Raw genomic sequence first — 56406 nt, 5'->3', positions numbered from 1 at the left:
GGGCTGGGTATCCTTGTTCGACCCTGATGCGCTGGCGCGATTGCTAGCTATACCCGCAGGCGGAAAACCGGTTGCCATTTTGTGCCTGGGCCATGTTGCAGAATTTTATCCCGCCCCCATGCTGGAACTGGAAGGCTGGGACACGCGTCGTGCGCTGGACAATATGCTGTTTGAAAACAATTGGGGAAACAAAACGCCATGATCGGCGACTGGCTGATGCCGCTAGGCGTACTGCTGGATGTTTTGCTGGGTGAGACGCGCCGCTGGCATCCGCTGATCGGCTTTGGCCGACTGGCGAATCACCTGGAAGCGCGACTGAACCGGCAACAGCCACTGTTTTTCAATCGTCTGCTGGGTATTCTGGCACTGTTGCTGGCAGTGACACCCTTAGTGTATCTGGCATATCTCCTGGCGGAGCTGCCCCTTTACGGCAGCCTGTTCAGCGTGCTGATTCTCTATTTCACCCTGGGTTTGCACAGCCTGGCCGCACACACCCGCCCCATTGCTACTGCGCTCAATGCACAGGATTTGCCCACAGCACGTGCGCAGTTGGCCCGCGTTGTCAGCCGCGACACCACCACGCTGGATGAAACCGACATTGCCAAGGCAGCGGTTGAAACCGTGCTGGAAAACGGCAACGATGCTGTGTTTGCCACCCTGTTCTGGTTTGCCCTCGCCGGTGCACCCGGTGCGCTGGCGTATCGGCTGGTCAACACGCTGGATGCCATGTGGGGCTACAAAACCCCGCGTTTTTATGCCTTTGGCTGGGCCGCCGCCCGGCTGGATGATGCCCTAAACTACCCCCCCGCCCGCTTGACGGCGCTGACCTACGCCCTGTTCGGCAAAACACGGCAAGCTCTTGCCTGCTGGCGCCAGCAGGCCCCGCAATGGGACAGCCCCAACGCTGGCCCAGTCATGGCAGCTGGCGCCGGGGCTTTGGACGTACAACTGGGCGGCGCGGCGGTCTATCACGGACAAGAAGAAATTCGCCCTCAACTCGGCGCTGGGTCTGCGCCTGTAGCAGCCGACATTGATCGTGCACTAACACTGATAAACAAAGGGGTGTGGCTTTGGCTGGCACTCCATGCGGCAATGGGGCTGTGGCATGCTTGAGCATGGCGGTCGCCTGCGCCTTGCCGCCAGCGAGTGGGGCATCGCCGTGGAAAGCTGGCTGGATTTATCCACCGGCATCAATCCCGATGGCTGGCCTGTGCCTCCGATCCCGCCCCATCTGTGGCAGCGCCTGCCAGAAGACGACGACGGCCTGCTGGTCGCCGCGCAACACTATTACCAAGCCCCCCATATTTTGCCAGTGGCCGGTTCGCAAGCGGCATTGCAAGCCTTGCCGGCACTGCGCACCCCTGGCCGGGTGGGCATGTTTTTCCCAAGCTATGCCGAGCATGCACACGCGTGGGAAAAAGCCGGCCATACTGTTGTCCCCATGACCGCCGATGCCATGCAACTAGACGACATCGACGTATTGCTGCTTATCCATCCAAACAACCCGACCGGGACCCGTTATGACAGCGCCCAGTTGCTCGACTGGCACAGCCAGCTGGCCGCGCGCGGTGGCTGGCTGATCGTGGATGAAGCCTATATTGACGCCGACCCCATGCACAGCCTGACGCCTTATACCGACCGCAGCGGGCTTATCGTCATGCGCTCGCTGGGCAAGTTCTTTGGGCTGGCGGGTGCACGCGTCGGCTTTGTCATGGCGCAGGCCGAGTTCCTGCAGCGTCTGCAAGCCGAGCTTGGTCCGTGGACCATAGCCCACCCCGCCCGCTGGCTTGCCACTCAGGCGTTGCAAGACAGTGACTGGCAGGCATACAGCCGAGCTCAGCTCAAGCAATCAACAGAACGAATGGCTAGCCTGCTGCAACAGCATGAACTCGCCGTGCACGGCCGCACAGCGTTATTTCACTGGCTCATTACCCCGCATGCCGCCGCGTTATACCAGCATCTCGCACAATGCGGCATATTGACGCGCCTTTTTACCGAACCCGTCAGCCTGCGTATTGGTCTGCCTGCTACAGAGGCTGAGTGGCAGCATCTGCAACAAGGATTAAGCACATGGCAACGCTAATGGTACAAGGCACCACCTCCGACGCCGGCAAGAGCACCCTGGTTGCCGCGCTATGCCGCTGGCTACACCGCCAGGGTGTCGCCGTTGCCCCGTTCAAGCCGCAAAATATGGCCTTGAACAGCGCCGTCACCGCAGACGGCGGTGAGATCGGTCGCGCCCAGGCCGCGCAAGCCCGCGCCTGTGGCCTGCCCCCGCATACCGACATGAACCCCGTGCTGCTCAAGCCCAGCTCCGATACCGGCGCGCAGGTCATCATTCACGGCCACAGCATCGGCAACATGGAAGCCCTGGATTATCACGCCTACAAAAGCACTGCGCGTACAGCCGTGCTGGCTTCGTACCAGCGCCTGAGCGCCCAATATCAAGCCGTTATCGTGGAAGGCGCGGGCAGCCCCGCTGAAATCAACCTGCGCGAAGGTGACATTGCCAACATGGGCTTTGCCGAAGCCGTGGATTGCCCGGTGATCCTGATTGCCGACATCGATCGCGGCGGCGTGTTCGCCCATCTGGTCGGCACGCTGGCATTGCTGTCCGCATCGGAACAGGCGCGGGTCAAAGGTTTTGTCATCAACCGTTTCCGAGGCGATTTGAGTTTATTGCAGCCCGGTCTGGACTGGCTGGAAGCCGAAACTGGCAAACCGGTACTCGGCGTACTGCCGTATTTGCTCGGCCTTCATCTGGAGGCGGAAGATGCGCTGCCGCGTGAGGCCAGCCAGCCACAGGGACGCTTTAACATCATCGTTCCCGCCCTGCCGCACATCAGCAATCACACCGATTTTGATGCGCTGCGCCTCAATCCGCAGGTCAATCTGCAATTCATCGCGCCGCACAGTCCGCCGCCCCCTGCCGACCTCATCATCCTGCCCGGCTCGAAGTCGGTGCGCACCGATATCGCCTGGCTCAAACAGCAAGGCTGGGACAGCGCCATCGCCAGACACCTGCGCTACGGTGGCAAACTCATCGGCATCTGCGGCGGACTGCAAATGCTGGGCACTGCCATCCACGACCCGCTGGGCATAGAAGGTGAAGCCGGCAGCAGCGCCGGACTGGGTCTGCTGGAACTGGAAACTACGCTGGCAGCGCACAAACAGCTACGCAATGTCAGCGGCATGCTCAGCCTCAACCATGCAGCCATTGCCGGCTATGAAATCCACGCCGGCATCAGCCAGGGGACAGCACTGCAACATCCCGCGGCATGGCTGGACGGCAAACCCGACGGCGCCATCTCGCCCGATGGGCAGGTACTCGCCACTTATGTCCACGGCATTTTCGACATGCCCGCCAGCTGCGACGCACTGCTGGCATGGGCCGGACTGCAACAGGCTGCCAGCCCTGACCTGGATGCGCTCTATGAAGCCAGTCTGGACATACTCGCCGACAATGTCGAACAGCATCTGGACACCTCAAAATTGAAAGCCATGCTCAAGCTATGACCCACCTCATCCTCGGCGGCGCCCGCTCCGGCAAAAGCCGCTATGCCGAACAACTGGCAATAACCAGCCAGCAAACTGTCAGCGTCATCGTCACCGCCCAGGCACAAGACGAGGAAATGGCGCAGCGTATCGCCCACCACCAGGCCAATCGTCCCGCCCACTGGCAAGTAATCGAAGCACCACTCGATCTGGCCGCAGCACTGCAAAGCCATGCTCAGGACGGCCACTGCCTCATCGTTGACTGCCTCACCCTCTGGCTCACCAACCTGCTATGCCAGACACCCGACCAGCTGCAACAGCAACGCGACGCCCTGCTGGCTGTGCTCCCCACCCTGCCCGGCACCATACTACTAGTCAGCAACGAAGTAGGCATGGGCATCATCCCCATGGGCGAACTCACCCGCCGCTTTGTTGATGAAGCGGGCTGGCTGAATCAGGCAGTGGCGGGGGTATGTGAGCGGGTGACGCTGGTGGCGGCGGGGTTGCCGCTGGCGTTGAAGGTTCCACAAGCATAAAGCGTGTATTTGAAAATACGTTGATTAATGTATTACAATGTGACACACACCGCATTACACAGGAGCTAACATGGCTACTTTGAATATACGTCTGCCCGATAGCCTCGACCAGCAATTAACTGCGTTGGCAGCGCAGACCCATCAGAACCGTTCCGATCTGGCCCGTACCGCGCTGGAGAAATATCTGCGTGAACAGGCACAGGAACGCATGATGGCCGAGATGGTTAAGGCAGCCCGATTCTTGGCAACAAATGCCGAAGCACGCGCAGAAAGTATTGCCATTGCGGAGGAGTTCCAGCCACTGGATAACGAAGCACTTGATCATGCGGAAGGCTACAAGCCCGGTGATCCAGAACCTGAACAGTGGTGGAAATAATGCGACGCGGCGAAATCTGGCTGGCGCGATTGAATCCCAATACCGGGGCGGAAGCCGGAAAAGTCCGCCCGGTACTGATTTTGCTCAATAACGAATTACTGGCTACCGGGATGAGCCCCATACTGTGCATACCCCTGACCAGCAAACTGTTTAAAAATCTGGGCGGTTTACGAGTCGAGATACCCTCACGCGGACGTTTGCTGAAATCCTGCTATGTCATGCCGGAGCAAATGCGCGCACTGGATCGCAGCCGTTTTAATGATACCCCACTCGCCAGTGTGACCGATGAAGAAATGATCGCAATTGAACGACTCTTCCTCGCTACCTGCGGCTTAGCACAATACCTTTCACCAGCTCATTAAGCACATATTCATACCGACTGAGTTTTTTATCTTTTGCTGCACAGCTCGAACCCGTGAAACAACTAACAAATTAATTCAAGTCAACTTGACTCCAACCCAACTTGTGCCGATACACCCCGCCAAACTCCGGCTGAAACGCAAAACTATCTGCTAACGGGATAGCATTTAACAAGGCATGCGCGGCGCGTATCACCCCTGCATGGGTAACGACCACAACACGTTCATGCTGTGCCATATCTTCCAGAAAAGCACTCACGCGCTGTGCCATCTGTAGATACGATTCGCCCTGTGGGGGCTGCAGGTTCACAAAGTCATTCGCCCAGGCACTGATAGCAGGTTCGCCGATGGCATCCCAGGCCATGCCTTCCCATGCACCGAAATCCATTTCCGCGACACGCGCATCCATTTTCGCGTTTGGTGCGAGGTGTTGCGCCAGCGCCAGACAGCGCTGCGCGGGGCTGGTGAAATACACCGCCTCACCCGCATCTGCCAACTGTGCTTTGACCTGACTGACTTCTGCATCGAAGCTGTCGGCCAGCGGCACGTCCATGCGCCCGTAGCACATACCCGCTACGGCGACACGGGTATGCCGCACCAGGATCAGTTCGGTAGTCATAGTAGAGCCACAACGCCCAGATAAAATACGGTTTCGCTCAATTGTTGCGAAGCACCCAGCGCATCGCCGGTGTAGCCGCCGAGCTTGCTGGTGAGAGTGCGCGCCAGCCACAGGCGCAACAGCAGCAAGGGTAGCAATAGCCACAGCACACTGACTGGCAACCACAGCAGTGGCAACAGGCCAATTAGCAACGCCAAACCCAGCGCGGGCAGGCTCAAGCCCTGTGCGACTACCTGTACTTTGCCGCCGCTGCTGCGGGCGTAATCGTGGGTGTAGATGAAACTCACGGCAAAGGCGCGGCTGAGGCCGTGACCGGCTATCAGTATTAACGGCACAGATGCAGTTGGCGCACTCAGCAAGGCGGCGAATTTCAGCCCGAGCACCGCCAGCAAGGCCAGTACACCATAGGTGCCGACCCGTGAATCCTTCATGATTTCCAGCCGGCGTTCCACGGTCATTCCGCCGTAGACACCATCGTAAAAATCGGCCAGCCCGTCTTCGTGAAATGCGCCGGTGAGCATAAAGCCAACAGCCAGCGCCAAGAGTAACGCCAGTGCTGACGGCCAGAATAATATTGCCAGGCTATACACGCCCGCCAGTATCGCGCCGACCAACAAGCCGATCAGCGGAAAATAACGTACCGACTGGTTCAACTGCGTGTCGGCATAACCCACCCAGGCGGGAATGGGGATGCGCGTCAGAAACGCTAGCGCAGTAAGGATGAGACGAAGCTGGTTAAGTAACATGCCGGGTTAAACTGCTTCGTGTCCACGAACAACACAAAAGGCACGAAAACAGTTCGTATCACGCGGTGCTTGACTGTTATTGGTGAATAACTCGCCACGCTGGAACAAATAAGCCATGCCTAGATTCATTTTTCGCGCCTTTCGTGTTTTTCGTGGACAAAATCTAAGCTTGCAAGTGCTCACTCACGCCAGCCGACTCGAATGTCGCCATCTCATTCAAAAAGGCAACGGCAGCCACCAGCAACGGGTAAGCCAGCGCGGCACCCGTACCTTCACCCAGCCGCAGCCCCAGATCGAGCAACGGGTGGGCATTTAAATGATTGAGCAGCTTGCGATGACCGTGCTCGTCGGAGCAATGGCTGAATACCGCGTAATCACGCAACGCCGGTTGCATCGCACTGGCGGCGAGATAGGCGGCGCTGGCAATAAAGCCATCCACCAGCACCAGCATGCCGCGCTGCGCTGCGCCGAGCATGGCGCCTGCCATCATCGCGATTTCCAGCCCGCCGTAACAGCGTACGGTTTCCAGCGCATCGGCTGATTTGCCATGCAATCCGACCACATCGCTCAATATTTGCAGCTTGCGCGCCAGTCCGGCATCGTCCAGCCCGGTGCCGCGACCAACGCAATCAGCCAGCGGCAGACCGGTATAGATATGCGTAAGCAGAGCCGCCGAGCTGGTGTTGGCGATACCCATCTCACCCAGTCCCAGCACGTTGCAGCCTTCGTCGGCCAGACCCTGCGCCAGTGCGGCACCATGCGCCACGGCCTGTTCGCATTGGGCAGCCGTCATTGCTGGTTGCTCGGTCATATTGGCGCTACCCATGGCCACTTTGCGGTTGATCAAGCCGGCAACACCGGCAAAATCCGCATTCACTCCAGCATCGACCACACGCAGATCCAAGCCGTTGGTACGGCAGAATACGTTGATCGCCGCACCACCACGCAGGAAGTTAAGCACCATCTGCTCAGTCACTGCCTGAGGGTAAGCGCTCACCCCAGCATTGGCGATACCATGATCGGCGGCAAATACCAGCATGGTTGGTTTGCACAACTGCGGCGTCAGCGTAGCCTGTACCTGACCGATTTGCAGCGCCAGCGCTTCCAGTTGACCGAGTGCACCCAGTGGTTTGGTTTTCTGGTCGATCTTGCTGCGCAGAGCAGTTGCCAGCTGGCGATCTAAGGCAGGAATAAAATATGACATCTTCATCACGCAAAACGTATATTGTCGCATAATACGGGTTCACCGAATTATTGAGGATTTATCCATGCCTAAGTTATCAACCGCCCAACGTCTGGGTGTACTACTTGCTCTGGTCGCCATGATTGCTTCAACGCGCATGAGCCATTTCGGCAGCGCCAATTTGTTACCTGACGCCAGCCTGGCCATGTTCTTGCTGGGCGGCATCATGCTCGGTGGCGTATCCGGCTTTGTCGTGCTCATGCTTACCACGTTCGGTCTGGATATCTACATGGCACAGTCCTCCGCCGAAGCGGCCTGGTGCTTCAGCCCCGCTTACGCCGGACTCATCCCTACTTACGCCGTGCTGTGGCTGACCGGCATGGCGCTAGCGCTGCAGCAACGCTTTGCCCAGCCGCTCATCGCATTTCCCGCCAGCATTGCTGCAGTCGGCGTGGCTTTCCTCATTTCCAATGCTTTTTTCTTTGCACTCAGCGGTGTCGCCAGCTCAGTTAGCTCCAGCGAATTCGTATTGGCAGTGGCGCCCTATTTCCCTGCCTATCTGACATCTGCCATGCTGTATCTGGCACCTGCACTGATTGCTGCCGCAGTCTGGCGGAAATCCCGACTGGCTGCATGGTAATCCCAGTCCATGCATAGCATGAACCAGCAGCTACTCAGCTATGCGCGCAGATGTGTCGCCATGGCTTTGCTGGTGCTGCTATCTGCGCCCGGCTTTGCGGCGCCTGCAGCCAAATTCACGCACAACCTGACCCTGGCTAACGGGGTTGAGATTCCGCTTACCACCTTCCGCGCGCACGGCAAGATAGCTATGCTGTGGCTGCCTTCGGAACGTGGTCTGCTACCCGCTGAGTACGATATCGCCGCCAAACTGGCCAGGCTGGGTGTTGAAGTCTGGCTGGCCGATTTGCATGCCGCGTATTTTCTCCCCACCGTACCCAGCAGCCTGCAGCAGATGCCGGCTGCGGATATGGCGCAACTGATCAGCGCAGTTCAGCAACGTAGCCACAAGCCAGTCTATTTGATCGCCGCTGACAAAGGTGCCGAACTGGCTTTGACAGCTGCCACAGCCTGGTACGGCAACCCGCATGATTTGCGGGGTGCAATATTGCTCTCACCCAATCTCCATGTAGCCACGCCAGAGCCGGGCGAAGACGCTCAGTTCCTGCCCATCACAACGGCGACCCACCTGCCCGTCTACATCCTGCAACCGGAGCTGTCCGCCTTGCGCTGGCGTGTCGACCAACTGCAAACGCTGCTGGAACAGGGTGGCGCGCCGGTGAAAGTGCAATTGCTGTCCGGCGTACGTGACCGCTTTTATCTGCGTGAGGATGTCTTTCCCGCCGAGCAGATAATGGCTGCCGCTTTACCGCAATTGATAGTGAATGCCACTCGGCAACTGAAAGGAATGCAACCGTGAAACACCTGTGGATATTGTTACTCGGCCTGATGTTAGCTACCAGCACTGCCCAGGCGCGCGAGCTCAAACCCTATCAGGGTGGCGCTACGCCGCCACTTGCACTTAAAGATCTCAGCGGCAAGACACACAAGCTCGAGGATTATCGTGGCCGGGTGGTGCTGGTTAATTTCTGGGCGAGCTGGTGCCCGCCGTGCCGCGCCGAAATGCCGTCGATGCAACGCCTGAAAGAAAAGATGGCAGGCAAAGCGTTCACCATACTGGCAGTGGATATGGGTGAACCAGCCGCGGTAGTGAATACCTATCTCAAGGAAATTCATACCGATTTCAGCATTCTGCTGGACACGGATGGTCATGCACTCAAAGCCTGGAAGGTGTTCGCCTTCCCGACCAGTTATGTAATCGATAGCAAAGGTCAGATCCGCTACGCGCTGTTCGGCCCCGTGGAATGGGATGAGGCCGACACGGTACAAAAAATCAGCGACTTGCTGCCACTCGCGGCACCGCAATGACCACACCTGAAATTCGCGTCATCACCAACCTCAGTGATCTCCCGGCAGCACAGTGGGATGCACTGACCGAGGGTAATCCGTTTTTAAGCCACGCCTTTCTGCTGGCCCTGCAGGAATGTGGTTGCGCAACGCAGCGCACCGGCTGGCAGGCGCAGTTTCTGACGCTGTGGCATGATGAACAACTGATCGGTGCGCTGCCGTTGTACCTCAAGCGCCATTCCTATGGCGAATATGTGTTCGACTGGGCATGGGCGGAAGCCTACGAGCGCCATGGTCTGGATTATTATCCCAAGCTGCTGTGCGCGGTGCCGTTCAGCCCGATTACCGGCTTGCGTGCGCTGGCGGCAACTGCGGAGTTACGCGTGCTGCTTATTCGGGCCGCGTTGCAACTGGCTCAGCAATTGGAGGTTTCCTCGTTGCACTGCCTGTTTCCTGACGCCGCGCAGGCACAGGAAATACAGCAGGCCGGCATGATGTTGCGCCAGGGGGTGCAATTTCACTGGCAGAACCCGGGCTATGCCGATTTCGACGCTTATCTTGCCGCCATGAACAACGACAAGCGCAAGAAGATCAAGCAGGAGCGACGACGGGTGCGTGATGCCGGGGTCACGTTTAAGCAATTCACCGGCAATGACATTACCCCGGCGCTGTGGGCATTTTTTGTGCGCTGTTACGACAGCACCTATATCCAGCACCGCTCCACGCCGTATCTGAATCTGGATTTCTTCCAGCGCATAGGCATCACCATGCCCGACAATGTGCTGCTGATCGTTGCCTACCGTGACGGTCAGCCCATTGCCAGCGCGCTCAACATCTACACAGCTGACACGCTGTACGGCCGCTACTGGGGGGCGCTGGAGTATCATCCGGGGCTGCATTTCGAAGCCTGCTACTATCAGGCGATAGAGTTTTGCATCGCCAATAAGATCGCGGTATTTGAAGGCGGCGCGCAGGGCGAACACAAGATAGCCCGCGGTTTTTTACCGGTCACCACCTGGTCGGCGCACTGGCTGGCCCATGCCAAATTCAGCGGCGCGGTGGAAGAGTTTCTGGCGCGGGAAACCCAGGGTATGGCGCGTTATACCGACGAACTGAATGAACGCAATCCGTTCAAGCAACTGCCGTCAGAGTGATTTGCGCCACACCAGCAACCTGTTGTTAGACGGCATCACCACATCCTGCAGCAACACCAGCCCCTGCGCTGTCGCCAGTTCACATACCGCTTCAAAATCACGGATGCCACTGAGAGTGTCGCGCGCTTTCAGCCACGCATCAAAGTTGGCATTGCTGGCCGAAGTGTAGGCGCCGCCATAATTGAATGGCCCGTACAGACACAACAGGCCACCGGATTGCAGTATCCGCCCTATGCCCTCAAACATACGCTGCACCGCCGACCACGACATGATATGCACGGCATTGGCGTTGAAAATGGCATCCACCTCGATCACCGGCCACACCGCATCAGTCACATCCAGCACCAGCGGCAACAGCACATTGGCCAGTTGCGCCTCATCCAGCCAGGCACGAATACCGGCATGATTCGGCTGCAGATCGCTGGTCTGCCAGGTCAGATGCGGCAGCGCCCGGCCAAAACAGACTGCGTGTTGGCCGGTGCCACTGGAGATTTCCAGCACCTGTTGGCGGTCGGCAAACAGCGTTTGCAGCTGATCCAGGATAGGCTGCTGATTGCGCTCGCAGGCTTCAGAGTATGGTTTCATCATTTCCAGTTGATCTCATAAGCAGTTTTAGCCCCGATCACACAGGCGGCTAGATTTTTCGGCATGCGTGCCTGCTCCGGGGTAACGGCAATCCGCCCGGCCATGATCTCCGCCAGTTTCTGCGGATAACGGGGTTCGCGTTCAGGTTCGGCAAAGCCGTCAGGATATACCGGCTGCAAATTACTATCGTATTTATCTGTAGCACCCAGGGTATGCAGCAACTCATGGGCAATCACTACATTGTTCTGGGCATCCTGCTCTGGTCGCGCAAAAGCGTGAATCACGCCGAGCAGACCTTTCTGCAAGCCCAGCGAATGTTCCAGCGGGATACCATCTTCACCCTGATGGTAGACCACAAACAGTTTGATGCGCCCCAGACTCTGCCAGAACGGGGTGTTATGAAACACGTAATAGCGCAGCTTCAAACTCCAGCGCAGCGTATCCAGCATACTGCCGTTCATCGGTTGCACCGGCGGTGCTTCTGCCACGACATTGCCCAGCGTTATCTGCGGTAATGGCAGCGGCTTGAGCCGGTAACGCTCACTCTGTTTGCGGACGAATTCGGGAATCTCCGCAAACTGTGCCGCATCCAGCCCCGCAATATAATGCGCAACTTCAGCAGCGTTATCGCCATTGATGGGATAGATCACTACTTGCAGCGGTTGCCGCCACTGCGCCACCGACCAGCGTTCCCAGTAAGTAACAGCGGCTATTACGCCGAGCAGTGATAATAAGATTAATATGCGCAGGCTGCGAAATGACAAGGTATGCTTTCAAAAAATAAGGACTATGAGCCGAGCAGTTTCACAGCACGCTAAATATGGGCCATCTTAGTTCAGCGCTGCTGCATTGACCAGCCCCATAATTATATGACGACAACACCATAAAAAACGGGCGCCGTAATTGGCGCCCGTTTTACCAGCACATGCCGTTATTACTAAGGCATCGTCGAAACGTAAGCTGCTACCGCCTGGATTTCAGCCGAAGTCAGATCGTGAGTAATCACCTTCATCACTGCACCTTTAGGACGCATTTCCGTATCCTTGAACACCCCTAGCTGCTTGGCAATGTAGTCAGCATGCTGACCGGCAATGCGCGGGAATGCGGCATTACCCTCACCCTTCGCACCATGACACGTCGCACACGCGGGCACATTCTGGTTAGACAACCCCTTGGTAAAAATCAATTGCCCTGCGGCTTCTTGCTGAGGGTGTGCCGGCTGGTCAGCCGTTGCCTGCTGTTGTGAGAAATGTGTCGCCAGTTGCCAGATTTGCGTATCAGTTAAATGCCGCGAAATCCCCCACATATATTCCGAACCGGCTGGATCAGAACGACCATGGCTTCTGAAATCAGTCAGCTGCGCGACCAGATAGCCCTGCTGTTGTCCAGCCAACTTGGGGAAAGTAGGATTGGTAGAATTGCCGTCAGCGCCGTGGCAAATGGAGCACACCTGCTGCGCTAATACCTTGCCGGAAACGGCGGGGTCGGCCAGATTGCGTGAACTGTCTGTCGTGGTACAGCCTGCGGCAATCGCCGTTAATGTCAGGATGAGACCGATAGTGATTTTATTCATGATGCTCTCTCCAATATTCCGTCATTCATGTTGGGCCTGCTGCGATCAATGCAGCCGCATTCAGTCAGCAATCAGCGCCTAGTAAGCACCCCATACGTAAAACAGCAGGGTGTTATCATCGCTGGCTTTTCTGCCCGCACCATCGGTGTTGCTGGATACGCCATTCACCTTATTGAACAGGGTATATTGCACCCCTAGCCGCATATATTGCAGTGGTGTCCAGAATAGCTCCGGGGTCCAGCCCTGGGTACCCGTTTGCGTTGCACCAGGATTATTGACACTATTGCTGACGTCAAAATAGGAAAGAGTTGCTCCATATTTTGCCTGATAGACGTAGGATGCTTTCGCCCGGAACGAATTTATATTTTCCGATAACGTCCCGGCAGTAGCTGAATCGATCGTCTCATGAATACGGGTCACGGTTGCCGTTACCGTATGCGGATCAAGCAGATATTGGTACTGGAAATCGATACTGTTATCGCGATAACTGTCAGTACCTAAGGTTAAATCAGTTGGGTCCTGATATTGCTGCACATCCAGATGCGTCACCCCGATCATGGCATTATGCGCCCCCCAGGCATGGGTCAGTGCCAGCCGTGCATACGGATTAGTACCTTTGATGATGGCCTGCGTGCCGTTACCCTGCGTCATAAAAGAAAAAACACCATTGCCGGTACGGTAACCTGTCAGCTCTGCATAGACCGTCTGATTCCAGTACACGTAAGCACCACCACCCACTACCTGCTGGCCAAGACCTCCATCCAGCATCGGCGTTGCCGCGCTACCGATACCAGTGCTGCCAGGCACAACCCCATAACCCCAGGCCGGATTGCTGTTCCACACATCCTGCACGCCGGGATTGTTATGCATGGTCACGCCGTAAATCAGATCGGTGTTGCTATTAATCAGGCGGTCGGCATAGCGGAAATCCATATTGTCAGCACCAGTATGTCCGGAGAAACCTGTGTCACCTGCATAATTATTGTAGGTAATCTGCGCAAACACACCCGCCTTATCTGTGATTTTCCCGGCAATAAACAAGCTGCCTGTATTGAACGTCAGCGTGCCATCCTGGGTATGACCTGCTGCAGGATCATTCACTTTGACCTTATTCGCCGTCAATACTGCCATTCCGGAAATTGGTACGGTACGCTCACCGATGGTGTAGCCGGTAAGCTTGAACATGCGTCCGTAAGGGGTCAGCTCCGGAAATTGGCCGCCGGCATGGCAGGCCAGACAGTTTTGCCCGGTCTGGCGGGCAAAGGCAGGAACCGCCTCTGCATTGACTGACAACAGCACCATGAGTGACGACATCAGCCAGGTCACGACCTGCACGATACTCAGTGAATGTTTTATGGGTTGCGCATTCGCCGGGAACGCCCCATGAGTGGCGCATCCTGTTGTTTTACGTTCATGCTCGAATTCACTCATGTCACCCCCATTAATAAGATAGGAATATCCTAATTTTCATTCTAGGCTGCATGGCTTACAACTCGCTGACAAGCTCAAAATGGAGCACACTCCAGGCATAGATCAAATCTGTGCAAGCAATACGGAAATACCCATTCCAGTTTAAATACAGGGTATATCTGGCATAATAGCGCCGAGCTGACCCCCATTTAATCAGGAACTGGCTATGACCTACGAAGAATATTTAGATGAAGTAACGACGCTGATCGCGGAACGCTACAAATTGATTGATGCTGCAGCAATACGTCTGGTAATGCAGGCACAGGATGCGGAATTTTTTGTCACTCACGATGAAAATCCGGCCTTGCGCACCAAACAGCAGGCGCAGCTGGATGCACGTACTATCTATGAACAACATCAGCGCCCAGGTTTATGAATTAGCAGCGAGATAACGAGCAAACTCATCTGCCGACAGCGGGCGGGGAAAATAATAGCCTTGTATTTCGTCACAATGCTGCAGGCGCAGTAACGATAACTGGCGGTCATCTTCTACACCCTCAGCAATCGTTTTAAGATTCAGGCTTTTGGCCATCTGAATAATGGCACGAACAATAGCGGCATCATTGGGATCATCCTCCATATCACGGATAAACGATTGATCAATTTTCAATTTATCCACATCAAAGCGTTTCAGGTAAGACAGGCTGGAATTACCGGTGCCGAAGTCATCAATTGCCAGTTTGATACCCAGGGTTTTTAACCGGCGCACCTTGCCCAATACGTTGTCTGCATCCTGTATCAGGATGGATTCGGTCAATTCCAGCTCAAGCAATGTCGGATCCAGCTCCGATGCTGTTAACGCACGGGTCACGCTCTGTTCCAAATCACCACGCTTGAATTGTACCGCTGATAAGTTTAGCGCCATGACCATCTCCGGCAAGCCTGTCCGTTGCCAGGCTACGGCCTGCCGACAGGCTTCCTGTAACACCCACTCACCGATGGGCACGATCAGCCCGCTATCTTCTGCTACGGATATAAAACGATCCGGGGACAGCATGCCGAGTTCAGGGTGCTGCCAGCGCAACAGGGCTTCTGCGCCGACTACCGCACCACTGGCCAGACTAATCTGTGGCTGTTAATACAACTCAAATTCATGCTTATCCAGTGCCTGGCGCAGGCCGTTACGTATCTGTAAATGATCAAGCGCATTTACGTTCATTTCTTCCGTATGGAAACGGTAGGTGTTGCGCCCCGACTCTTTGGACTGATACATAGCGGTATCCGCTTTTTTCAATAATGTATCAAAATCGTTACCATCGTCCGGATAGACCGCAATACCTATCGACAGCGAAGTCGTTAATTCGTGATGTTCAATAGTAAATGAACGTGCCAAATGCGCCAGTATTTTCTCTGCCACCACCACGATGCCATCACCATCATGAACATCTACCAGAACGATCAGAAACTCATCACCACCCTGACGGCTGAGGATAACAGTCCATTACATCAGACTGTTTCCGCTCCATGTATTCCACCAGCAAACTATGCGTGATTAGTTCAGCCTTATCATGCAGGCCGCCACACCAGATCCAGCTCGCGCGCGGCCTTGACATCATCGAGGCGACGTACAGGCTGGGTATAAGGCGCACCCTTTACCAGCTCAGGCGTAGCGTAAGCCTCTGCCAGTATGGATTTCATTGCCACCACAAATGCGTCCAGCGTTTCCTTGGATTCGGTTTCGGTAGGCTCAATCAGCAGGCACTCCGGTACCAGCATCGGGAAATACGTGGTCGGCGCATGATAGCCGTAATCCAGCAGACGCTTGGCAAAATCCATTGCGGTAACGCCGGTATCATCCTTGAGCTTCTTCAGGGTAACGATGAACTCATGGCTGGCACGACGGGTAGGAAACGCAATATCAAAACCGGCTTTCTGCAATTCGGCCAGCAGATAATTGGCATTCAGCGTAGCGAATTCAGCGACACGATGCATGCCTTCTGCGCCCAGCATGCGCGCGTAGATGTAGGCGCGCAGCAGCACCCCGGCATTGCCGTGATTGGCGCTCATGCGGCCAATCGTGGCAGGAATATCGCCTTCCACCAGCAGGCGATACTGGTCATTTTCCTTAGTCACTACCGGTACCGGCATGTATGGCAACAGACGCGTGGCAACACCCACCGGCCCTGCGCCGGGTCCGCCACCGCCATGCGGGGTAGAAAAAGTCTTGTGCAAATTCATGTGAATCACATCAAAGCCCATGTCGCCAGGTTTGACACGACCCAGAATCGCGTTCAGGTTGGCGCCGTCGTAATACAGCAGGCCGCCGGCATCGTGCACGATTTTCTGAATGTCCTGAATCTTCTTTTCAAATACACCCAGTGTGGACGGGTTAGTCAGCATCAGTCCGGCAGTATGCGGCCCCACGGCTGCTTTCAATGCTTCCAGATCGACGTCGCCTTCTTTGTCGGTCGGGATTTCGTGGACAGTATAGCCACACATCACTGCGGTGGCCGGATTGGTGCCGTGTGCCGCATTCGGCACGATAATTTCGCGCCGCGCATCGTCGCCGCGGGCATCGTGATAAGCGCGGATCATCGCCACGCCGGCGAATTCGCCTTGTGCACCAGCCATCGGCGCCAGCGACACACCGGCCATGCCGGTGACGTCCTTGAGCATTTCCTGCAGCTCATACATGGATGCAAGGAAACCCTGGCCAGTTGCTGCCGGAGCGAATGGATGCCGCGCCAGAAAGCCCGGCAGCATCGCCAGACTGTTACAGGCGCGCGGGTTGTATTTCATGGTGCAGGAACCCAGCGGGTAGAACTGCGTATCAATGGAGAAGTTTTTCTGGCTCAGACGTGTGTAATGGCGCACCACATCCATCTCCGAGGCTTGCGGCAACTGCGGCACATCCTGACGCAACAAGTGTGCAGGCAAATCGCTGCAATCGTCTAGCTGCGCAGGCATTTGTGCATGAGCGGCACGTTTAGGGCGGGAATGTTCAAATATCAGCATGGTCGTCTCTCGTTTATTTGCTCAGGGCTAGGCTTAATTGCTGCGCATAGCGTTGCAAATCGGCAGCGGTCTTGGTTTCCGTGGCGCAGATCAGCAACGCATTGCCCAGCTCAGGGTAATCCGCGCTGAGATCGTGTCCGCCCAAAATACCTTGTGCCTGCATGGCTGCCAGCACTGGCGCTACCGGACGATCCAGCTGCACGACTGCTTCATGGAAATAATGCCCGGCAAACGCCTGCTTCACGCCGGAAATGGCACTTAACTGCACGAGCAGGCTGCGCATATTCGCGTGTGAGCTAGCCGCTACCCGCTTCAAGCCTTCCGGCCCCAGCAAACTCATGTAAATGGTGGATGCCGTTACTACCAGCCCCTGATTGGTACAGATATTCGAGGTCGCTTTGGAGCGGCGGATGTGCTGCTCGCGCGCCTGCAACGTGAGGGTAAAACCCTGCTTGCCTTCCAGATCGACGGTGCGCCCGACGATACGGCCCGGCATCTGCCGCACCAGCGCCTGTTTGCAGGTCATGAAACCGTAATACGGCCCGCCATTGGACAATGGTGCACCTAACGGCTGGCCGTCACCGGTGGCGATGTCCGCACCGGCTGTACCCCATTGACCCGGCGCCTTGAACAGCGCCAGACTGGTCGGATTGGTCAGCGCAATCACGCGACCACCGTGCGCATGCGCCCAGTCAGTCAGCGCATCGACATCTTCCAGCGCGCCGAAGAAATTCGGCTGCGGGATCACCAACGCGGCAAAGTCACCCATGTCGGTAGTCGGCACTGGCGTAGTGCCAGTGGCGAGGTCATAATCCAGCTCCACCAGTTCGATATGCTGATTCTTCACCATCGCACGCACCACCGAACGGTACAGCGGCGATACGGTTTTCGGCATCAGTACGCGCATCGCACCTTTATGCGCGCGCACCGCCATCAGCACCGCTTCGGCCAGCGCCGAACCGCCGTCATACAGCGAAGCATTGGACACATCCATACCAGTCAGGCTCGCCATCATGGTCTGGTATTCGTAGATCAGTTGCAGCGTACCCTGCGAAGCTTCCGCCTGATACGGGGTATACGCCGAATAGAACTCGCCACGCGTGGTAATTTGCCATACCGCGGCCGGAATATGATGTTCATACGCCCCCGCGCCGATGAAATTCAACTGCCGCCCATCCTGGTCTGCGCGTTCGTGCATGAGGCGGCTGACTTCCATTTCGGTCAGTGCCTCAGGCACCTGCGTGAGCTTGCCGCTGCGCAGCGCCTCGGGGATTTCATCAAACAATGCGTCTATCGACGGCGCGCCGATGGCGGCGAGCATCTGGGACACATCTTCATCGGTATGCGGAATAAATGGCATGAAAAGTCCTGTTTCTGTTATCTGAAATTAATGTGCTTCGGATTCAACCAACGCCTGATACGCCGCGGCATCCATCAAAGCATCGACATCTGCACTGTTGGCCGGCTTGAGCTTGAACATCCATGCGGAATAAGCATCTGCATTGATGGCTTCAGGCGCAGCTTCGACATCGCCGTTAGCGGCAACCACTTCACCGGCGACAGGCGCGTACACATCGGACGCCGCTTTAACCGATTCCACTACGGCACATTCTTCGCCTGCAGCCAGCGTGCGGCCGACGGCCGGGTTTTCCACAAACACCATGTCGCCTAATAAATCCTGAGCGTGGGCGGTGATGCCTACGGTGACGGTGCCATCTGCATTGGTCTTAACCCACTCGTGGGAAGCGGTGTATTTCAAATCTGCCGGGATACTCATCTGTGTTACTCCTAGGTTGTCTGTCTAAAATCAGGAAATTAATGACTTGCCGTTGCGTGCGAACGGGTAGCTTACCACTTTCGCTTTAAGCTGTTTATCGCGTACCGCTACTTCGACTTCGGCACCCGGCGCAATGCCCAGCGGGATACGTGCCAGCGCGATGGATTGCTGCAAAGTCGGAGAGAAAGTGCCGCTGGTGATTTCGCCGGCACCGTGTTTGGTATTGACCACCTGATGAGCGCGCAATACGCCTTTGTCCAGCAACACCAGACCGACCAGCTGCATGTTGATGTCACGCGACTGCAATGCCGCTTTACCAATAAAATCGCGTTCGCTCTTCAGGTCTACCGTCCATGCCAGACCGCTTTCCAGCGGATTGGTGGTTTCGTCCATATCCTGACCGTACAGGTTCATCCCGGCTTCCAGACGCAAGGTGTCACGCGCGCCCAGACCAATGGGTTTCACCCCCAGATCAGCCAGATGCCGCCACATCGCATCAGCCTCCGCTACCGGCAACACGACCTCGAAACCATCTTCGCCGGTATAACCGGTGCGGGCAATGAAATACTGCTGGAATTCCACCGCATTGAACGGTTTCAGCGCTTCAGTCACCGCCTGCGCACCGGGAATGGCTTCCCATACTTTGGCACGGGCATGCGGGCCTTGCACGGCAATCATCGCCAGGTCGCGGCGTGGGGTGACAGTAAGCGCTCGCCCTGCTGCCTGTTTCTGCATCCAGGCCACGTCTTTGTCCGCAGTACCGGCATTGACCACGATACGGAACCAGTCTTCGGTCATGAAATAAATAATTAGATCGTCGATCACGCCACCTTCAGGATTGAGCATGCATGAGTACAGCGCCTTGCCGCTCACGGCGAGCTTGTCCACATTGTTGGCCACCAGCCCGCGCAGGAAACCGCGCACGTCGTCACCCTTTACGTCTACCACCAGCATGTGACACACGTCGAACATGCCGACATCGTTGCGCACCTGATGATGTTCCTCGATCTGCGAACCGTAATTGACCGGCATATCCCAGCCGCCAAAATCAACCATCTTGGCGCCCATGTCACGGTGTGCTGCATTCAGTGGAGTCTGCTTTAACATTGTTTTCCTGTCATTTACTGTAATCCGTTTGCACCACGCAAAGCATCTAGTTGACTGAAATATTTAATTTAACTATTATGTTTGCGCGACTAGTGTACTCGTTCCAAAGCGAGTCCCTCCCCCTAAGGGGCTGGTCGTTCCTAATTCTCTAAGGCCAGCGCTGTATATTTACATTTCCGCTGGCCTTTATTTTTTCCCACGCATCTTTTACAGCATTCTCATGCCAACGGTCAGGTATATCCGTGCGATTTTCATATCGCCCTGCCATATACACCAATAAATCAGCAACTTGCAGGAAACGGCTATGGTGTGACTGGGTAAAGTAAACAGTATCGAGCAGTCGTCCCAGCGGCTTACCAAAATACATTGGTGTTTTGCCTTGTGTTTTGTACTCTGAAAAATCCACAACTGCACCTGTTACTTCATCAGCTTCATAATCCCCAAATACCAATCCCAAATCATTTGCTTGATCAAGGTACTCAACAAATCGCTCAAGAATCAACATCAAACCCAATCGGTAAGCCGGTATCGGATATTTGTATTTCTGCTGATGCCGTTCAACATTAATACAAACCATTCTTACAGGAATATGGTTATCAGTAACAAAAGTAGCCACATCTTGAAATACCCGTACACGATCTTCCAGCTTCCGTCCCTTGGCATTACCTTTGCCATGAAACAATTCTTTCCCGTGAAATTCATTGGCCTGGATCAGCGAACGAGCACCAAAAAAATTGAAAGCAATCTGTCCCAGCGTGTTTTCAAATTCAATCGCTTTTTGATCAGGAATCAATAACCCACCAAGAAAGAAATGCGGGTTCTCGGGAGTATGTTTGTTTTCATCAAAGTAACAAAGATGCATATAGCCCTAAATAAAAACTACAGTGATAACTGTTGAATTTCTTCCGCATAATAACTGCTGCGCACCAGCGGTCCGGCTTTGACCCAGTCAAAGCCCATGGCGCGCGCTTCGTTTTCGTATTCAGTAAACACATCCGGATGGATATAGGCTATCACCGGCAAATGATCCAGGGATGGGCGCAAATACTGCCCCAGCGACACCCTCGATACCCCCGCATCGCGCAAATCACGCAACACAGCCAGCACCTCGTCGCGTGTTTCACCGAGGCCAAGCATAAGTGCGGATTTAGCCGCGACGCCCGGCTGTTGCGCGGCCAATTCGAGCAGGCTTAACGAGCGTGTATATTTGGAACCGCGGCGTGCCGTCTGATATAGGCGCGGCACGGTTTCCACGTTATGCCCCCACACCAGATCGCGGCGCGCCGCTGGCGGCAATGCGGCCAGCGCCTGCATCACCGTAGCTACCGCGCCAGCCTGATTCTGCTGAAAGTCGGGGGTCAGAAACTCGATACCCATTTGCCCGTCGCGTTCGCGCAATTCGCGCAAGGTTTCGGCAAAAATTAACGCACCGCCATCAGCCTGATCGTCGCGGTTAACCGAAGTCAGCACGATATAGCGCAATTGCAGTTCCAGCACGGCTTCGGCGACACGTCGCGGCTCATCAGTATCGAGAAAACCGGGCTTGCCGGTTTTTACGGCACAAAAACCGCAGGCGCGCGTACAGGTATCGCCCAGCAACATGAAGGTCGCGGTGCCTCGACTCCAGCATTCGCCGCGATTAGGGCAACGCGCTTCTTCACACACGGTATGCAGGCGATGTTCATGCACGGCGGCGTCGGTCTTGCCATAATGCACATCCTGGCCCAGATTCTGCCGGATCCAGATAGGCATACGCACGGCATTGGGCTGACGGGCTGGCTCGGTGATTATGTTGATGGTATTGATAGTCATAGTCGGTAAATATAAAAGTGGTAACGATGTGCCATCATCACCCCCCTGTCCTATTTACCTGAGAGATTACAGCACGATGATCGCGCCGTGTGCCCCTTCGGTGGACGCTGTTCGCGTCGCTCTCCAGAGATGTCCTGTGCTTTGCGGTTCGGGGGCCTGAGCGATTCTGGGTGAATTACGCCTTCGGCGGCAATCTCGGGTAGCCTAAGCTGACAACGATTTGCACTCTCCCGCAGACACTGCGGACAAGCCAAGACTATACCTGAAATAGGCGCAAAATAGAATACAACACAGTCCCTGTATTTGCCTTCATATTATTGCAGCATTTGCCATTTAGAATCATCATCTTTGATTACTTAGGTCGTGTCATGACTGATAATCCGCATCTTGTTTACTGCAAAACAGCCAAAGGCCAGGAAGAAATCCGTAGCCGTCACCACGGCCTGCTCTCCCGGCAACGCAGCGCGCTGATACTGATGGATTGTGCGAAAAGCATAGGCATCATTGCCAATGCAATACCGCTTCCAGAGCTACAACAGACCGTACCCTTCCTGATGCAAAGCGGATTTATCGTGTTAGCCGACGAACAGCGCGAGCAGGCGAACCGTATTGAACTGAAACCAAAACAGAGACTCGATGATATAAATCTGGTGGCTACGTCCAGCAAACCGGCCATCATCTCCCCGCCGCAACTAAATCAGCCGCCGGATTTTATCGAGAACGTGAAACACTTCATGATCACCACCGCGAATACCTATCTGGGATTGATGGGCGCAGAAGTCATCAGCCGTATCCAGCGTTGCCACAATGCAGATCAACTCATGGCTGCAGTGGCGCACTGGCACATGGCCTTGCGTGACTCCAAGATCGGTGCAGCCTTTGCTGCCGATTTTCTGGAACAGGTCAAATTCGAACTGCACAGCGGCAATTGAAATCGACTGTTGTTGTTCTGCTGCATTAGCGTCAGAAACAAGAACTAGTTTAACCACACTTATACGCAGAAAAAATTCACCTATCACCACAATTAATAAATAAAAACCTTTTCACATCAATAAAATACATTGATACTGTGCATATCCGCAATATAAAAATTCCACAGGATGTGTAAATGAAAAATCTCATGCGTCTATTCGGAATTATTCATGGATTGATGGCATTTCTCTTTGCTTGCGCAGCACTTATGCTCATTGCAATTGCTGCCCACATGGGATGGATGGCCTTTGCCATCAATCTGGACCGGGGCGCAGCGCAAACGATTATCGAAGCTATCGGGCTGTTAGCCGCTGCCGTTGTCGCGCTACAGATTGCCCAGACCACATTATTGAGGAAGAGGTTATTCGTGACGCCAACATCAGCGCGCCAACCCGAGTACGACGATTTTTGTCCAGATTTTTTGTGGTTGTCGTGGTCGCGCTGTCCATCGAAGGGCTTGTTGCCACGTTCCGTGCCATACACGAAAATCCCGCACAGCTTCCATACGCCGCGAGCATCCTGGTTGGGGTAGGTGTACTTCTCGCCTCATGGGGCTTATTCATACACCTTAACCGTTCTGCCGAAGAACTGGAGCCTGAAGCAATGGCGGATGCAAAGCGGGAAGACCTGAAACTCAAATAGCCCTGCTCCAGGGCCACCCATCGTTCCAAGCTGGGCATCCACAGAAAGACTGATATGCGCTCACCTGGCATTATTCGTAGAGGCTGGGTTTTCTTCACCCTGACGCTGGCGCTCTTGATGAGTGGTTGCGCATCCTCAGCGAGTCCATGCATTGCTGGCCCAGGCTCAGAAAGTATTAAAAATTTCTGTGTGGTAACGCCCGATGTGCTGTGGCGCGGAGCGAGCCCTGATGAGGAAGGCGCTGCGTGGCTCGTTAACCATGGCATTCACACGATTGTAAATCTTGAACTGCTCCATGATGATTTGCACACGTTTAGTCAAGCCAGCATCCAAAACACCCCCAAGTACACGGTGGGTTACTTTCGCATACATGATTGGGAACCTTTCGCGCTATTCCCGTCAATTGAAGATGATAACGTTGCGCATTTCCTTGCGATCGTCAGTCAACAGCCCAAACCTATCTATATCCACTGTCGTTCCGAGCAAAATAGGACAGGGTTAATGGTTGCCGCCTACAGAGTGATTGTTGAAGGTGAAAATACCGAGAACGCCATTGCAGAAATGGCGCGTTATCAGGGGCTGTGGTTTGAAATCGATGCGAAATACATTCGTGGCTTAACCCGAACGACGCGAAGAGATCCGCCTCAAAGCTGCGCAGTGGATACCGAAACTTAAACAAAATGCCCAGATCGTCTGCGAGAACGGCGCATGCGCCATCTCGGATCGCTGAACCTGAGTAGCATGCGCTCGCGTGCAATTGCGTCTACCATTCCAAGGCGATTACCTGCTTACTAAAGGCAACTCTCATAAAATAGAAAATGGAATCAACGAATAAAGATTAATCGAGTTTGACCCCGTCAGTTTCATTCAGTGCTGAGGGTATAAACCCTTCATTCGACAAAGCACGAATTACACCCCGCATCAGGTAATTGCTACTAAAGCCGATAGTGTATTGGCGCGCCCCCTCCTTGATCGGCTGCAACATCTTTCGCTCCACTAATTTTTTAATTTGATAGGTACGCTGTGCAGCTGACATACCAGGCATGGCAGCTGCCAGATCAGCAGCCTTGGCCACGCCATTTTTTGCGGTTATTTGTAACACGCTTTCTTCTATCGGGGTGATGAGCATTCTGTCCTTGGCATAAGCAAGTGCAGGTGTAAGAATCTTGTCACTCAAATAACTGAAGTCAGTCAGTCGATCAACTTTGCGTAATTCTTCCAGAACGCCTTGCAATACATAAATACACCAAGCTTCTAGTCCTTCTGAGGTGCCTGTGTCGGCTCGTGCCAGCATGGCATAGTATTGATCGCGGTCATTGCAAAAAACTGCTGTCGGGTTCAATACTCTTCCGCCAGTTTTCACATTGAAGCCATACTTAATCAGTAAAGTATAGGTTAGCAGGCGAACTACGCGGCCATTGCCGTTGCCAAATGGATGAATCCAGCCGAAACGATGATGCGCCAACGCCACCTTGATGAGGTCATATTTTGGCGGGTGAGTTTCATTGATAAACGCCACCAACTCCTGCATATAGTGTGGCACCTGTATGGGTTCTGGTGGCAAGTGCTCTGCCTGTGCAATGATTACCTGCTTCTGACGGTATGCCCCTGGCGTAGCATCACCTTCTCGTACCAGGTCTTTTACCGCGATAGCGTGTAGTTCACGAATGAAGTGTTCTGTCAGCCCATCATTGGGGTGAATATTTTCCTCAATGTACTCCATGGCGTCTTCAATATTTTCCATTTCCAACAGCTGGTCAGATGGTGACTGCTGCGTACCTTCCAGCTTGCTTTCCACATAATCAGCCAACGTCGTGTGATTGCCTTCAATACGAGCCGAACCTAAACTTTCCAGCATGTGGAAGATGTCTTTAAGCTGGAAAAAAACCGGTGCCGGGGTTGTGCCATGTAGTTGCAGACGACGCAAATGTTCCAGCTCGGTCAAAACGTCAACCAGCGGAGAGTCAAACGATGGGTTGAGTAAACTTAAATCATAGTGACTAAATGCAGGCATGGTGAAATTTTTCTATAGAGATGAAAACAAACATCTCTAATTAAGCAACAACATGGCAATAAAAACAATATATTAATTTATAATTTAAAAAAATTATCTTTAAAACTGTCAAAAAACAAGTTGACTAACATCATCTATGAAATCTAAATACATGACAGTCTTTTGATGAACCACATGAACAACTCAAGACGGCTCCTATGGGTTCTCTAATCCGTCAGCACCACCCTGCAGCTGATAGTCAGACAATTGCATAGTGGCAAACGATCCATATTCAAGCCGTTTAAATGTCACCACCTTTAATTTATGCTGGATAAATCTGATTGATTATTTCAGCAACCAGCTTAATCATATCCAATGCTTGACTGTCCAATGACGTGGCGCCATGTGCATAATGGTTACGCAACGCAGGCATTGTTTCTAATATCGTCGCCAAGTAGTCATGGTTGCGATCTTCATCTTTGATTTCATACTTGGCATTATCAATAACAATTTCAGTTAAATTGAGCCGCCTCATCTGCTCGATGGCCTCAATTCTAGTCCGCTGCTGTGCATTCATTTCTGTCCGATGTTGCCATACCTTGAAATTCTCATTTTTCAAATGTGAGTTTTCAACAGCATATGACAACAGGGCGCTTAAACCAGGTTTAGATTTAAGCTTCTTTTTTCTGGATGCAATTACTTCAAGCTCAAAACGCTCACGCAGTGCAAGCTCAAGACAGGTGTATGCATGAAGTTTTGCCACAGGATAAAAGCGGTAGACGAACCAAGCATATAAATAAAGATTCTTGGCGGTCTCGAATTGAATGCGTATATCGTCTGGTACGCCTTTATGTAAAACGATTTCAGCAATGGCATCATGCTGATCTTTAACCGTGATCGGCTGATTCGTCAGAAAAGAAGTCGCTGGGATTCGGCTATCCGGCTTGCATACATCTTCAGGAGAACGAAGAAAATCAGGATGATCACTCATATTGTTTTCTAGTGCCATTTATTTTTATTAGGTTACTGCCTGTTCAACCAGCACATCCGCCAGCTTCTGCTGCAACTGGCTGGCGGCGGTGATGCGGGATTTTAGTTGGTCGCAGATAGCCATCAGTTCATCGACTTTGGCGACGATGCGGTGTTGTTCGGCGAGGGGGGGAATTGATAATGGAAAATTATTCATTGAAAATAGTGACAAGTTCATTATGGTTGTACCACTTACGCTATTCAATGCGTATTCCATAAAATATGGACTCTCAATTAATACTTTTACAAAATGCTTATAAATCAGGTTGGCTAAATTGAAATAACATGCGCTTTTACCAAGAATGATATTTTCATTATTGTAAAAGGCCACATTACCAATAGTACCGTTGATGGAAACAAGTACCGTTCTTTCATTTAAACTTTTCCTGTGCTTTTTCATTTCATCCAAGGACACAGTTTTTGTTTCAGGCTTAATAGTGATCTGACCATTATCAAGATTGTTGCCATTCACAAAATAGCACTCGGAATTTGGCGTATAGGTTGGCGTACCATGTAATCCATCACCTAATACATACACAATATCCTTAAGCCTTACCCACTCCCAACCTTGTGGCAGTTCAAACGATTTTTCCTCATCGGAAATCGGCGCAAGTGGCTTGTCTTTCTTAATCTTGCCATCGGCAACTAGCCTGGCTTTCTCAGCCTGTATGCGCTTGAGCAATTCACAGGCAGGCTCATCATTCGGGTCTTGCGGCACGAGTTTGCCCATTACTGCCAGTTGCAGTAGGGTTTGTTTGAGGAGTTCGATGCTGGTTTCGGTAGTGAACAGGGTGTCGAAATGCGCAGCGATGCGCTGCCAGTTGGCGCTGAAATCTGCGGCGCTTTGCGATAGGGTGAGCGTGCCTAGCAGTTGGCTCACGAGCTTTTCGTGGGCTACTGCGGCGTTGTTGTGCTGGGTTTCCAGCTGGTCGCACAGCGCCATCAGTTCATCAACTTTGGTGACTATGCGGCGTTGTTCAGCAAGCGGAGGGGTTGGCACGCAATAGCCTAGCAATTCATCTTGCCTGATGCCTGCGACCGTCATTCCACTACCTACAATTTTCAATGTGCTGTAGAACTTAATGAAGTAACCAATATCAAGTTGCGATGTGATTTTTAATGCTTTTAGATCTTGGTTTATTGCCACATCCATAGCTGCGATAGCTATTTTGCCTAGCCCCATTCGAGTACATATTAACAAGTCCCCCTTATTTGCTAGTTTGCTTCCAGCCTCAAGACCGTCTTCCGTGATGTGGTCTTGCGTTGATTCAAGAAATTTATCAACATTCAAATCCTTAACGCTCGCCCAAGGAATATCACCATTCCAGAATTCAGAATTATTTTTACTTGGTGTTCCACCGCTAAGTATACTTAGAACAAAACTATCAAGCCGCGCCCAGACCCAGCCATGCGGCACTTCAAACGGTCTTTCTTCATCCGATATCGGTGCCAGTGACTTACTTTTCTTAATCTTACCTTCCGCAATCAACTTGGCCTTTTCAGCCTGTATGCGCTTGAGCAATTCACTGGCTGGTTCATCATTCGCATCTTGCGGCACCAGCTTGCCGCGCACAGCGAGTTCCAGTATCAACTCGCGCAGCTTCCTGATGCCATACACGCTGGCTGCATTACCTGAACTGCGGCCACGGCCTGATTTCTTCTCGGTATCGGCTTGTGTCCAGATATCGATATGATCGGTAAGCAATTGCTGTATGGCATTCATGCCTGCGCCCCGCGTTGAAGCGCCTCACCCAGTATGTCTTTCAGTTGGCTGCGTAGCGTGGCAATGTCATTCTGCATGGCGCTGTATTGCGCCAGCAGCACATCGGGGTCATGGATTTCCTGCTCACCCTCATGCGGGTTTTTGCAATCGAGGTTGTAGTTGCGTGCCTTGATGTCTTCCAGGCTGACTTTCCACGCGTATTCGTTTTCCACACGTGTTTTGAAACCGTCGGCGTCCTTACCCCACCATTGTTCCAGCGGCGTGAATTCTTCCACCTTGAGGGGTTTGGTTTTGTTGTAGGCTTTTACGCCCGCAGGCAGTGGATGTTCGTAAAACCAGATGTGCCGGGTGGGCGTGCCTTTGGTGAAGAACAATAGGTTGGTCTTGATACTGGTGTAGGGCGCAAACACGCTATTGGGCAGGCGCACGATGGTGTGCAGGTTGCATTCTTCCAACAGTTTTTCCTTGATGCGGGTTTTGATGCCTTCGCCGAACAGAAAACCATCCGGCAACACCAGCGCGGAGCGGCCACCAGATTTCAGCAACTGCATGATCAGCACCAGAAACAGATCGGCAGTTTCGCGGGTACGGAAGGTTGCGGGAAAGTTGGTTTCGATGCCGTCTTCTTCCATGCCGCCGAACGGTGGATTGGTGACAACTACGTCCACACGCTCCTTCGGTGTCCAGCTGATCAGCGGACGCGCCAGCGTGTTGTCGTGGCGGATATTACTCGGCACGTCAATGCCGTGCAGGATCATATTGGTGGTACAAAGCAAATGCGGCATCGGCTTTTTCTCGATGCCGAAAATACTGGCCTGCAATTGCGTTTCGTCTTCTACGGTGTTCACATCCTGGGTGCGGATGTGTTCTATTGCGCAGGACAGGAAACCACCCGTGCCGCAGGCGGGGTCCATTACCTTTTCACCCAGGCGCGGGTTGACCATGCGCACCATGAATTCGGTGACCGCACGCGGTGTGTAAAATTCACCCGCGTTGCCTGCTGCCTGCAAATCACGCAGCAATTGTTCGTACATATCACCGAACATGTGGCGCTCCTGCGCCTTGTTGAAATCCACGCCTTCCTGAATCTTGTTAATCACCTGCCGGATCAACTGGCCGGATTTCATGTAGTTGTAGGCGTCTTCAAATACCGAGCGGATCACATAGGCACGCTGATCGCCGCCTTTGGCTTCCAGATTCTGCAGGGCTGGGAACATGTCGTTGTCGAGAAACTGTTTCAGTTCATCGCCAGTCATGCCTTCGGCATTGGCTGCCCAGTTGCGCCAGCGGTATTGCTCTGGCAATGGCGATTGGTAGTTGGTTTGCAGAAGCTCCCATTCGGTTTCACGGTCGTCAAAGATTTTCAGGAACAGCATCCATACTAATTGGCTCAGGCGCTGGGCGTCACCATCGACACCGACGTCTTTGCGCATGATGTCCTGGATGGATTTAATGGTGGAGGAAATGCTCATAAATAGGACTGCTTATCGGTAAGGGTTCAAATCAGGCGTAAAGGTTTCGTTCTAATTCATGCAGTGCAGCGATGTAGGCTTGCTTACCACCAAAGGCGGATACTATTTCGCTGGCTGTACCCATGTGCTTGAATGGGTCGAGGGTGAGGATTTTGATGTCTTCGATGTTTTCTATGCCGGTATCGGCGTATTTTTCCAGCAGGCTTTCCAGCACCTTGCGTGCTTGTTCGCCGTATTTGGCAAAGTAGTTACGTTTTTTTACCTGCTCGGCTCGTTCACGGCGGGTGAGTGGCGGTTGGTCAAAGGCGACGTGGCAGATCAGGTCGAAGGCATCGAAATCCTTGCCAACTTCTTCGGCTAATGCTGCCAGCAATACACCGTGCGCTTCCAGTTCTTGCAGGATGGCGGCTTTGCGGTCAGCTTGAGTCCAACTGCGCAGGAATTCATCGAGTGACGCATAATCCTTGCGCACGGTCTGGCGAGTGTAATCCTTGAGCGATTCGGTAATCAGCTTACCGTCTGAGCCGTAATATTGCACGCGCTCGGCGACTACATAGACAGAAACATCGCCGAGTACGTATTTCACCCGTTTGGTGCCTGATTCATCGTTAGGGAAATCCACATCGGGCTGGATGATCTCGCCATCCGTGCCTGTGGGGTTTCCATTCTCATCCAGGTCGATTTCAGTTTCTTCATCTGGCGGCACGACTGGATCATCGCCCTTCGGTTCGTAAATTGATTCTGGCGGGCCATCAAAGGCTTCGTCGGCAAACAACTCAGTCGCCTTTTTGAAATCCATGATGGTGAACCAGTATTTGTCGTAATCTTCGTTGATGCGCGTGCCGCGCCCGATGATCTGCTTGAACTCAGTCATTGACTTGATGTGCTGATCCAGCACTACCAGCTTGCAGGTTTGGGCATCAACACCAGTGGTCATCAGCTTGGAGGTGGTGGCAATGACGGGGTAACGTTCTTCCGGGTTGATGAAGTTATCCAGCTCAGCTTTACCTTCTTGTTCATCACCGGTAATACGCATCACGTATTTGCGGCTTTCCTTGACCCGTTCAGGGTTCAGGTTGACCAAGGCTTGGCGCATACGCTCGGCGTGGTCGATGTCGTCGCAGAATACGATGGTCTTGGCGTAAGGGTCTGTTGCTGTCAGAAATTCGGTGATTTTGCGTGCGACCAGCTCGGTGCGCTTTTCCAGCACCAGCGTGCGATCCATGTCGGTCTGGTTATAAACACGGTCTTCTATCACGTTGCCATTTTTATCAGTCTGGCCTTTGCTGGGACGCCAGCCTTGCACGTCTTTGTCGATGTCGATGCGAATGACTTTGTATGGCGCAAGGAAACCATCTTCTATGCCTTGCTTCAGGGTGTAGCTGTAAACTGGTTCGCCAAAGTAGTGAATGCTGGAAACATCCTTGGTTTCTTTCGGTGTAGCGGTTAGCCCCACATGGGTGGCATTGGAAAAATACGCCAGTATCTCGCGCCATGCGGAATCTTCTGCTGCACTGCCACGATGGCATTCATCGATTACGATCAGATCAAAGAAATCTGGGGAGAATTGTTTGTAGATGTTTTGCTCTTCTTCGCTGCCAGTAACAGCCTGATACAGCGACAGATAAATTTCGTAGCTCTTGTCGATCTGGCGCTTGCTTATTTTGGTCATTGCCGCACCAAACGGTTTGAAATCGTTGTTCTTGGTCTGATCCACCAGTATGTTGCGATCCGCCAGAAACAGGATGCGCTTCTTGGCACCAGACTTCCATAAACGCCAGATGATCTGAAATGCGGTGTAGGTCTTGCCAGTGCCAGTAGCCATTACCAGCAGAATGCGCTGCTGACCTTTAGCCACGGCTTCCACTGTGTTGTTGATGGCATTGGCTTGGTAGTAACGCGGGGCGCGGCCTGTGCCATCATCGTAGTAAGGCATTTCTATCGTGTGACGAGCATCTGCTGTCTCAATGCCTTTCCACTGGCAATAGCGCTGCCATAGCTGTTTGGGAGTGGGAAAGGCATCCAGTGCCAGTTCCTGCTCAGTCCTGTCTGCTAACCCTGTGCAGTCATGGAACAGAAAACCGTCACCGTTGGAACTGAATACAAATGGTACGCCTAGCGTTTCGGCATAATTTAACGCCTGCTGCATACCGGCGCCTACACTATGGCTGTTGTCCTTGGCTTCGATGACGGCAAGTGGAATGTTTGACTTGTAATACAGGATGTAATCGGCACGCTTCTGCTCACCACGAGTGTGCAACTTGCCACGAACGATGATACGACCTTTAGTAAAGCTCACTTCCTCGCGAATCTGGGTGTGTAAATCCCAGCCCGCATTAATGACGGCTGGTGTGATGTACTTAGTGCAGATGTCGCGTTCAGAGAGGCTTTTCTTGCCGGTCATGGGGTGAAATATCCTTGGGTACTACTGTTCAGTTGGCTTAGATGTCCTAGATGAAAGTTATATCAGATTTAGTTAATGACGTGTAGGAAATTCAAGCATCTCACTCCCAGCAGGCTTCATGTCAACCCGATCAAGATTATTACTAAGCAAACGATCAACAGAAGTATATGTAGCGGCCTCGACGCATAACAAATAAGTTCAGATTGTGATCGTTTAGCGAACCACAATCTGAACATTTAGTTAGGACAAATGAACAGCGTCTAAAAGCTCTATTTTAGCGTGTCTTAATTTACGACTTTAATTGCACAGAACAGCTGCGCAATTTGAAGTAAGCACTACTCCACCGTCACAGACTTTGCCAGGTTACGCGGCTTATCCACATCCGTGCCTTTTTGCAATGCGGCATGATAGGACAAGAGCTGCAACGGGATGGTATGCAGGATCGGCGATAGCCAGCCGGCATTATCCGCCAACTGCATCACGTGCACGCCTTCGCTGGCGCTGATATGCGTATCGGCATCGGCAAACACGTACAGCTCACCGCCACGGGCGCGCACTTCCTGCAGGTTGGATTTGAGCTTTTCCAGCAGGGCGTCGTTGGGGGCGATGGCGACCACCGGCATGTCTTTATCCACCAGTGCCAGCGGGCCGTGTTTGAGCTCGCCAGCGGGGTAGGCTTCAGCGTGGATGTAGGAGATTTCCTTGAGCTTGAGCGCGCCTTCCATGGCGATCGGGTAGTGCACGCCACGGCCGAGGAACAAGGCGTGCTGCTTATCGGCAAAACGTTCTGCCCATAATGCTATGCCGGGTTCCAGCGCCAGCACCCGCTGTACTTCTGCGGGCAGTGCGCGTAATGCGCGAATATGCTCAGCTTCTGCTGCGGGTGTGAGACGTCCGCGTTGCTTGGCTAACAGCAGGGTGAGCAGGAACAGCGCAGCTAATTGCGTAGTAAAGGCTTTGGTCGACGCCACGCCGATTTCTGGACCCGCGCGGGTGAGGAAGCGCAATTTGGAGGCACGCACCAGCGCGGATTCAGGCACATTGCAGATGGATAGGGTATGTTCATGTCCGAGCGCTTTGGCGTGATTGAGCGCGGCCAGCGTGTCGGCCGTCTCACCCGATTGCGACAGGGTGACCACCAGCGCGCTGGGGTTAGGCACGCTATCGCGGTAGCGGTACTCGCTGGCGATTTCGGCCTGACAAGAAATACCCGCCATTGATTCTATCCAGTAGCTGGCGACTTTAGCAGCATGATAGCTGGTGCCACAGGCCAGAATCGTCACTGCATTGATCTTGGCGAAAACCTGTGCCGCGTCGAATCCGAACAACTCTGGCAGTAAGTGCTCACCCATTACCGCATCGTGCAGGGTGTCGGTTAAGGCACGTGGCTGTTCGTGGATTTCCTTTTGCATGAAATGGCGATAATTGCCCAGCTCGGACATTTCCGATGACTGCTCGGAAATGAAGATATTACGTTCCACCGGCTGTCCGGAGGCATCGTAGATAGCCACAGACAATAAACCGATATCCGCGATATCGCCTTCTTCCAGGTAGATGACTTTTTGCGTCACCGGCAGCAAGGCGGAAACATCGGAGGCAATGAAGTTCTCTTCTATGCCCAGACCGATCAGCAGCGGGCTGCCACGACGGGCGCAAATCAGGCGTTGCGGCACATCAGTAGCGACAACACCGATCGCAAAGGCGCCCTGTAAATCAGCCACGGCACTGCGCGTCGCGGCCAGTAAATCATGGTCTGCCTTGTAATAGTGATGCACCAGATGCGCGATTACTTCAGTGTCGGTTTCCGAAGTAAAGATATAGCCCTGCTCGCGCAGGCGCTGGCGCAAGACTTCGTAGTTTTCAATAATGCCGTTATGCACCACGGCAATCAGATCGTGACTGACATGCGGGTGGGCATTGGCTTCGTTAGGCGCACCATGGGTTGCCCAGCGGGTGTGGGCGATACCCCACAGCCCATGCACCTGCTGTTGTTGCACAGCCGCAGTCAAGGCCGCCACACGGCCAATACTGCGCACCCGATGCAGGCCATCATTAATCACCACCAGGCCCGCAGAGTCATAGCCGCGATACTCCAAGCGACGCAAACCCTCAAGTAAAATGGGTACGACATTACGTTGCGCTACTGCTCCTACAATGCCGCACATAGTTATCCTTTCGACTTTTTGACTGGACGCTGCCAGCCAGAAATGGTGAGTTGCTTGCTGCGTGACAGGGTCAGTTCACCCGCTGGTGCGTCTCGGGTGATGGTGGAGCCTGCACCTATGGTTGCCCCTTTGCCGATCGTGACCGGAGCAACCAGCTGGGTATCGGAACCAATGAAGGCATTATCTTCGATCACGGTACGATGCTTATTGGCACCGTCATAATTGCAGGTGATGGTGCCGGCACCGATATTGACCAGTTTGCCTACGGTGCTGTCGCCGACATAGGACAAATGATTGATCTTGGAGCCATTATCGACCTGGCTGTTCTTGATCTCGACAAAGTTTCCCACATGCACATCGGCCGCCAGTATCGTACCTGGGCGCAGCCGCGCAAACGGGCCGATATGATTATCGGTGCCTACGATGGCATCCACCAGATGGGAGAATGACGCGATTTGCGTACCGGCACCGATTTTGACATTCTGTAACACGCAGTGAGCACCCACACTCACGTTATTCCCTAATTCGACTTGCCCCTCAAACACGCAGCCGACATCGATCATAACGTCGCGACCGCACTGCAGGCTACCACGTACATCAATGCGCGCCGGGTCAAGCAGGGTCACGCCCTGGGTCATCAGCTGATTGGCCACTTGCAACTGATGCAGACGCTCCAGTTCGGCCAGTTGCGCTTTGCTGTTCACGCCGAGAATTTCGCGATGATGCGCTGGCTGGCACGCTTGCACACCGATACCATCGGCAACCGCCATGGCAATGATATCGGTCAGATAATATTCGCCCTGGGCATTGGCATTGCTCAGGCGAGACAGCCATCCGGCAAGCCTGTGCGTAGGCAACGCCATTAATCCGGTATTCACTTCAGTAATGGCTCGCGTTTGCGTATCAGCATCCTTATGTTCGACGATAGCCGTGACCTTACCTGCGGCATTGCGCACGATACGACCATAACCGGTCGGATCGGTCAGGTTTACCGTCAATAGCGCCAACTGATCCTGCACTGCCACGGTCGTCAGCGCGCGCATGGTGTCAGCCGTAGTTAACGGCACATCGCCGTACAAAATCAGGGTCACGCCACTATCCGCCAGATGGGGCACTGCCTGCCGCACCGCATGGCCGGTACCGTGCTGTTCTGCCTGCAACACCCAGGTGATATCGCTACCGCCAATCGCTTTTGGCACTTGCTCACCACCATAGCCATAGACCACACAGATTTGTAACGGATCAAGGCTGCGCGCAGTATCCAGCAAATGCGCCAGCATGGGCTTGCCAGCCAGTGGGTGCAGCACTTTGGGCAAATCAGACATCATGCGTGTGCCGCGCCCGGCAGCGAGTATGACTATATTAAATGGGGAGATCATGATTATTTATATGCCTTATCGAGACTGCGTCAGTATAGCAAATCCGCTTGCTTAACGGCCCAGCCGGTCCTGGTCTTCACGACGAAATTCACCTTCTATCACATCAGAAGGAATGGGGGGTTGTGCCTTGCGCCCGAACAAGCGCGCGGGAATCAGCAAGATCAGCACCGCCAGCACGTCACTGATCACTCCCGGAAAAATTAACAATCCGCCAGCCAGCATGGTACGTCCGCTTTCGAATAAGGCACGTATTGGCGAACCACCACCCTGTACTGCCATGATCATGCGTGCAAAAAACGCCAACCGCTCTTCCGCGATCAGCATCACACCTGCCAATGCGGAAACGGCCAATAGGGCGATTACCCACCAGCCGATGGCTTGGTACACTTTTACCAGCGTATAAATTTCCAATGCAGGGAAACTCAACACTATAATGAAGCCTATTAAAAAACGCATGGTTACCCTTTAATCATACTGAACATTTTTATCTATAGCCTGTCCGACTGCTGCACAAGCATAAAACATCTTAACTATATTGGTACGCAATGTATAACAACAAGCTCCGGGAGAACCCTTTCATGCGTTTTTTTGCACTCATCATACTTTTTTTCAGTCAGATCATGGCGCTGCATGCCGATGACCTGCTGGAACCCGAACAGGCTTTCCAGTTTTCTGCGCAGTTAGTGGATGCTGGGCACCTCGAAGTCCGTTATAAAATTGCTGACGGCTATTATTTATACCGCAACAAATTCAAATTCAGTCTCAATGGCGCCACGCTGGACAGCCCGCAATTCCCCGCCGGCAAGATCAAGCAGGATCCGAACTTTGGCAATGTGGAAACTTACCACAATGAAGTACGCATCAGATTACCCTTTACCCGCACCGATGCTACCACCATTACACTCAAGAGTACCGCCCAAGGCTGTGCCGAAGCCGGTGTATGTTATACACCGATAGACAGCACCGCCCGCTTTACCTTGCCTGCAGCTACCCCAGCTGCAATTGCACCGGCAGCATTAAACCCACTAGGTGAAACCAAAGCGTTGACTGCGGACGACTTCCTCTCACCGGAACAGGCCTTTGGCGTCAAACTCAAGCTGACCAGCCCCACGACCATACAGGCCAGCTTTACGATTGCACCGCAATATTATTTGTATCAGAACAAAATTCACTTTGTTGTGAAAGCTCCGGCAGGTGTAACCGTAAGCAAAACCGATTTCCCTGCTGCCGATACCAAGCAGGATCCTAACTTTGGTGAAATGAAAGTCTATCACCGTGACTTTGCCGCCAATTTGACGCTGAGTCGTGCACTTAAAGCGGATGAAACTATCGAACTGGCAACTGACTACCAAGGCTGTAGCGAGAAGGGTATCTGCTATCCACCGCAGAACCAGGTGATCAAACTTGGCGCAAACGTCACACAAACCAGCGCTGCCAGCACCGCCCCTGCTGCCACTTCCAGCAATGATGAAGACTCGCAGATACGCAAGGCCCTGCAGGGCGGCCATTTCTGGGTAGTGGTAGCCACGTTCTTCGGCGCCGGCTTGTTACTGGCATTGACGCCGTGCGTGTTCCCGATGATCCCTATTTTGTCGGGCATCATTGCCGGGCAGAAACAGGTTACCCGCTTATCCGGTTTCCTGTTATCACTGGCCTATGTGCTGGGCATGGCCATCACTTATGCTGCAGCAGGTGTCGCGGCAGCGTTGTCCGGTACCCTGATTTCCAATGCATTACAGAACCCTATTGCTCTCTCTATCGGGGCGGGTATCTTTATCGCACTGGCTCTGTCGATGTTCGGTTTCTTCGAACTGCAGTTGCCCAGCTTTGTGCAGAGCAAATTCTCCGATGCCAGCAATAAGGTCAAAGGCGGTAATTTTATCGGCGTCTTTATCATGGGCGCGCTCTCCGCACTGATCGTCGGTCCATGCGTTGCCCCGCCGCTGGCAGCTGCGCTGGCGTATATCGCACAAACCGGCAATACCACATTAGGCGGCTGGGCCCTGTTCTCCCTGGCCATTGGTATGGGCGTGCCGTTACTGCTGGTCGGGCTATCTGCCGGGGCATTACTGCCGCGCGCTGGTGGCTGGATGAATGCAGTGAAAAACTTCTTTGGCGTACTGATGATCGCCATTGCCATCTGGCTGATCACCCCGCTCATCGCGGTATGGACGCAAATGTTGCTGTGGGCAGCGCTGCTGATTATTTCCGCCATTTATTTACACGCACTGGATCCGCTTGCACACACCGCATCGGGTTGGCAACGTTTGTGGAAAGGCCTGGCCATCGTCATGCTGACCGCAGGTGTTGCACTGATACTGGGTATGCTGGCGGGTGGGCGTGAACTTCTGCAACCATTGTCCGTATTCAAGCCGGTAGTCAGCTCTGCGGCGGCCTCCAACAAGCTTACTTTCCAGCGCGTACACAACCTCGCTGAACTGGATGCCAAAATCGCGCAATCTTCCGGCAAAACAGTCATGCTGGATTTCTATGCCGACTGGTGTGTATCGTGCAAGGAAATGGAGCACAATACCTTTAGCGACCCGGCTATTCAGCAACGCTTAAGCAACGTGGTATTGTTGCAGGCCGACATTACCGCTAACAGCGCTGACGACGACGCCATGCGCAAACGGTTTGCTGTTTTTGGCCCACCGGCCATGATTTTCTTTAGCCCCAGCGGTAAAGAGATAGCTGACCACGTGATCGGCTATCAAACCCCTGATCAATTCTCCCGCCTTCTGGACATCCTGCTGGCAAAACCATAATGAAAAAACTTTTAGCATTTGCTCTTATCGCAGCCATTTTAGGCGTAGGTTACTATCGCTACGTCAACCGCGCGCCAGTAACCTCTAACGCACCTGTGGCCTCACTCACTTCAGATGCCATATTTAATGCACGCCTGCCTGATTTGGCCGGTGTCAGACAACCTATCGCACAATGGCGGGGCAAAGTTCTGGTCGTCAATTTCTGGGCGACCTGGTGTCCGCCATGCCGTCAGGAAATTCCCGAATTCATTCAGTTACAAAAGCAGTTTGGCCCGCAAGGGCTGCAATTTGTCGGCATAGCGCTCGACGAAAAAGCCAAAATCCAGGGTTTTGTGGATGAGGTAGGGATTAACTACCCTATCCTGGTTGGTGATCTGGAAGCTGTTGCGCTCTCACAGTCGAGTGGCAACCGTATGGGCGGCTTGCCTTATACTGTCATAATTGACCAGCATGGCAAAATAATCGCAACTGAATTAGGTGGGCTAACCAAGGAAAAACTAACCGCAATTGTGACGCCACTGTTACCGGCTCATTAAAGTAAATTCCAGCAATTTTCGCTAAACGTCTGGACAATACGGCCTAATTTCGGCAAACTTGCGCCTATGAATAATGGCACCTCATTAGATTCGACGACCGGCAAACGCATACTTGTGCTGCATGGCCCCAACTTGAATATGTTAGGCATGCGCGAACCAGCACATTACGGGCGTGACACGTTGGCTGATATAAACACGCGTTTGCAATTGCGTGCGGATGCAGCTAACGTGTCACTCACCAGTTTCCAGAGCAATAATGAGGCTGCGTTGATAGAACGCATCCATGCCGCTTATAAAAATATCGATTTCATACTGATCAATCCAGCAGCATTTACCCACACCAGTGTTGCACTGCGTGATGCCCTTGCAGCTGTTGCCATTCCTTTTGTAGAAATACATTTATCCAACGTATTCGCCCGGGAAGCCTTCCGCCATCATTCCTATTTCAGTGATCTGGCAGTCGGTGTTATCAGTGGCTTAGGGGCGCAGGGCTATGAACTTGCACTCGAATACGCGCTTACCCAACTCACCCACAAGGTTTAAATCATGGATCTGAGAAAACTTAAAAAACTTATCGACCTCGTACAAGAATCTGGTATTGCAGAGCTTGAGATTACTGAAGGCGAAGAGAAAGTTCGCATTGCCAGCGTATTGCAAAATCAGCAACAGCCATTTTATATGGGTGCTGCTCCTGCTGCCGCTCCTGCACAACCGACCGCAGTTGCCGCGCCTGTCGTTGTAGAGCCCGCTGTGATTGATGGCCATGTCATTAAATCACCCATGGTAGGTACTTTTTACCGCGCTTCCAGCCCTGGCGCCAAGTCATTTGCAGAAGTCGGGCAAAGTATCAATGCGGGTGACACCCTATGCATCATTGAAGCCATGAAACTGCTCAATGAAATCGAATCAGATCATTCTGGCGTGATTAAAGCCATTCTGGTCGAGAATGGTCAGCCCGTTGAATACGGCGAGCCGTTATTCATCATCGGCTAACCCCTCTTTCTATACACAGGTCGCTCATGTTTGAAAAAATCCTTATCGCCAATCGCGGCGAGATTGCCTTGCGTATCCAGCGGGCTTGTCGTGAAATGGGCATCAAAACAGTTGCCGTCCATTCAGAAGCTGATGCCGATGCCAAGTATGTCAAACTCGCTGACGAGTCTGTATGTATTGGCCCGGCTGCATCATCACTCAGCTATTTGAATGTCCCTGCTATTATCAGTGCTGCAGAACTGACCGATGCCGAAGCTATACATCCTGGCTACGGCTTTCTCTCCGAGAATGCTGACTTTGCAGAACGTATTGAGTCATCAGGGTTTGTCTTTATCGGACCACGACCAGAAACCATCCGCCTAATGGGTGATAAAGTTTCTGCTAAAGACTCCATGAAGGCATCTGGCGTGCCATGCGTGCCAGGTTCAGATGGCGCACTGCCGGATGATCCCGATGAAATTCGTCGAATTGCAAAAGATGTTGGCTACCCTATCATTATCAAAGCAGCGGGTGGCGGTGGCGGACGTGGCATGCGTGTAGTTCATACCGAGGGCGCATTACTGAATGCCGTTGCAATGACGCAGGCAGAGGCTCAGTCAGCATTCGGCAACCCTGTTGTATACATGGAACGCTATCTGCAAAGACCACGCCATATAGAAATTCAGGTACTGGCAGATGAGCATGGCAACGCCATCCATCTTGGCGAGCGTGATTGCTCGATGCAACGACGCCATCAAAAAATTCTTGAAGAAGCTCCAGCGCCAGGCCTTGATCATAAATTACGTGACAAGATTGGTGAACGCTGCGCTGCCGCTTGTCGCAAAATTGGTTACCGTGGCGCGGGTACTTTCGAATTCCTGTATGAAGATGGTGAATTTTTCTTCATAGAAATGAATACGCGCGTGCAGGTTGAACATCCTGTAACCGAGTTAATAACCGGTGTCGATATCGTCCAGGAACAGATCCATATCGCGGCTGGTGAGCCATTGCGTTACAAGCAGAAAGACATTGTGTTCCGTGGCCATGCCATCGAGTGCCGGGTGAATGCCGAGCATCCTTATACTTTCGTGCCATCGCCTGGCCGTATTACGGCATATCACGTTCCTGGCGGTCCCGGCATTCGCGTTGACTCGCATGTGTACCAGAACTATTTTGTGCCACCGCATTATGATTCAATGATCGGTAAATTGCTTGCACATGGCGCAACCCGTGAGCAAGCCATTGCACGCATGCGTACTGCATTGATGGAAATGATTGTGGAAGGTGTTAATACCAATATTCCACTGCATCAGGATTTGATGCAGGATGCCAATTTTATCCAAGGTAGCACCAGCATTCATTATCTTGAACAGAAATTAGCTAAACCTACACACAACTAAGGATCAAGCATGCCCTGGCAATCAGTCACGTTACCCGCTACCGCAGAGGAAGCAGACCGATTGTCTGATGCCTTGATGTCATTGGGTGCTCTGTCCGTCAGTATCGAGGATGCTGCGGCAGGTACTGTCGCAGAAGCACCTATTTTTGGTGAACCAGGCATGCCGGTGGATGCGCTGTGGCGCGATAATTATGTCGTGGCTATGTTTGATCAGCATGCTGATGTTGATCAAATTCTACTAGCGGCCTGTGTTGAAGTTGATTTCATGCTACCAGAATATGAAATCGCACATATCGCCGAACAGGATTGGGTGCGGTTAACCCAAGCTGAATTTGATCCCATACGCATATCTAAGCGTCTATGGATCATACCTAGCTGGCATCAGGCCCCTGATAAGCAAGCCATTAATCTTAAACTTGATCCCGGGCTAGCTTTTGGAACAGGCTCACATCCTACCACTCGGCTTTGTTTACAGTGGCTGGATGAAAATCTCCCTGATAATGCAACAGTTCTTGACTACGGCTGTGGTTCAGGAATTTTAGCCATTGCCGCAAAGAAATTTGGTGCGCTCAAAGTCTGGGGAGTGGACATTGATCCACAAGCAATATCTACTGCCATCAACAACGCGAACGAAAATGAAGTAGAAGCTAAATTTTATCTTCCTGATTCGGATACAAACGAACGCGCTAACGTAGTCATTGCTAATATATTAACCAACCCTCTAATTGCGCTTGCACCGCTGCTTGCAGAGCGCTGTCTTCCCAACGGTAAATTGGTTTTGTCGGGTATTCTGGTTGAACAATCTAGCAAGGTTATTGAGACGTATAGCACCTGGTTTGATATTGACCAGTGGCGTAATGAAGAAGGGTGGGTTTGTCTGGTTGGAGATAAACGGAGGTGACCACACAAACCACCTGCCCAATTTGCCATACGATCTTCAGGGTGACTGAATTATCCCTGACTGGTTCCAAAGGTATGGTGCAGTGCGGTGTATGTGGAATGGTATTTGACGCTCATCAGAACGCCATCGCAGATCCTGAGAAACCAAGCGAAACCGATCTGACTTCAGTAGATTTAATTGCACAAGATTTATCACTTCAAGATCATTCTACAGACTCACTTGACCTCGTCAATTTAGAGGTTGATAACAGTTCCACAGAAAATACCCAACCAACCGAATCATTAGGCCTTGAACGTGCTAAGACAGAGGTAATACCACTGGCTCATATGCCTACTGAAGCTGATCTATCCGATGAAATTACTGAGGAATCACGAGTTTCATCAGACCATATAGCCGATGCTATTCAATTCAAACCCCGACCAAATAAAAGACATATAATTTTGTGGTTGAGTTCAGCAACGCTGCTGGTCTTTATTTTAATAGTGCAATTGCTGTTTCTGAACAGAGTTCATCTTGCTGCAAATTATTCATGGTCAATGCCGCTGCTCAATAAGTTATGCACCATTGCCAATTGCAAAGTTAGTCTACCTAAGGATATTTCGAGCATTAAAATTACTCATAGCTCATTTGAAGCCGACCCTAACGATAGCAAAATTATCATAGTAAATATTGGATTGGAAAATGATTCCGATGTAGCTAATGCTTTTCCAGACATAGCGCTTAGTCTGACCAATGATGAAGACATGATTGTAACTAAGAAAAACTTCAAACCACAAGCGTATTTACCCATTTCCAGTAGTATAAATACCGGGCTCCGACCTCATACTGAAGTGAATGTAAAACTCATTCTCGAAGTTGATGATACATCAGTGTCAGGTTATAAATTAACTACTTTCTATTCTTATTAATTTAAGAATTGCAATAAAAAAGGCAATCCGAAGATTGCCTTTTTTATTACTATAACATTATTTATTTCAAGAATGCTTTCTTAGCCTTTCAATCGCAGCGATTTGCGCAATAGCTTCAGCTAATTCAGCTTGCGCCTTTGCGTACTCCATTTGCGAAGAGTGATTCTTCATTGCTTCTTCAGCTAATCGCTTAGCTTCTAACGCACGATTTTCATCCAAGTCTTTACCACGTATTGCGGTATCAGATAAAATTGTAACGACATATGGCTGCACTTCAAGCATACCACCTGAAACATAAATTAACTCTTCTTCTGCAACATCAGGCTTTTTAATACGAATTGAGCCAGGCTTAATTCTGCTCAGCATTTGTGTATGACGCGGATATATACCCACTTCACCCATTTCAGCTGGGACAATTACGTACTCAGCTATGCCAGAAAACAAAGCTGTTTCTGCACTCACGATATCTACATGGATGGTCATTGCCATAAATCTTTCTTCCCTGCGAATGGTTCAGCGGGCGTAATAAATTACGCCCTGGCTGGGATTACTGGATGGTCTTGGCCTTCTCAACCGCTTCTTCAATGGTACCGACCATGTAAAACGCTTGCTCAGGCAAGTGGTCGTATTCACCATTGACGATGGCTTTGAAGCCGCTAATAGTATCTTTGAGCGAAACATACTTACCAGGAGCGCCAGTAAATACTTCAGCAACGAAGAAAGGTTGTGACAGGAAGCGCTGGATCTTACGCGCACGTGCCACAGCTAATTTATCTTCTGGAGCCAACTCATCCATACCAAGAATTGCAATAATATCGCGCAACTCTTTGTAACGCTGCAGTACGGTCTGAACGCCACGAGCTACACTGTAATGCTCTTCGCCTACTACCAGTGGATCTAACTGGCGTGAAGTAGAATCCAGTGGATCAACGGCAGGATAAATACCCAACTCAGCAACTTGACGTGACAGAACTACGGTTGCATCCAAGTGGGCGAATGTTGTTGCCGGTGATGGATCGGTCAAGTCATCCGCTGGTACATAAACAGCCTGGATAGAAGTAATCGAACCTTTTTTGGTTGAAGTGATCCGTTCTTGCAAACGACCCATTTCTTCAGCCAGGGTTGGTTGATATCCCACAGCAGAAGGCATACGTCCCAGCAAAGCTGAAACCTCTGTACCTGCCAATGTGTAACGGTAAATATTATCAACGAACAGTAGAACGTCACGGCCTTCGTCACGGAAGTACTCAGCCATGGTCAAACCGGTCAATGCAACACGTAAACGGTTACCAGGCGGTTCATTCATCTGACCGTAAACCAGCGCCACTTTATCAAGAACGCCACCATCTTTCATCTCGTGATAGAAGTCATTACCCTCACGAGTACGCTCACCCACACCTGCAAACACAGAGTAACCACTATGCTCAACAGCGATGTTACGGATCAATTCCATCATGTTAACGGTCTTACCCACACCAGCACCGCCGAACAGACCAACTTTACCACCCTTAGCAAACGGGCAGATCAAATCGATAACCTTAATACCGGTTTCTAACAATTCGTTAGAAGCTGCTAATTCATCGAAAGCTGGTGCTTTACGGTGAATACCCCAAGTAGTTTCATTTCCGATTGGGCCCATTTCATCAATTGGGTTACCCAAAACGTCCATAATACGGCCTAGAGTTTTCACACCAACAGGTACTGATATCGGTGCGCCAGTTCCGCTCACCAACATACCACGACGCAAACCGTCGGTAGTACCCATCGCAATTGCGCGAACCACGCCATCACCCAGCTGTTGTTGGACTTCCAACGTCAGCACAGGCGTATCCATTTTTAATGCATCATAAACCTTAGGCAGTGAATCACGTGGAAATTCCACGTCTACAACTGGCCCAATGATTTGTACGATTTTGCCTTGACTCATCGTCGTTCCTTGAAATATCAAAATTGCTTAAACGGCCGCAGCACCCGCTACGATCTCGGAGAGTTCTTTAGTAATGGCTGCTTGACGTGTCTTGTTATAGACAAGCTTAAGTTCGCCAATTACGTTTTTAGCGTTATCGGAAGCAGCCTTCATCGCCACCATACGCGCACTTTGTTCACACGCCATATTCTCAGCCACTGCCTGATAAATCAATGCTTCGATATAACGAATCAATAAAGCATCAACCACCGATTTCGCTTCTGGCTCATAAATGTAATCCCAATGGTGAACGGGCTTATCATCCTTTGGCGCTGTCAATGGTAGAACCTGCTGAACCATCGGCTCTTGCTTCATCGTGTTTACAAACTTGTTATATACGATGTGCAGCGAATCGATCTTGCCATCCATGTATGCGTCTAACATGACCTTAACTGGCCCAATTAGGCGCTCCATATGCGGGGTATCGCCAAGCGCTACTACGTGTGAAACAACATTTCCGCCAGAGCGTTGCAAGAACCCCAAACCTTTATTACCAATAGCAGTCACATCAATGCCTACTTTAGCCGCATCCCATTTTTTCATCTGGTTTACAACTAAGCGTAGTACGTTGGTATTTAGACCACCACACAAGCCCTTATCCGTAGTAACAACAATCAAACCGACTCGTTTTTCTGAATCCCGCTTGGTTACGAACGGATGCTTGTATTCTGGATTGGCTTGGGAAAGATGAGCGGCAACGTTTCCAATTTTCTCAGCATATGGACGTGCTGCACGCATGCGTTCTTGCGCTTTACGCATTTTCGCTGCGGCAACCATCTCCATTGCCCGAGTGATCTTGCGCGTATTTTCTACGCTCTTGATCTTAGTCCGTATCTCTTTACCTGAAGCCATGATTGTTATCCAATCAATAAACGGCTGAGGACTTAAATTCCTCAATAGCCTTAGTTAAGGCAGCTTCAACATCAGCCGGCATATCACCAGTACTTTGCATCTTATCCATCAATGCACCGTGCTTGGATTTAACAAATGACGCAAGAGCCGCTTCAAAAGACAGCGTTTTCTTGACATCGATATCATCCATATAGCCTTTGTTAACTGCAAACAGAGTCAACGCCATTTCTGCTACATTCATTGGAGCATACTGGTTCTGCTTCATCAGTTCAGTAACAAGCTTACCGCGTTCCAACTGTTTGCGCGTCGCTTCATCCAAATCCGATGCAAACTGAGCAAATGCAGCCAATTCACGGTATTGAGCCAGAGCCAGACGTGTACCACCACCAAGCTTCTTAATCACTTTAGTTTGTGCAGCACCACCAACTCGAGACACTGACAAACCAGCGTTGATAGCTGGACGGATACCCGCATTAAACAGATCCGTTTCCAGGAAAATCTGGCCGTCTGTAATCGAAATAACGTTGGTTGGAACAAAAGCAGAGACGTCACCAGCTTGTGTTTCAATCACGGGCAATGCGGTCAACGAACCGGTCTTGCCTTTTACTGCCCCACCGGTTAGTTTTTCAACCTGGTCAGCATTGATGCGTGAAGCGCGCTCTAACAAACGTGAATGCAGGTAGAACACGTCACCTGGATAAGCTTCACGACCTGGTGGACGACGTAACAGCAGTGAAATCTGGCGATAAGCCCAAGCTTGCTTGGTCAAATCATCGTAAACGATCAATGCATCTTCGCCGCGATCACGGAAGTACTCACCCATAGTGCAACCGGCATACGGCGCAATATATTGCATTGCTGCAGAATCAGAAGCTGTAGCAGCAACCACGATGGTGTGGCCCATTGCACCGTGCTCTTCCAGCTTGCGAACTACGTTTGCAATGGATGATGCTTTCTGTCCGATAGCTACATAGATACAGATAACACCTGTACCCTTTTGATTGATGATGGCATCAACAGCAACAGCGGTCTTACCTGTCTGACGGTCACCAATAATCAGTTCGCGTTGACCACGACCGATAGGCACCATCGCATCAACTGATTTCAAGCCAGTTTGCAGTGGCTGAGTAACAGACTGACGCTCGATAACACCCGGAGCGATTTTTTCGATAGGCGAAGATAATTTAGTATTAATTGGACCTTTGCCATCAATAGGCTGACCCAACGAATCTACAACACGGCCAATCAGTTCAGGACCGATTGGCACTTCTAAAATACGCCCAGTGCACTTAACTGTGTCACCTTCGGTAATGTGCTCATATTCACCCAGCACAACAGCACCGACTGAATCGCGTTCTAAGTTTAGTGCCAGACCAAATGTATTGCCCGGAAACTCTAACATTTCGCCTTGCATTACATCGGACAAACCGTGCACACGAACGATACCGTCAGTTACTGACATTACTGTACCCTGGGTACGTAATTCAGCAGCAGCGGTCAAGTTCTGAATTTTGCTTTTAATGAGATCACTGATCTCGGTGGGATTGAGTTGCATTGATAGCTCCTAACGGAATCTCTTAACGTTTTAACGCGTATGCCATACCTTGTAGTTTACCTCGTACCGAAGCGTCATACACTTCGTCGCCAACGCTGACTATCAAACCACCAATTAAGGCCGGATCAATTGATACAGTTGCGTTGATTTTACGATTAAACTTCTTTTCAAGGCGGGCGGACAGTTCCGCAATTTGTTCTGCGTTCATGGCAAATGCGCTAGTTACTTCCGCTTCTAGCACACCACCTTCATTAGCTTTTAGTGTTTCAAATTGAGTTACGATTTCTGGCAAAATACTTAAACGGCCACTTGTTATCAGCAGTTTGATAAAATTTCCTGCTTCAGCCTTAAGATTTGCGCCAGACACGCTCAAAAACAATTCACTTAATTGGTTACTTTCTACTTTCGGATCTGCAGATAATCTCTGCATATCACCGTCAGCAGCAACCAGTTGGGCAAAAGCTAACTGATCTGACCAGGAATCCAGCGAGCTGGTTTCCTTGGCCAGACGAAACACAGCCTCAGCATATGGACGTGCGATGGTTGCGATCTCGGCCATAATTACAGCTCGTTCTGAATAGCGATTAACAACTCAGCATGCGCTTTAGCGTCAATTTCGCGGCGCAGGATCTTTTCAGCACCAGCTACTGCCAACTCAGAAACTTGTGCTCGCAGTGCTTCTTTAGCGCGAACTGTTTCTTGAGCTACGCTTGCTTGAGCACTTGCCAGCATACGATCGCCTTCAGCTTTAGCAGCATTTTTCGCTTCTTCAATTAGCTGCACTGCGCGCTTTTCTGCTTGTGCAATAATTTCAGCAGCTTTTTGCTTAGACTCATGCAAATTTTCGCTAGCACGCTTAGATGCTAATTCCAGCTCATGCTTACCGCGTTCACCTGCAGCCAAACCATCTGCAATTTGCTTCTTGCGCTCACTGAGCGCCTGCATAATCGGTGGCCATACGAATTTCATGCAAAACCAAACAAACACGAAAAACGTAATAGATTGACCGATTAGGGTAGCATTAATATTCATGCCAGAACCTTTCTACGTTCGTAACTTCCAGCTTAGCCTGCAACCGCAAACAATACATACATCGCCAAACCAACAGCAATCATAGGCACAGCATCAACCAGACCCATAACGATGAAGAATTGTGTACGCAACATTGGAATCAATTCTGGTTGACGCGCAGCGCCTTCCAGGAAACGACCACCTAAAATACCAATACCGATGGAAGCACCTAAAGCGCCCAAACCCATCATCATTGCGCCAGCAACGTACAGCACTGCGTGAATCATATCCATTTACTACTCCTCAATTAAAAATCAAACAATTAATAAAATCTTAATGGTGCTCTTGGTGTGCCATGTCCAGATAGACGATAGTCAATGTCATAAAAATGAATGCTTGCAACGTTACAATCAGTATATGGAACACTGCCCAACCCCACTGTAACGCACCACCAAACAAACCAACACCAAGCCCGCCGCCAAACATTAGCGCAATCAATATAAAGATCATTTCACCCGCATACATATTGCCGAACAAACGCAATGCTAACGATACTGGTTTAGCTATCAGGTTGACACCCTCTAGAAATATATTTGCTGGCAAACCTAATTTACCAAAAGGCTGCAGGGTCAACTCACCTACGAAACCGCCTATACCCTTCATTTTTATACTGTAGTAAACAACCAGGAAAAACACAGCTATTGCCATACCGAACGTTGCGTTTGGATCGGTACTCGGCACCACCTTAAAGAATGGCAAGCCCAGTTGATGTGCAATTTGTGGCACCCAGTCTACCGGAAGTAAATCCATTAAGTTCATCAACAATATCCACACAAATATCGTTAACGCCAATGGTGCTACTAATGGGTTTTTACCCGAAAATGAACCACGTACACTGGTATCAATGAATTCTACAATCCATTCTACAAAGTTCTGCACGCCTACGGGTACACCGGAGGATGCCGTTTTTGCCACAGAACGAAATACCAGCAGAAATACCAAACCCAGGAATATCGACATTCCAAGCGTATCCAGATTCAAAGCCCAGAAGCCCATTTCTTTTGCTTGCTCTGCACTGTGGGCGAGACCCCAGCTACCATCTGGCAATTGGCCGTAGGTCAGATTCTGTAAATGGTGTTTTATATACTCGGAAGAAGTAAGTGCTTCAGTCGACATTTTGGTTACTCTTGCTCTATTTAATATTATTTTTGCCGGTCCGCACCGCTACCGCGCCCAGCAAAAACACTAATTGTCCAATAATAAAACTTATTAACATGACTAACGGTGACAGCTTTAATGCACTGCTCATACCGATTGCCAACAAGCACCCTGTTAATACAAATCGCTCGATCCCTGATCGGTATACGACTTTTAAATTTTCCTCCGGCGTATTAACAATTTGGCGATTAGATTTTTGCATACGCCAATACAGAAATCCTGTATTCAGTATGGCTATCAAACCCCCATATATTGTTGACTTAACCATATAAGGATAATTTATTGCGATTATCATCGTTGCAATACTAACCACAATTAATTGCAGTTTTATCACAGTTTTAATAACCTGTCCGGCTTGCTCTTTGTGCTCTGTGGTTGATTGCATTTCACACCATTCAGGCACGAATTAAGTAGCCCAATCGAGTTCGATCAGGCAATTAATCCGAGATAATACCTTACCAAGGTCGTTTTATGCAACCCTTTGATTTTTAACAACCATTATTTTCTATACTATCACCCTATAACTTATTGATTATATTATCCAACTGCTCAATATTTGTGTACTCTATCATCAGCTTACCAGAACCATTTTTTCTGGACTGAATTATAACTTTAGCACCTAACCGGTCAGACAGACTTTCTTCCAAATCCATTACATCCCTATCTACTGCATTAGCCTTTGCTTCAATCGGATTTAATTTTCTATTTACCAGTTTCTCTGTTTCACGTACCGACAATTGTTTTTTTATTACTTCTTCCGCTATTTCCAACTGCAGCGCTACCGGTGCGACAAGTATCGCTCGGGCATGCCCCATGTCTAGCTTTGTATCTATTATTAATTCTTGAATTTCTGTTGGCAAATTCAATAATCGCAATAGATTTGTTACTGCGCTTCTTGATCGACCTACCGCCTCCGCTGCGGATTGATGGGTCATTCCAAATTCATTAATCAACCTCTGTATACCCGCAGCCTCTTCTAATGGATTTAAATCTTCTCGCTGTATATTCTCAATTAACGCCATTGCCAGCGCCGCATTATCCGGTACTGTTTTGATAAGTACCGGCACTTCTGTCAGACCTGCTAGTTGTGCAGCGCGCCACCGCCTCTCACCAGCAATTATTTCCATTTTGTTTTCGCCGATTACTCTCACGAGTATTGGCTGCATGACTCCCTGGGCTTTTATGGATTCTGCCAGCGCATTCAGGCTTGCGGCGTCCATTCTGGTTCTGGGCTGATATTTACCAGATTGCAGATTCTGTACCTGCACGGTTTGTAATTCGCTATAAGCCGCTGTTGATGACGCGTCTTCACCTAACAACGCCTCTAAACCCCGACCTAATCCGCGCATTTTTTTCATTTGTTTTCCTTTGCCGAGCCAATTCTCGAGTCTGCCATTTCGTACTACTTTTCTAATGCAGACCCATCAAATTCTGCATATTGATTTTTTCCGTTGCGTTTTGCTACATACATTGCCTGGTCTGCATTATGAATCAGCTGCCCTGCATCTTTGCCGTCCATTGGATAATATGCTACGCCGACACTTACACCGACTTTGCAAGCTATGGATCCTATGCTAAATGGCTCACCTAAAAATGCTATTAACTGCGATGCTATAATGCCAACCAATTCCAGCTCGTCGCCGCTCTGTAAGATTATGATAAATTCATCACCGCCTACGCGAGCTATAAAATCACTTTCTCTTAACATCCCTTGCATTCTTTGAGCTGCTAATGATAGCAATCTGTCACCCACTGCATGCCCAAATTCGTCATTAACTTTTTTGAACCCATCCAGATCCAAGTACATTACTGCAAATGCAGCCTTATTACTTTTTTTGATTCTTTGCTGAATAAAGCGGTTTAATTGACTTTTGTTGGCCAATCCCGTTAGTGCATCACGGGTTGCCCTTTTATGAAGTTTTGACTGGTTTGCCTTTAGATCAGACAATTCTGTTTCTATATTGCTGACGTGATTTTTCAACCGGAACAAGACTGCCAAACTTATCAGTACTACTGCAATCGTAACAACCAGGCCTGTCCAAAGTATTGCCGTTCTTGTTGACTCATATTCGGCTTGTACCTTTTTCAGAACTATTTGGACCTGATTCTGCTGATTTTCCCGTAAATTTACAAAGCCATCTCGTACTTGATTTTGTTGCTGGATTGCACTGTTTAATAGCAACATTTTTGCCGCTTCAATATCTCCAGCCTGCAAAATACTGATTACTTCCAATTGTACTCGTTTTACCTGCTGTAACTTTCCTGCTTGTTTTTCTAACAGTTCTTTATTTTTTGGATTTGTTTCCAATAGCAATAATTGCTTTATAGCGTTCATCGCATAATTATTATACTGAACATATTCCTGGTATTGATGACGACGCTCGGCCTCATCTTTACTTAAAGTCATTTTTATCAACGACGCATTACGTCGTACCCCAACTGTTTCGGCATTACTAAGCAGCCTTAACTTTTCAAACTGTAAGCTTGTTGATTCTTCTATTTTCTTTTGCAATATATCTAACTGATTAATTCCATAGGTAATTTGTCCTAAAACCAGGACGATTAATGTAATAAAGGCTGCCAAAACTGATTTCAAAAAAAAACCAGAATCTACATTCTTGTATCGGGACAAGCCTTTGCTCATTAACAACACTCTCTAGAAAAGAATCATTTATGCAAGCTTTATGTAAACTTGCCAATACTATTTGCGTTTTTGTAACCCTTTATTTAATTACTTATTTCTCAAACCTTAATGCTTGTTTAAAACTTCCCTGGCCAATGCCATATAAGCTTGTGCGCCTTTAGAACTAGGGTCGTACATTAATGCTGGCTGCCCATAACTTGGGGCTTCGGCTAATCTAATATTTCTGGGTATTACTGTGTCATACACCTTGTTGCCGAAGTGGTTCTTTAGCTGTTCTGATACCTGTTGTGCCAATGTGCTCCGTGGATCAAACATCGTACGCAGCAATCCTTCTATTTCTAATCTCGGGTTTAAATTGCCTCTAATTTTTTTAATGGTGTTGACCAGATCTGATACGCCTTCCAACGCGTAATATTCACATTGCATCGGAATCATGACTGCATCTGCTGCCGTTAAGGCATTTACCGCCAGCAAATTTAATGCGGGTGGGCAATCTATCAACATATAATCGTATTCATGCGCAACTTCTGACAATGCCGATTTCAGCCGGATTTCGCGGCCAACCACGTCAACTAACTCTATCTCAGCTCCAGCCAAATCTCGGTGCGATGGCAAAATATCGAATTTCCCATTTTGGCTGTATTTTTTTATGGATGAAATCGTTTCTAGGCCTAACAACAAATGGTAAATGCTTTTTTTTAACTCTCTTTTATTGACCCCACTGCCCATGGTTGCATTACCTTGTGGATCAAGGTCGACCAAAAGCACGCGCGCACCAGATGCTGACAAACTTGCCGCAAGGTTCACTGCGGTAGTGGTTTTACCAACACCACCCTTCTGGTTAGTTATTGCAAATGTCTTAGCCATTTATCTCTTTCATCACCACCAAATGCCGCTGCGCTTCAAGTATAGGCAAATCCAACTCATGTATTGTCAACACCTCCACACCCGCGGGTAATGTTGTCACTTCCTGTTCAGGATATACGCCTTTCATTGCATACCAACATCCATTCTTGGCCAGCAAATTACGCGTTAATTCAATAAATAAATTCATTTCCGAGAACGCACGGGAAATAATTCCATCGAACTGTTTCTCGACCTTCATTGATTCAACTCGACCAGATACTACCGTAACATTACGCAATCCCAGTTCTATGACAACCTGTTGCTGAAATACGGATTTTTTCTTATTGCTATCAGATAGAGTGACGTGTATATCCTGATTTATTATCGCCAGCGGAATACCCGGCAAACCAGCACCACTGCCGACATCAAGCAGGTTCTGCACTTTTATATACGGATTTACAGCGAGGCTATCTAGCAGATGGTGGGATAACATCTTCGCTGGGTCACGTAATGCAGTCAGGTTATGTATGCGGTTCCATTTCTGAATCAAATCCAGATAGGCAATAAGCTTATTTGCCTCTTCTTCTGACAACTGCACGCCGATTTGCTTGGCTTGTTCCTTTAAATGACTCAGCATACTTATGCTACGGACTTTCTACGGCCGTCTCCGTGACGTTTCAAATGCACTAGCAACAATGAGATTGCGGCGGGTGTTACACCTGAAATACGCGAGGCCTGGCCTATCGTTTCTGGTTTGTGTTTATTCAACTTCTGCTGCACTTCAATCGATAAACCCTGCACTTGGGTATAATCCAGATCTGCTGATAAGGTTTGATGTTCTTGCGCTTGCGCCCGAATGATTTCGCCACGCTGGCGCTCAATATAACCCTGATACTTGGCTTGAATTTCAACTTGCTCAGCAATTGTCGGATCAGTTATTCCAACCCCGGCAGCAGTTAAAGTCATTAGTTTTTCATAAGTAACATCTGGCCTGCGCAGTAAATCATACAAGCTGTATTCCCGTTCAATATCTTTACCTAATACACGATCTGCTTCGATTTTATTTAACGTTTCCGGACGTACCCAGACTCCACGTAAACGTGACTGCTCTGTTTCTATTTGTTCCTTTTTGTTTACAAACGCTGCCCATCGAATATCATCTACCACACCTAATTTACGCCCGATTTCTGTCAGGCGCATATCTGCATTATCTTCACGTAAAGATAGTCTGTATTCAGCCCTGCTGGTAAACATACGATAAGGCTCGGTGACCCCCAAAGTGGTCAGATCATCAACCATTACGCCCAAGTAAGCCTCATCTCTGCTCGGATTCCAGCTAGGCTTCTCTTGTGCATATAAACCCGCATTGATCCCGGCTAGCAATCCCTGAGCTGCCGCCTCTTCATATCCAGTTGTTCCATTAATTTGTCCTGCAAAAAACAGCCCGGATATCGCCTTGGTCTCTAATGAACGCTTTAGTCCCCGCGGATCAAAATAATCATACTCAATAGCATAACCAGGTCGTATTAAATGCGCGTTCTCAAACCCTTTAATAGACCTTACCAAGGCCAGCTGTACATCAAATGGCAAACTGGTAGATATTCCGTTTGGATACACTTCATGCGTAGTCAATCCTTCCGGTTCTACGAATATCTGGTGCGATGTCTTATCCGCAAAGCGCACTACTTTGTCTTCTATAGAAGGACAATATCGTGGACCGACCCCTTCAATTACTCCTGTATATAAGGGCGACCTATCCAGCCCCCCCCGGATAATTTCATGAGTGAGTTCAGAGGTATGCGTTATCCAGCACGGTAACTGATTTGGGTGCTGATCACGCCTGCCCATGAACGAGAACACCGGTGCAGGATCATCCCCAGGTTGTATCTGCATCACTGAATAGTCAATACTTCGACCATCTATACGCGGTGGCGTTCCGGTTTTTAATCTCCCTACCGGCAAGTTAAATTCGCGTAAGCGGTGCGCCAAGCTTACCGCCGGCGGGTCACCCGCGCGGCCGGCTGCATAATTTGATTGCCCAACATGAATCAATCCAGCCAGAAATGTACCTGCAGTTAGCACGACAGACTTACTGTAAAATGACAAGCCTAACTGGGTTCTTACGCCAATTACCTTATCACCTTCAAGCAATAGATCGTCAACTGCCTGTTGAAACAACCATAAATTTGATTGGTTTTCTAAGCGGCTTCGAATAGCCTGCTTATATAATAATCTGTCTGCCTGTGCGCGAGTTGCACGCACAGCCGGCCCTTTTGATGAGTTTAAAATTCTGAACTGGATACCGGCTTCATCAGTCGCAGCGGCCATGGCGCCGCCTAAAGCATCAATTTCCTTAACTAAATGCCCCTTACCTATACCGCCAATCGATGGGTTGCAGGACATCTGTCCCAATGTCTCAATATTATGCGTAAGCAATAATGTGCGCACACCCATGCGCGCCGAGGCCAGTGCTGCCTCAGTACCTGCGTGCCCACCGCCAATTACGATGACATCAAATTTATCCGGGTAATTCATTTCTATACATATTTCTAATAAGTTGATTGATCAACCAATATCATTTTGTTAAACACTGGTTTAAGTATGCGCTATTGTACCAAACGCGTCATTTTTAAATTTAGTTAAAATCAAGATTTTTAAGACATGTTTCACGTGAAACATATTGAGCGCCTAAAAAACAGGCTGTTCAGGACGGCTTATAGCGAATTATTTTATAACCATCCTTGCCTTACCATTCAAAAACAAATAAACGCCATCACGGCCTTTTAAATGCGTTTTACTTACCTATGCAAAATCGGCTAAAAATTTCGCCAAGTAAATCATCTGCACTGAATGCGCCAGTAATTGAAGATAATGAATATTGGGCCAACCGTAACTCTTCGGCCAGAAACTCGAGCGCGGACGACGATAATTCACTTGCTTGAACAAGATGTGCACTTGCATCCTTAATCGCTTTTAAATGCCGTTCGCGTGCCATGAAAACACTGCTGCTTTCAGTTTGCCAACCCGCTACATTTAAAAGTGTTGATCTAAGCTCCTCGATTCCTGCCCCGGTTTTTGCGGATAAATATATATCACCCTCTACCTTAACTGGCATTTCAGCAGTCAGATCAATTTTGTTATGGATTGTGAACAAAGGCAGACTAGATGGCAATTTAAAAATAATATCTTGTTCAGTAGACGTTACCCCGTGCTGCACGTCAACCAGCAATAACGCAACATTAGCTTGGTTAATCGCTTGCCAGGTACGCTCGATACCAATACGCTCAACTTCGTCCTCAGTGTCACGCAAACCGGCCGTATCTATAATATGAATCGGCACACCTTCAATCTGGATAGTTTCACGAACCGCATCCCGAGTCG

60 protein-coding genes, 1 pseudogene and 1 riboswitch (2 of these 62 only partly in view) are annotated in these 56406 nt (G+C 50.7%); of the genes and pseudogenes, 23 read left to right on the top strand and 38 right to left on the bottom strand.

What is annotated here, in order from left to right:
• The 7 genes from bluB to EJE49_RS00575 all read left to right on the top strand — a co-directional run.
• Positions 1–202, top strand: the end of a protein-coding gene (gene bluB / locus EJE49_RS00605; RefSeq protein ID WP_223246674.1) for a 5,6-dimethylbenzimidazole synthase. It extends 452 nt beyond the left edge of the window; the window shows 202 of its 654 coding nt (coding positions 453–654); its start codon lies off the left edge, out of view; its stop codon occupies positions 200–202.
• On the top strand, positions 199–1113 hold the full coding sequence (gene cbiB / locus EJE49_RS00600; protein ID WP_124948468.1) for an adenosylcobinamide-phosphate synthase CbiB: 915 nt from the start codon (positions 199–201) through the stop codon (positions 1111–1113). Before bluB ends, cbiB begins: the two co-directional genes overlap by 4 nt.
• Positions 1106–2083, top strand: a complete 978-nt coding sequence (gene cobD / locus EJE49_RS00595) for a threonine-phosphate decarboxylase CobD (RefSeq protein ID WP_124948467.1) — start codon at positions 1106–1108, stop codon at positions 2081–2083. Before cbiB ends, cobD begins: the two co-directional genes overlap by 8 nt.
• Positions 2071–3516 (top strand): cobyric acid synthase, encoded by a 1446-nt coding sequence (locus tag EJE49_RS00590; RefSeq protein WP_124948466.1) that lies wholly within the window; start codon positions 2071–2073, stop codon positions 3514–3516. Before cobD ends, EJE49_RS00590 begins: the two co-directional genes overlap by 13 nt.
• Entirely contained in the window at positions 3513–4031 is a 519-nt protein-coding gene (cobU, locus tag EJE49_RS00585) for a bifunctional adenosylcobinamide kinase/adenosylcobinamide-phosphate guanylyltransferase (RefSeq protein ID WP_124948465.1), read from the top strand. The genes EJE49_RS00590 and cobU overlap by 4 nt, the downstream gene beginning before the upstream one ends.
• A gap of 70 nt (positions 4032–4101) precedes the next feature.
• Positions 4102–4407, top strand: a complete 306-nt coding sequence (locus tag EJE49_RS00580) for a ribbon-helix-helix protein, CopG family (RefSeq protein WP_124948464.1) — start codon at positions 4102–4104, stop codon at positions 4405–4407.
• Entirely contained in the window at positions 4407–4769 is a 363-nt protein-coding gene (locus tag EJE49_RS00575) for a type II toxin-antitoxin system PemK/MazF family toxin (RefSeq protein WP_124948463.1), read from the top strand. The genes EJE49_RS00580 and EJE49_RS00575 overlap by 1 nt, the downstream gene beginning before the upstream one ends.
• Positions 4770–4839: 70 nt before the next feature.
• Here the strand turns inward: EJE49_RS00575 and cobC are convergent, their stop codons facing one another.
• From cobC to cobT, 3 genes are all read right to left on the bottom strand, one after another.
• Positions 4840–5385, bottom strand: coding sequence for an alpha-ribazole phosphatase (cobC, locus tag EJE49_RS00570; RefSeq protein ID WP_124948462.1), 546 nt, complete (start codon positions 5383–5385; stop codon positions 4840–4842).
• Complete coding sequence (locus EJE49_RS00565; RefSeq protein WP_124948461.1) at positions 5382–6131, bottom strand: adenosylcobinamide-GDP ribazoletransferase; 750 nt, start codon at positions 6129–6131, stop codon at positions 5382–5384. The genes cobC and EJE49_RS00565 overlap by 4 nt, the downstream gene beginning before the upstream one ends.
• A gap of 163 nt (positions 6132–6294) precedes the next feature.
• Positions 6295–7335 carry a nicotinate-nucleotide--dimethylbenzimidazole phosphoribosyltransferase gene (gene cobT, locus EJE49_RS00560; RefSeq protein ID WP_370685809.1) on the bottom strand — a complete coding sequence of 347 codons (1041 nt, stop codon included), beginning with the start codon at positions 7333–7335 and terminating at the stop codon, positions 6295–6297.
• Between the two features lie 64 nt (positions 7336–7399).
• Here cobT and EJE49_RS00555 point away from each other — a divergent pair, with 64 nt between their 5' ends.
• From EJE49_RS00555 to EJE49_RS00540, 4 genes are read left to right on the top strand one after another with little or no spacing between them, the layout of a single operon-like run.
• A complete protein-coding gene (locus EJE49_RS00555) occupies positions 7400–7954 on the top strand; it encodes a hypothetical protein (RefSeq protein ID WP_124948460.1) in 555 nt (184 codons plus the stop codon).
• A 9-nt stretch (positions 7955–7963) separates the two neighbouring features.
• A complete protein-coding gene (locus EJE49_RS00550; RefSeq protein ID WP_145962012.1) occupies positions 7964–8752 on the top strand; it encodes a hypothetical protein in 789 nt (262 codons plus the stop codon).
• Positions 8749–9261, top strand: a complete 513-nt coding sequence (locus EJE49_RS00545; protein ID WP_124948458.1) for a TlpA family protein disulfide reductase — start codon at positions 8749–8751, stop codon at positions 9259–9261. The genes EJE49_RS00550 and EJE49_RS00545 overlap by 4 nt, the downstream gene beginning before the upstream one ends.
• A complete protein-coding gene (locus EJE49_RS00540) occupies positions 9258–10394 on the top strand; it encodes a GNAT family N-acetyltransferase (protein WP_124948457.1) in 1137 nt (378 codons plus the stop codon). Before EJE49_RS00545 ends, EJE49_RS00540 begins: the two co-directional genes overlap by 4 nt.
• Here EJE49_RS00540 and EJE49_RS00535 read toward each other — a convergent pair.
• The 4 genes from EJE49_RS00535 to EJE49_RS00520 form a co-directional block, all read right to left on the bottom strand.
• Positions 10386–10982, bottom strand: a complete 597-nt coding sequence (locus EJE49_RS00535; protein WP_124948456.1) for a DUF938 domain-containing protein — start codon at positions 10980–10982, stop codon at positions 10386–10388. The two genes, EJE49_RS00540 and EJE49_RS00535, sit on opposite strands and share 9 nt — an antisense overlap.
• Entirely contained in the window at positions 10979–11743 is a 765-nt protein-coding gene (locus tag EJE49_RS00530; protein WP_189941566.1) for a hypothetical protein, read from the bottom strand. Before EJE49_RS00530 ends, EJE49_RS00535 begins: the two co-directional genes overlap by 4 nt.
• Positions 11744–11916: 173 nt before the next feature.
• Positions 11917–12552: a c-type cytochrome gene (locus tag EJE49_RS00525; RefSeq protein ID WP_124948455.1), complete on the bottom strand. Its 636-nt coding sequence runs from the start codon at positions 12550–12552 to the stop codon at positions 11917–11919.
• 78 nt (positions 12553–12630) lie between these two features.
• Complete coding sequence (locus tag EJE49_RS00520; RefSeq protein WP_223246669.1) at positions 12631–13983, bottom strand: cytochrome C; 1353 nt, start codon at positions 13981–13983, stop codon at positions 12631–12633.
• A gap of 205 nt (positions 13984–14188) precedes the next feature.
• Here EJE49_RS00520 and EJE49_RS00515 point away from each other — a divergent pair, with 205 nt between their 5' ends.
• A complete protein-coding gene (locus EJE49_RS00515) occupies positions 14189–14398 on the top strand; it encodes a hypothetical protein (protein ID WP_124948454.1) in 210 nt (69 codons plus the stop codon).
• Here the strand turns inward: EJE49_RS00515 and EJE49_RS00510 are convergent.
• Both EJE49_RS00510 and EJE49_RS00505 read right to left on the bottom strand, forming a co-directional pair.
• On the bottom strand, positions 14393–15088 hold the full coding sequence (locus tag EJE49_RS00510; RefSeq protein ID WP_124948453.1) for a putative bifunctional diguanylate cyclase/phosphodiesterase: 696 nt from the start codon (positions 15086–15088) through the stop codon (positions 14393–14395). The two genes, EJE49_RS00515 and EJE49_RS00510, sit on opposite strands and share 6 nt — an antisense overlap.
• 9 nt (positions 15089–15097) lie before the next feature.
• A complete protein-coding gene (locus EJE49_RS00505) occupies positions 15098–15415 on the bottom strand; it encodes a diguanylate cyclase domain-containing protein (protein WP_262981947.1) in 318 nt (105 codons plus the stop codon).
• Here EJE49_RS00505 and EJE49_RS14145 point away from each other — a divergent pair.
• Complete coding sequence (locus tag EJE49_RS14145; RefSeq protein ID WP_223246668.1) at positions 15356–15514, top strand: hypothetical protein; 159 nt, start codon at positions 15356–15358, stop codon at positions 15512–15514. The two genes, EJE49_RS00505 and EJE49_RS14145, sit on opposite strands and share 60 nt — an antisense overlap.
• A 14-nt stretch (positions 15515–15528) precedes the next feature.
• Here EJE49_RS14145 and gcvPB read toward each other — a convergent pair.
• The 6 genes and pseudogenes from gcvPB to lipA form a co-directional block, all read right to left on the bottom strand.
• A pseudogene (gene gcvPB / locus EJE49_RS00500) lies at positions 15529–16980 on the bottom strand (aminomethyl-transferring glycine dehydrogenase subunit GcvPB); the annotation flags it as partial.
• 10 nt (positions 16981–16990) lie between these two features.
• Positions 16991–18337 carry an aminomethyl-transferring glycine dehydrogenase subunit GcvPA gene (gcvPA, locus tag EJE49_RS00495; protein ID WP_124948450.1) on the bottom strand — a complete coding sequence of 449 codons (1347 nt, stop codon included), beginning with the start codon at positions 18335–18337 and terminating at the stop codon, positions 16991–16993.
• Positions 18338–18364: 27 nt separating this feature from the next.
• Entirely contained in the window at positions 18365–18754 is a 390-nt protein-coding gene (gene gcvH, locus EJE49_RS00490) for a glycine cleavage system protein GcvH (protein ID WP_124948449.1), read from the bottom strand.
• A gap of 30 nt (positions 18755–18784) precedes the next feature.
• Positions 18785–19861: a glycine cleavage system aminomethyltransferase GcvT gene (gene gcvT, locus EJE49_RS00485; protein ID WP_124948448.1), complete on the bottom strand. Its 1077-nt coding sequence runs from the start codon at positions 19859–19861 to the stop codon at positions 18785–18787.
• Positions 19862–20009: 148 nt separating this feature from the next.
• Positions 20010–20723, bottom strand: coding sequence for a DUF3800 domain-containing protein (locus EJE49_RS00480; protein WP_124948447.1), 714 nt, complete (start codon positions 20721–20723; stop codon positions 20010–20012).
• 17 nt (positions 20724–20740) lie between these two features.
• Positions 20741–21673, bottom strand: a complete 933-nt coding sequence (gene lipA, locus EJE49_RS00475; protein ID WP_124948446.1) for a lipoyl synthase — start codon at positions 21671–21673, stop codon at positions 20741–20743.
• Between the two features lie 35 nt (positions 21674–21708).
• Positions 21709–21810: riboswitch (glycine riboswitch) on the bottom strand.
• 231 nt (positions 21811–22041) lie between these two features.
• Between lipA and EJE49_RS00470 the strand changes: the two genes are divergently transcribed.
• The 3 genes from EJE49_RS00470 (at position 22042) to EJE49_RS00460 (ending at position 23962) form a co-directional block, all read left to right on the top strand.
• The gene (locus EJE49_RS00470; protein WP_124948445.1) at positions 22042–22605 is read left to right on the top strand and encodes a hypothetical protein; all 564 of its coding nucleotides are present in this window, start codon (positions 22042–22044) and stop codon (positions 22603–22605) included.
• 448 nt (positions 22606–23053) lie between these two features.
• Positions 23054–23287: a hypothetical protein gene (locus tag EJE49_RS14140; RefSeq protein WP_223246667.1), complete on the top strand. Its 234-nt coding sequence runs from the start codon at positions 23054–23056 to the stop codon at positions 23285–23287.
• A gap of 54 nt (positions 23288–23341) precedes the next feature.
• Positions 23342–23962, top strand: coding sequence for a fused DSP-PTPase phosphatase/NAD kinase-like protein (locus EJE49_RS00460; RefSeq protein WP_124948444.1), 621 nt, complete (start codon positions 23342–23344; stop codon positions 23960–23962).
• A 163-nt stretch (positions 23963–24125) separates the two neighbouring features.
• Here EJE49_RS00460 and EJE49_RS00455 read toward each other — a convergent pair whose 3' ends face one another.
• The 8 genes from EJE49_RS00455 to EJE49_RS00420 form a co-directional block, all read right to left on the bottom strand.
• Entirely contained in the window at positions 24126–25301 is a 1176-nt protein-coding gene (locus EJE49_RS00455; RefSeq protein WP_124948443.1) for a Fic family protein, read from the bottom strand.
• Between the two features lie 301 nt (positions 25302–25602).
• The gene (locus EJE49_RS00450) at positions 25603–26271 is read right to left on the bottom strand and encodes a hypothetical protein (RefSeq protein WP_124948442.1); all 669 of its coding nucleotides are present in this window, start codon (positions 26269–26271) and stop codon (positions 25603–25605) included.
• A 27-nt stretch (positions 26272–26298) separates the two neighbouring features.
• On the bottom strand, positions 26299–28032 hold the full coding sequence (locus EJE49_RS00445) for a restriction endonuclease subunit S (protein ID WP_124948441.1): 1734 nt from the start codon (positions 28030–28032) through the stop codon (positions 26299–26301).
• Entirely contained in the window at positions 28029–29504 is a 1476-nt protein-coding gene (locus EJE49_RS00440) for a type I restriction-modification system subunit M (RefSeq protein WP_124948440.1), read from the bottom strand. Before EJE49_RS00440 ends, EJE49_RS00445 begins: the two co-directional genes overlap by 4 nt.
• A 31-nt stretch (positions 29505–29535) precedes the next feature.
• A complete protein-coding gene (hsdR, locus tag EJE49_RS00435; RefSeq protein ID WP_124948439.1) occupies positions 29536–31908 on the bottom strand; it encodes an EcoAI/FtnUII family type I restriction enzme subunit R in 2373 nt (790 codons plus the stop codon).
• Positions 31909–32243: 335 nt separating this feature from the next.
• On the bottom strand, positions 32244–34073 hold the full coding sequence (gene glmS, locus EJE49_RS00430; protein WP_124948438.1) for a glutamine--fructose-6-phosphate transaminase (isomerizing): 1830 nt from the start codon (positions 34071–34073) through the stop codon (positions 32244–32246).
• Positions 34074–34075: 2 nt separating this feature from the next.
• Entirely contained in the window at positions 34076–35452 is a 1377-nt protein-coding gene (glmU, locus tag EJE49_RS00425; RefSeq protein WP_124948437.1) for a bifunctional UDP-N-acetylglucosamine diphosphorylase/glucosamine-1-phosphate N-acetyltransferase GlmU, read from the bottom strand.
• Between the two features lie 51 nt (positions 35453–35503).
• Positions 35504–35908, bottom strand: coding sequence for an FxsA family protein (locus tag EJE49_RS00420; RefSeq protein WP_124948436.1), 405 nt, complete (start codon positions 35906–35908; stop codon positions 35504–35506).
• Between the two features lie 122 nt (positions 35909–36030).
• Between EJE49_RS00420 and EJE49_RS00415 the strand changes: the two genes are divergently transcribed.
• The 7 genes from EJE49_RS00415 to EJE49_RS00385 all read left to right on the top strand — a co-directional run bounded on the left by EJE49_RS00415 (position 36031) and on the right by EJE49_RS00385 (position 42933).
• Positions 36031–38217, top strand: coding sequence for a protein-disulfide reductase DsbD (locus EJE49_RS00415; protein WP_124948435.1), 2187 nt, complete (start codon positions 36031–36033; stop codon positions 38215–38217).
• Entirely contained in the window at positions 38217–38753 is a 537-nt protein-coding gene (locus tag EJE49_RS00410; protein ID WP_124948434.1) for a TlpA family protein disulfide reductase, read from the top strand. Before EJE49_RS00415 ends, EJE49_RS00410 begins: the two co-directional genes overlap by 1 nt.
• A 66-nt stretch (positions 38754–38819) precedes the next feature.
• Positions 38820–39296 carry a type II 3-dehydroquinate dehydratase gene (aroQ, locus tag EJE49_RS00405; RefSeq protein ID WP_124948433.1) on the top strand — a complete coding sequence of 159 codons (477 nt, stop codon included), beginning with the start codon at positions 38820–38822 and terminating at the stop codon, positions 39294–39296.
• Between the two features lie 3 nt (positions 39297–39299).
• Positions 39300–39746: an acetyl-CoA carboxylase biotin carboxyl carrier protein gene (accB, locus tag EJE49_RS00400; protein ID WP_124948432.1), complete on the top strand. Its 447-nt coding sequence runs from the start codon at positions 39300–39302 to the stop codon at positions 39744–39746.
• Between the two features lie 26 nt (positions 39747–39772).
• A complete protein-coding gene (accC, locus tag EJE49_RS00395) occupies positions 39773–41125 on the top strand; it encodes an acetyl-CoA carboxylase biotin carboxylase subunit (RefSeq protein WP_124948431.1) in 1353 nt (450 codons plus the stop codon).
• Positions 41126–41134: 9 nt separating this feature from the next.
• Complete coding sequence (gene prmA, locus EJE49_RS00390; protein WP_124948430.1) at positions 41135–42025, top strand: 50S ribosomal protein L11 methyltransferase; 891 nt, start codon at positions 41135–41137, stop codon at positions 42023–42025.
• Positions 42022–42933, top strand: a complete 912-nt coding sequence (locus EJE49_RS00385) for a zinc-ribbon and DUF3426 domain-containing protein (RefSeq protein ID WP_124948429.1) — start codon at positions 42022–42024, stop codon at positions 42931–42933. Before prmA ends, EJE49_RS00385 begins: the two co-directional genes overlap by 4 nt.
• A 66-nt stretch (positions 42934–42999) precedes the next feature.
• Here EJE49_RS00385 and EJE49_RS00380 read toward each other — a convergent pair whose 3' ends face one another.
• The 15 genes from EJE49_RS00380 to mnmE form a co-directional block, all read right to left on the bottom strand.
• Complete coding sequence (locus EJE49_RS00380; RefSeq protein ID WP_124948428.1) at positions 43000–43422, bottom strand: F0F1 ATP synthase subunit epsilon; 423 nt, start codon at positions 43420–43422, stop codon at positions 43000–43002.
• A gap of 58 nt (positions 43423–43480) precedes the next feature.
• Positions 43481–44860: a F0F1 ATP synthase subunit beta gene (atpD, locus tag EJE49_RS00375; RefSeq protein ID WP_124948427.1), complete on the bottom strand. Its 1380-nt coding sequence runs from the start codon at positions 44858–44860 to the stop codon at positions 43481–43483.
• 27 nt (positions 44861–44887) lie between these two features.
• On the bottom strand, positions 44888–45751 hold the full coding sequence (gene atpG / locus EJE49_RS00370; protein ID WP_124948426.1) for a F0F1 ATP synthase subunit gamma: 864 nt from the start codon (positions 45749–45751) through the stop codon (positions 44888–44890).
• A gap of 13 nt (positions 45752–45764) precedes the next feature.
• Positions 45765–47306 (bottom strand): F0F1 ATP synthase subunit alpha, encoded by a 1542-nt coding sequence (atpA, locus tag EJE49_RS00365; RefSeq protein ID WP_124948425.1) that lies wholly within the window; start codon positions 47304–47306, stop codon positions 45765–45767.
• 22 nt (positions 47307–47328) lie between these two features.
• Complete coding sequence (locus EJE49_RS00360) at positions 47329–47865, bottom strand: F0F1 ATP synthase subunit delta (protein ID WP_124948424.1); 537 nt, start codon at positions 47863–47865, stop codon at positions 47329–47331.
• Positions 47866–47867: 2 nt separating this feature from the next.
• Entirely contained in the window at positions 47868–48338 is a 471-nt protein-coding gene (locus EJE49_RS00355) for a F0F1 ATP synthase subunit B (RefSeq protein ID WP_124948423.1), read from the bottom strand.
• 32 nt (positions 48339–48370) lie between these two features.
• Positions 48371–48610 (bottom strand): F0F1 ATP synthase subunit C, encoded by a 240-nt coding sequence (gene atpE / locus EJE49_RS00350; protein WP_087448168.1) that lies wholly within the window; start codon positions 48608–48610, stop codon positions 48371–48373.
• A 40-nt stretch (positions 48611–48650) separates the two neighbouring features.
• Positions 48651–49493, bottom strand: coding sequence for a F0F1 ATP synthase subunit A (gene atpB / locus EJE49_RS00345; protein ID WP_124948422.1), 843 nt, complete (start codon positions 49491–49493; stop codon positions 48651–48653).
• A 16-nt stretch (positions 49494–49509) separates the two neighbouring features.
• Complete coding sequence (locus EJE49_RS00340) at positions 49510–49920, bottom strand: ATP synthase subunit I (protein ID WP_124948421.1); 411 nt, start codon at positions 49918–49920, stop codon at positions 49510–49512.
• A gap of 133 nt (positions 49921–50053) precedes the next feature.
• Positions 50054–50893 carry a ParB/RepB/Spo0J family partition protein gene (locus EJE49_RS00335; protein WP_124948420.1) on the bottom strand — a complete coding sequence of 280 codons (840 nt, stop codon included), beginning with the start codon at positions 50891–50893 and terminating at the stop codon, positions 50054–50056.
• 44 nt (positions 50894–50937) lie between these two features.
• On the bottom strand, positions 50938–52179 hold the full coding sequence (locus tag EJE49_RS00330; RefSeq protein ID WP_124948419.1) for a GGDEF domain-containing protein: 1242 nt from the start codon (positions 52177–52179) through the stop codon (positions 50938–50940).
• A gap of 105 nt (positions 52180–52284) precedes the next feature.
• Positions 52285–53046 carry a ParA family protein gene (locus EJE49_RS00325; protein ID WP_124948418.1) on the bottom strand — a complete coding sequence of 254 codons (762 nt, stop codon included), beginning with the start codon at positions 53044–53046 and terminating at the stop codon, positions 52285–52287.
• The gene (rsmG, locus tag EJE49_RS00320; RefSeq protein ID WP_189941564.1) at positions 53039–53662 is read right to left on the bottom strand and encodes a 16S rRNA (guanine(527)-N(7))-methyltransferase RsmG; all 624 of its coding nucleotides are present in this window, start codon (positions 53660–53662) and stop codon (positions 53039–53041) included. The genes EJE49_RS00325 and rsmG overlap by 8 nt, the downstream gene beginning before the upstream one ends.
• 2 nt (positions 53663–53664) lie before the next feature.
• A complete protein-coding gene (gene mnmG / locus EJE49_RS00315; RefSeq protein ID WP_124948416.1) occupies positions 53665–55560 on the bottom strand; it encodes a tRNA uridine-5-carboxymethylaminomethyl(34) synthesis enzyme MnmG in 1896 nt (631 codons plus the stop codon).
• Between the two features lie 259 nt (positions 55561–55819).
• A protein-coding gene (gene mnmE, locus EJE49_RS00310; protein ID WP_124948415.1) for a tRNA uridine-5-carboxymethylaminomethyl(34) synthesis GTPase MnmE crosses the window boundary here: on the bottom strand, positions 55820–56406 show its end. 751 nt of this gene lie beyond the right edge of the window; only the last 587 of its 1338 coding nucleotides appear in the window; the start codon falls outside the window, past its right edge — the gene reads right to left on this strand; the stop codon is at positions 55820–55822.

Origin of the sequence: Sulfuriferula thiophila (assembly GCF_003864975.1) — a bacterium.
GTDB lineage: Bacteria > Pseudomonadota > Gammaproteobacteria > Burkholderiales > Sulfuriferulaceae > Sulfuriferula > Sulfuriferula thiophila.
The sequence above is the reverse complement of the archived record's forward strand: the minus strand, read 5'-3'. Positions and strand labels throughout refer to the sequence as shown.

Bases quoted from the DNA above. Each gene is read 5' to 3' on its own strand.
- cbiB (WP_124948468.1), top strand. From the start codon at position 199: ATGATCGGCGACTGGCTGATGCCGCTAGGCGTACTGCTGGATGTTTTG.
- cobD (WP_124948467.1), top strand. From the start codon at position 1,106: ATGCTTGAGCATGGCGGTCGCCTGCGCCTTGCCGCCAGCGAGTGGGGC.
- EJE49_RS00590 (WP_124948466.1), top strand. From the start codon at position 2,071: ATGGCAACGCTAATGGTACAAGGCACCACCTCCGACGCCGGCAAGAGC.
- cobU (WP_124948465.1), top strand. From the start codon at position 3,513: ATGACCCACCTCATCCTCGGCGGCGCCCGCTCCGGCAAAAGCCGCTAT.
- EJE49_RS00580 (WP_124948464.1), top strand. From the start codon at position 4,102: ATGGCTACTTTGAATATACGTCTGCCCGATAGCCTCGACCAGCAATTA.
- EJE49_RS00575 (WP_124948463.1), top strand. From the start codon at position 4,407: ATGCGACGCGGCGAAATCTGGCTGGCGCGATTGAATCCCAATACCGGG.
- cobC (WP_124948462.1), bottom strand. From the start codon at position 5,385: ATGACTACCGAACTGATCCTGGTGCGGCATACCCGTGTCGCCGTAGCG.
- EJE49_RS00565 (WP_124948461.1), bottom strand. From the start codon at position 6,131: ATGTTACTTAACCAGCTTCGTCTCATCCTTACTGCGCTAGCGTTTCTG.
- cobT (WP_370685809.1), bottom strand. From the start codon at position 7,335: ATGTCATATTTTATTCCTGCCTTAGATCGCCAGCTGGCAACTGCTCTG.
- EJE49_RS00555 (WP_124948460.1), top strand. From the start codon at position 7,400: ATGCCTAAGTTATCAACCGCCCAACGTCTGGGTGTACTACTTGCTCTG.
- EJE49_RS00550 (WP_145962012.1), top strand. From the start codon at position 7,964: ATGCATAGCATGAACCAGCAGCTACTCAGCTATGCGCGCAGATGTGTC.
- EJE49_RS00540 (WP_124948457.1), top strand. From the start codon at position 9,258: ATGACCACACCTGAAATTCGCGTCATCACCAACCTCAGTGATCTCCCG.
- EJE49_RS00535 (WP_124948456.1), bottom strand. From the start codon at position 10,982: ATGATGAAACCATACTCTGAAGCCTGCGAGCGCAATCAGCAGCCTATC.
- EJE49_RS00525 (WP_124948455.1), bottom strand. From the start codon at position 12,552: ATGAATAAAATCACTATCGGTCTCATCCTGACATTAACGGCGATTGCC.
- EJE49_RS00520 (WP_223246669.1), bottom strand. From the start codon at position 13,983: ATGAGTGAATTCGAGCATGAACGTAAAACAACAGGATGCGCCACTCAT.
- EJE49_RS00515 (WP_124948454.1), top strand. From the start codon at position 14,189: ATGACCTACGAAGAATATTTAGATGAAGTAACGACGCTGATCGCGGAA.
- EJE49_RS14145 (WP_223246668.1), top strand. From the start codon at position 15,356: ATGCGCCAGTATTTTCTCTGCCACCACCACGATGCCATCACCATCATG.
- gcvPA (WP_124948450.1), bottom strand. From the start codon at position 18,337: ATGCCATTTATTCCGCATACCGATGAAGATGTGTCCCAGATGCTCGCC.
- gcvH (WP_124948449.1), bottom strand. From the start codon at position 18,754: ATGAGTATCCCGGCAGATTTGAAATACACCGCTTCCCACGAGTGGGTT.
- gcvT (WP_124948448.1), bottom strand. From the start codon at position 19,861: ATGTTAAAGCAGACTCCACTGAATGCAGCACACCGTGACATGGGCGCC.
- EJE49_RS00480 (WP_124948447.1), bottom strand. From the start codon at position 20,723: ATGCATCTTTGTTACTTTGATGAAAACAAACATACTCCCGAGAACCCG.
- lipA (WP_124948446.1), bottom strand. From the start codon at position 21,673: ATGACTATCAATACCATCAACATAATCACCGAGCCAGCCCGTCAGCCC.
- EJE49_RS00470 (WP_124948445.1), top strand. From the start codon at position 22,042: ATGACTGATAATCCGCATCTTGTTTACTGCAAAACAGCCAAAGGCCAG.
- EJE49_RS00460 (WP_124948444.1), top strand. From the start codon at position 23,342: ATGCGCTCACCTGGCATTATTCGTAGAGGCTGGGTTTTCTTCACCCTG.
- EJE49_RS00455 (WP_124948443.1), bottom strand. From the start codon at position 25,301: ATGCCTGCATTTAGTCACTATGATTTAAGTTTACTCAACCCATCGTTT.
- EJE49_RS00450 (WP_124948442.1), bottom strand. From the start codon at position 26,271: ATGAGTGATCATCCTGATTTTCTTCGTTCTCCTGAAGATGTATGCAAG.
- EJE49_RS00445 (WP_124948441.1), bottom strand. From the start codon at position 28,032: ATGAATGCCATACAGCAATTGCTTACCGATCATATCGATATCTGGACA.
- EJE49_RS00440 (WP_124948440.1), bottom strand. From the start codon at position 29,504: ATGAGCATTTCCTCCACCATTAAATCCATCCAGGACATCATGCGCAAA.
- hsdR (WP_124948439.1), bottom strand. From the start codon at position 31,908: ATGACCGGCAAGAAAAGCCTCTCTGAACGCGACATCTGCACTAAGTAC.
- glmS (WP_124948438.1), bottom strand. From the start codon at position 34,073: ATGTGCGGCATTGTAGGAGCAGTAGCGCAACGTAATGTCGTACCCATT.
- glmU (WP_124948437.1), bottom strand. From the start codon at position 35,452: ATGATCTCCCCATTTAATATAGTCATACTCGCTGCCGGGCGCGGCACA.
- EJE49_RS00420 (WP_124948436.1), bottom strand. From the start codon at position 35,908: ATGCGTTTTTTAATAGGCTTCATTATAGTGTTGAGTTTCCCTGCATTG.
- EJE49_RS00415 (WP_124948435.1), top strand. From the start codon at position 36,031: ATGCGTTTTTTTGCACTCATCATACTTTTTTTCAGTCAGATCATGGCG.
- EJE49_RS00410 (WP_124948434.1), top strand. From the start codon at position 38,217: ATGAAAAAACTTTTAGCATTTGCTCTTATCGCAGCCATTTTAGGCGTA.
- aroQ (WP_124948433.1), top strand. From the start codon at position 38,820: ATGAATAATGGCACCTCATTAGATTCGACGACCGGCAAACGCATACTT.
- accB (WP_124948432.1), top strand. From the start codon at position 39,300: ATGGATCTGAGAAAACTTAAAAAACTTATCGACCTCGTACAAGAATCT.
- accC (WP_124948431.1), top strand. From the start codon at position 39,773: ATGTTTGAAAAAATCCTTATCGCCAATCGCGGCGAGATTGCCTTGCGT.
- prmA (WP_124948430.1), top strand. From the start codon at position 41,135: ATGCCCTGGCAATCAGTCACGTTACCCGCTACCGCAGAGGAAGCAGAC.
- EJE49_RS00380 (WP_124948428.1), bottom strand. From the start codon at position 43,422: ATGGCAATGACCATCCATGTAGATATCGTGAGTGCAGAAACAGCTTTG.
- atpD (WP_124948427.1), bottom strand. From the start codon at position 44,860: ATGAGTCAAGGCAAAATCGTACAAATCATTGGGCCAGTTGTAGACGTG.
- atpG (WP_124948426.1), bottom strand. From the start codon at position 45,751: ATGGCTTCAGGTAAAGAGATACGGACTAAGATCAAGAGCGTAGAAAAT.
- atpA (WP_124948425.1), bottom strand. From the start codon at position 47,306: ATGCAACTCAATCCCACCGAGATCAGTGATCTCATTAAAAGCAAAATT.
- EJE49_RS00360 (WP_124948424.1), bottom strand. From the start codon at position 47,865: ATGGCCGAGATCGCAACCATCGCACGTCCATATGCTGAGGCTGTGTTT.
- EJE49_RS00355 (WP_124948423.1), bottom strand. From the start codon at position 48,338: ATGAATATTAATGCTACCCTAATCGGTCAATCTATTACGTTTTTCGTG.
- atpE (WP_087448168.1), bottom strand. From the start codon at position 48,610: ATGGATATGATTCACGCAGTGCTGTACGTTGCTGGCGCAATGATGATG.
- atpB (WP_124948422.1), bottom strand. From the start codon at position 49,493: ATGTCGACTGAAGCACTTACTTCTTCCGAGTATATAAAACACCATTTA.
- EJE49_RS00340 (WP_124948421.1), bottom strand. From the start codon at position 49,920: ATGCAATCAACCACAGAGCACAAAGAGCAAGCCGGACAGGTTATTAAA.
- EJE49_RS00335 (WP_124948420.1), bottom strand. From the start codon at position 50,893: ATGAAAAAAATGCGCGGATTAGGTCGGGGTTTAGAGGCGTTGTTAGGT.
- EJE49_RS00330 (WP_124948419.1), bottom strand. From the start codon at position 52,179: ATGAGCAAAGGCTTGTCCCGATACAAGAATGTAGATTCTGGTTTTTTT.
- EJE49_RS00325 (WP_124948418.1), bottom strand. From the start codon at position 53,046: ATGGCTAAGACATTTGCAATAACTAACCAGAAGGGTGGTGTTGGTAAA.
- rsmG (WP_189941564.1), bottom strand. From the start codon at position 53,662: ATGCTGAGTCATTTAAAGGAACAAGCCAAGCAAATCGGCGTGCAGTTG.
- mnmG (WP_124948416.1), bottom strand. From the start codon at position 55,560: ATGAATTACCCGGATAAATTTGATGTCATCGTAATTGGCGGTGGGCAC.